Source organism: Burkholderia sp. GW821-FHT14F03 (assembly GCF_058803765.1).
In genome coordinates this window covers 56,245-113,915 of the sequence record NZ_JBXAPG010000007.1, presented here as the reverse complement: position 1 = coordinate 113,915, position 57,671 = coordinate 56,245, and the positions used below count along the sequence as shown (strand labels likewise).

General features: G+C 65.7%; 47 protein-coding genes (1 of these 47 running past the window's edge). 12 read left to right on the top strand and 35 right to left on the bottom strand.

All coding sequences use genetic code 11. From position 1 onward, the window contains the following. Positions 1-117 precede the first annotated feature (117 nt). Positions 118-222, bottom strand: coding sequence for an ABC transporter ATPase (locus tag AC1RQF_RS07525; protein WP_492871661.1), 105 nt, complete (start codon positions 220-222; stop codon positions 118-120). A gap of 62 nt (positions 223-284) precedes the next feature. On the opposite strand from AC1RQF_RS07525, the gene AC1RQF_RS07520 reads away from it, so the two are divergent. Continuing rightward, the gene (locus AC1RQF_RS07520) at positions 285-1,274 is read left to right on the top strand and encodes an integrase (protein ID WP_492871660.1); all 990 of its coding nucleotides are present in this window, start codon (positions 285-287) and stop codon (positions 1,272-1,274) included. Here the strand turns inward: AC1RQF_RS07520 and AC1RQF_RS07515 are convergent. From AC1RQF_RS07515 to AC1RQF_RS07460, 12 genes are all read right to left on the bottom strand, one after another. Beyond that, positions 1,271-2,065 (bottom strand): hypothetical protein, encoded by a 795-nt coding sequence (locus AC1RQF_RS07515; RefSeq protein WP_492871659.1) that lies wholly within the window; start codon positions 2,063-2,065, stop codon positions 1,271-1,273. The two genes, AC1RQF_RS07520 and AC1RQF_RS07515, sit on opposite strands and share 4 nt — an antisense overlap. 1,249 nt (positions 2,066-3,314) lie before the next feature. After that, positions 3,315-3,674 (bottom strand): HNH endonuclease, encoded by a 360-nt coding sequence (locus AC1RQF_RS07510; RefSeq protein ID WP_492871716.1) that lies wholly within the window; start codon positions 3,672-3,674, stop codon positions 3,315-3,317. Between the two features lie 322 nt (positions 3,675-3,996). Continuing rightward, entirely contained in the window at positions 3,997-4,152 is a 156-nt protein-coding gene (locus AC1RQF_RS07505; protein WP_492871658.1) for a hypothetical protein, read from the bottom strand. A 327-nt stretch (positions 4,153-4,479) separates the two neighbouring features. After that, complete coding sequence (locus tag AC1RQF_RS07500) at positions 4,480-4,647, bottom strand: hypothetical protein (protein WP_492871657.1); 168 nt, start codon at positions 4,645-4,647, stop codon at positions 4,480-4,482. 349 nt (positions 4,648-4,996) lie between these two features. After that, on the bottom strand, positions 4,997-5,449 hold the full coding sequence (locus AC1RQF_RS07495; RefSeq protein ID WP_492871656.1) for a hypothetical protein: 453 nt from the start codon (positions 5,447-5,449) through the stop codon (positions 4,997-4,999). Positions 5,450-5,502: 53 nt separating this feature from the next. After that, positions 5,503-6,576 (bottom strand): hypothetical protein, encoded by a 1,074-nt coding sequence (locus AC1RQF_RS07490; protein WP_492871655.1) that lies wholly within the window; start codon positions 6,574-6,576, stop codon positions 5,503-5,505. 86 nt (positions 6,577-6,662) lie between these two features. Continuing rightward, positions 6,663-9,278: a phage tail length tape measure family protein gene (locus AC1RQF_RS07485; protein ID WP_492871654.1), complete on the bottom strand. Its 2,616-nt coding sequence runs from the start codon at positions 9,276-9,278 to the stop codon at positions 6,663-6,665. A 505-nt stretch (positions 9,279-9,783) separates the two neighbouring features. After that, positions 9,784-9,960, bottom strand: coding sequence for a hypothetical protein (locus AC1RQF_RS07480; RefSeq protein ID WP_492871653.1), 177 nt, complete (start codon positions 9,958-9,960; stop codon positions 9,784-9,786). A 249-nt stretch (positions 9,961-10,209) separates the two neighbouring features. After that, a complete protein-coding gene (locus AC1RQF_RS07475; RefSeq protein WP_492871652.1) occupies positions 10,210-10,488 on the bottom strand; it encodes a Rha family transcriptional regulator in 279 nt (92 codons plus the stop codon). 677 nt (positions 10,489-11,165) lie between these two features. Further along, positions 11,166-11,573 (bottom strand): hypothetical protein, encoded by a 408-nt coding sequence (locus AC1RQF_RS07470; protein ID WP_492871651.1) that lies wholly within the window; start codon positions 11,571-11,573, stop codon positions 11,166-11,168. Positions 11,574-11,733: 160 nt separating this feature from the next. After that, positions 11,734-13,326: an ABC-F family ATPase gene (locus AC1RQF_RS07465; RefSeq protein ID WP_274002982.1), complete on the bottom strand. Its 1,593-nt coding sequence runs from the start codon at positions 13,324-13,326 to the stop codon at positions 11,734-11,736. 315 nt (positions 13,327-13,641) lie between these two features. After that, positions 13,642-15,924: an AsmA family protein gene (locus AC1RQF_RS07460; protein WP_274002981.1), complete on the bottom strand. Its 2,283-nt coding sequence runs from the start codon at positions 15,922-15,924 to the stop codon at positions 13,642-13,644. Positions 15,925-16,070: 146 nt separating this feature from the next. Between AC1RQF_RS07460 and AC1RQF_RS07455 the strand changes: the two genes are divergently transcribed. Both AC1RQF_RS07455 and AC1RQF_RS07450 read left to right on the top strand, forming a co-directional pair. Next, entirely contained in the window at positions 16,071-16,766 is a 696-nt protein-coding gene (locus tag AC1RQF_RS07455) for an ABC transporter ATP-binding protein (protein WP_274002978.1), read from the top strand. Continuing rightward, positions 16,763-17,581 (top strand): ABC transporter permease, encoded by an 819-nt coding sequence (locus AC1RQF_RS07450; protein ID WP_492871650.1) that lies wholly within the window; start codon positions 16,763-16,765, stop codon positions 17,579-17,581. Before AC1RQF_RS07455 ends, AC1RQF_RS07450 begins: the two co-directional genes overlap by 4 nt. A 17-nt stretch (positions 17,582-17,598) precedes the next feature. Here AC1RQF_RS07450 and AC1RQF_RS07445 read toward each other — a convergent pair whose 3' ends face one another. Then, positions 17,599-18,156, bottom strand: a complete 558-nt coding sequence (locus tag AC1RQF_RS07445) for a DUF6013 family protein (protein WP_274002975.1) — start codon at positions 18,154-18,156, stop codon at positions 17,599-17,601. 146 nt (positions 18,157-18,302) lie between these two features. After that, positions 18,303-19,319: a zinc-binding alcohol dehydrogenase family protein gene (locus AC1RQF_RS07440; protein ID WP_274002972.1), complete on the bottom strand. Its 1,017-nt coding sequence runs from the start codon at positions 19,317-19,319 to the stop codon at positions 18,303-18,305. Between the two features lie 131 nt (positions 19,320-19,450). Between AC1RQF_RS07440 and AC1RQF_RS07435 the strand changes: the two genes are divergently transcribed. Together AC1RQF_RS07435 and serB are read left to right on the top strand one after the other, a co-directional pair. After that, entirely contained in the window at positions 19,451-20,398 is a 948-nt protein-coding gene (locus tag AC1RQF_RS07435; protein ID WP_274002971.1) for a LysR family transcriptional regulator, read from the top strand. An 85-nt stretch (positions 20,399-20,483) separates the two neighbouring features. After that, positions 20,484-21,329 carry a phosphoserine phosphatase SerB gene (serB, locus tag AC1RQF_RS07430; RefSeq protein WP_274002969.1) on the top strand — a complete coding sequence of 282 codons (846 nt, stop codon included), beginning with the start codon at positions 20,484-20,486 and terminating at the stop codon, positions 21,327-21,329. A 109-nt stretch (positions 21,330-21,438) separates the two neighbouring features. Here the strand turns inward: serB and AC1RQF_RS07425 are convergent, their stop codons facing one another. The 4 genes from AC1RQF_RS07425 to rimO all read right to left on the bottom strand — a co-directional run bounded on the left by AC1RQF_RS07425 (position 21,439) and on the right by rimO (position 25,662). Further along, positions 21,439-22,620 (bottom strand): cystathionine beta-lyase, encoded by a 1,182-nt coding sequence (locus AC1RQF_RS07425; protein ID WP_274002968.1) that lies wholly within the window; start codon positions 22,618-22,620, stop codon positions 21,439-21,441. 70 nt (positions 22,621-22,690) lie between these two features. After that, positions 22,691-23,233 carry a hypothetical protein gene (locus AC1RQF_RS07420; protein ID WP_492871715.1) on the bottom strand — a complete coding sequence of 181 codons (543 nt, stop codon included), beginning with the start codon at positions 23,231-23,233 and terminating at the stop codon, positions 22,691-22,693. 95 nt (positions 23,234-23,328) lie between these two features. Next, positions 23,329-24,258 carry a sugar kinase gene (locus AC1RQF_RS07415; RefSeq protein WP_492871713.1) on the bottom strand — a complete coding sequence of 310 codons (930 nt, stop codon included), beginning with the start codon at positions 24,256-24,258 and terminating at the stop codon, positions 23,329-23,331. A 12-nt stretch (positions 24,259-24,270) separates the two neighbouring features. After that, the gene (rimO, locus tag AC1RQF_RS07410) at positions 24,271-25,662 is read right to left on the bottom strand and encodes a 30S ribosomal protein S12 methylthiotransferase RimO (protein WP_492871649.1); all 1,392 of its coding nucleotides are present in this window, start codon (positions 25,660-25,662) and stop codon (positions 24,271-24,273) included. A 674-nt stretch (positions 25,663-26,336) separates the two neighbouring features. On the opposite strand from rimO, the gene AC1RQF_RS07405 reads away from it, so the two are divergent. From AC1RQF_RS07405 to AC1RQF_RS07395, 3 genes are all read left to right on the top strand, one after another. Then, on the top strand, positions 26,337-26,927 hold the full coding sequence (locus tag AC1RQF_RS07405; protein ID WP_274002965.1) for a fimbrial protein: 591 nt from the start codon (positions 26,337-26,339) through the stop codon (positions 26,925-26,927). A 108-nt stretch (positions 26,928-27,035) separates the two neighbouring features. Further along, the gene (locus AC1RQF_RS07400) at positions 27,036-27,779 is read left to right on the top strand and encodes a fimbrial biogenesis chaperone (protein ID WP_274002963.1); all 744 of its coding nucleotides are present in this window, start codon (positions 27,036-27,038) and stop codon (positions 27,777-27,779) included. Positions 27,780-28,006: 227 nt separating this feature from the next. Beyond that, positions 28,007-30,580: a fimbria/pilus outer membrane usher protein gene (locus tag AC1RQF_RS07395; protein ID WP_492871648.1), complete on the top strand. Its 2,574-nt coding sequence runs from the start codon at positions 28,007-28,009 to the stop codon at positions 30,578-30,580. Positions 30,581-31,120: 540 nt separating this feature from the next. Here the strand turns inward: AC1RQF_RS07395 and AC1RQF_RS07390 are convergent. From AC1RQF_RS07390 to AC1RQF_RS07380, 3 genes are read right to left on the bottom strand one after another with little or no spacing between them, the layout of a single operon-like run. Continuing rightward, positions 31,121-33,844, bottom strand: a complete 2,724-nt coding sequence (locus tag AC1RQF_RS07390; RefSeq protein ID WP_492871647.1) for an Hsp70 family protein — start codon at positions 33,842-33,844, stop codon at positions 31,121-31,123. Positions 33,845-33,848: 4 nt separating this feature from the next. Next, the gene (locus AC1RQF_RS07385; RefSeq protein ID WP_274002959.1) at positions 33,849-35,690 is read right to left on the bottom strand and encodes an Hsp70 family protein; all 1,842 of its coding nucleotides are present in this window, start codon (positions 35,688-35,690) and stop codon (positions 33,849-33,851) included. Continuing rightward, on the bottom strand, positions 35,687-36,250 hold the full coding sequence (locus AC1RQF_RS07380) for a DUF2760 domain-containing protein (RefSeq protein ID WP_274002957.1): 564 nt from the start codon (positions 36,248-36,250) through the stop codon (positions 35,687-35,689). The genes AC1RQF_RS07385 and AC1RQF_RS07380 overlap by 4 nt, the downstream gene beginning before the upstream one ends. A 695-nt stretch (positions 36,251-36,945) precedes the next feature. Between AC1RQF_RS07380 and AC1RQF_RS07375 the strand changes: the two genes are divergently transcribed. Together AC1RQF_RS07375 and AC1RQF_RS07370 are read left to right on the top strand one after the other, a co-directional pair. Next, complete coding sequence (locus AC1RQF_RS07375) at positions 36,946-37,701, top strand: carbonic anhydrase (RefSeq protein ID WP_492871646.1); 756 nt, start codon at positions 36,946-36,948, stop codon at positions 37,699-37,701. Positions 37,702-37,809: 108 nt separating this feature from the next. Then, a complete protein-coding gene (locus AC1RQF_RS07370) occupies positions 37,810-38,238 on the top strand; it encodes a DUF4430 domain-containing protein (protein WP_274002952.1) in 429 nt (142 codons plus the stop codon). A gap of 249 nt (positions 38,239-38,487) precedes the next feature. On the opposite strand, the gene phaR is transcribed toward AC1RQF_RS07370, so the two are convergent. The 6 genes from phaR to AC1RQF_RS07340 all read right to left on the bottom strand — a co-directional run bounded on the left by phaR (position 38,488) and on the right by AC1RQF_RS07340 (position 45,606). Beyond that, the gene (phaR, locus tag AC1RQF_RS07365) at positions 38,488-39,054 is read right to left on the bottom strand and encodes a polyhydroxyalkanoate synthesis repressor PhaR (protein WP_274002950.1); all 567 of its coding nucleotides are present in this window, start codon (positions 39,052-39,054) and stop codon (positions 38,488-38,490) included. Between the two features lie 118 nt (positions 39,055-39,172). Further along, positions 39,173-39,913 (bottom strand): 3-ketoacyl-ACP reductase, encoded by a 741-nt coding sequence (locus AC1RQF_RS07360; RefSeq protein WP_252982938.1) that lies wholly within the window; start codon positions 39,911-39,913, stop codon positions 39,173-39,175. Between the two features lie 108 nt (positions 39,914-40,021). Continuing rightward, positions 40,022-41,203: an acetyl-CoA C-acetyltransferase gene (locus tag AC1RQF_RS07355; RefSeq protein WP_274002947.1), complete on the bottom strand. Its 1,182-nt coding sequence runs from the start codon at positions 41,201-41,203 to the stop codon at positions 40,022-40,024. A gap of 102 nt (positions 41,204-41,305) precedes the next feature. Continuing rightward, positions 41,306-43,087 (bottom strand): class I poly(R)-hydroxyalkanoic acid synthase, encoded by a 1,782-nt coding sequence (gene phaC, locus AC1RQF_RS07350; RefSeq protein ID WP_274004295.1) that lies wholly within the window; start codon positions 43,085-43,087, stop codon positions 41,306-41,308. A gap of 468 nt (positions 43,088-43,555) precedes the next feature. After that, positions 43,556-44,392 carry a peptidoglycan editing factor PgeF gene (gene pgeF, locus AC1RQF_RS07345; protein ID WP_274002945.1) on the bottom strand — a complete coding sequence of 279 codons (837 nt, stop codon included), beginning with the start codon at positions 44,390-44,392 and terminating at the stop codon, positions 43,556-43,558. After that, a complete protein-coding gene (locus tag AC1RQF_RS07340; protein WP_274002943.1) occupies positions 44,389-45,606 on the bottom strand; it encodes an RluA family pseudouridine synthase in 1,218 nt (405 codons plus the stop codon). Before AC1RQF_RS07340 ends, pgeF begins: the two co-directional genes overlap by 4 nt. Before the next feature lie 51 nt (positions 45,607-45,657). Here AC1RQF_RS07340 and AC1RQF_RS07335 point away from each other — a divergent pair, with 51 nt between their 5' ends. Beyond that, entirely contained in the window at positions 45,658-46,482 is an 825-nt protein-coding gene (locus AC1RQF_RS07335) for an outer membrane protein assembly factor BamD (protein ID WP_274002942.1), read from the top strand. Positions 46,483-46,512: 30 nt separating this feature from the next. On the opposite strand, the gene yoaA is transcribed toward AC1RQF_RS07335, so the two are convergent. The 3 genes from yoaA to AC1RQF_RS07320 all read right to left on the bottom strand — a co-directional run bounded on the left by yoaA (position 46,513) and on the right by AC1RQF_RS07320 (position 49,863). Beyond that, a complete protein-coding gene (gene yoaA, locus AC1RQF_RS07330; RefSeq protein ID WP_492871645.1) occupies positions 46,513-48,759 on the bottom strand; it encodes a DNA repair helicase YoaA in 2,247 nt (748 codons plus the stop codon). Positions 48,760-48,823: 64 nt separating this feature from the next. Then, entirely contained in the window at positions 48,824-49,039 is a 216-nt protein-coding gene (locus AC1RQF_RS07325; RefSeq protein ID WP_274002937.1) for an HP1242/YdcH family protein, read from the bottom strand. Between the two features lie 86 nt (positions 49,040-49,125). Continuing rightward, positions 49,126-49,863, bottom strand: coding sequence for a hypothetical protein (locus AC1RQF_RS07320; protein ID WP_274002935.1), 738 nt, complete (start codon positions 49,861-49,863; stop codon positions 49,126-49,128). Between the two features lie 146 nt (positions 49,864-50,009). On the opposite strand from AC1RQF_RS07320, the gene AC1RQF_RS07315 reads away from it, so the two are divergent. Beyond that, positions 50,010-52,334 (top strand): Tex family protein, encoded by a 2,325-nt coding sequence (locus tag AC1RQF_RS07315; protein WP_492871643.1) that lies wholly within the window; start codon positions 50,010-50,012, stop codon positions 52,332-52,334. A 168-nt stretch (positions 52,335-52,502) separates the two neighbouring features. Here AC1RQF_RS07315 and AC1RQF_RS07310 read toward each other — a convergent pair whose 3' ends face one another. The 4 genes from AC1RQF_RS07310 to AC1RQF_RS07295 form a co-directional block, all read right to left on the bottom strand. Further along, a complete protein-coding gene (locus AC1RQF_RS07310; protein WP_274002932.1) occupies positions 52,503-54,395 on the bottom strand; it encodes a potassium transporter Kup in 1,893 nt (630 codons plus the stop codon). 258 nt (positions 54,396-54,653) lie between these two features. Next, entirely contained in the window at positions 54,654-55,244 is a 591-nt protein-coding gene (locus AC1RQF_RS07305) for a phosphoribosyltransferase (protein ID WP_274002930.1), read from the bottom strand. Between the two features lie 6 nt (positions 55,245-55,250). After that, a complete protein-coding gene (locus AC1RQF_RS07300; protein WP_274002927.1) occupies positions 55,251-56,597 on the bottom strand; it encodes an adenylosuccinate synthase in 1,347 nt (448 codons plus the stop codon). A gap of 123 nt (positions 56,598-56,720) precedes the next feature. Beyond that, positions 56,721-57,671, bottom strand: the 3' portion of a protein-coding gene (locus AC1RQF_RS07295; protein ID WP_274002925.1) for an ATP phosphoribosyltransferase regulatory subunit. It continues 198 nt past the right edge of the window; only the last 951 of its 1,149 coding nucleotides appear in the window; its start codon lies beyond the right edge, outside the window; it ends in the stop codon at positions 56,721-56,723.

Sequence of the window (57,671 nt, the reverse complement as noted above, 5' to 3'; positions counted from 1 at the left end):
CCCGATGGCGCGGGCGCATGTGAAAAGAGCCCGCTTCGTTGCCGAAGCGGGCTCTTGCGGGGAGCGGGGGGAGCGGAAAACGAGAAACGGAATGCGGGCCGTCCGGCCCGCTCGCGCTTACGCCTGCCCCTGGCTCGTCAGGAAGTCTTCGTAATTCCCGCCGAAGTCCGTCAGCGTGCCGTCCGTCTTCACTTCGATGATCCGGTTCGCGAGGCCGCTCACGAACTCGCGGTCATGCGACAGCCAGACCCAATCTGATTTCCTGTAACTATCTGGAGGTCAGAATGGCATCTATCGTTCAACGTGGGTACAAATGGCAGGCCAAAATCCGGGTCCAGGGCCAGCCGATCCGCTCCAAAACTTTCGATACGCGGGAGGCTGCTGAGCAGTGGACGGCCGAACAAGAGGCAATCAAGCCAGTTCCCAAGCAGCCCCGTAAGGTCCGCGAGAAACCCCCTACGCTCACCGTGGGAGACCTCTTTGCACGGTACATCAAAGCCCCTCTACCGGGACGCCGAAATGTCGAATGGGAGCGCGGGATATGCCGCCGCTTCATCCGCAATGAAAAGAGGCTATGCGCCGTCCCTGCCGCTAAGCTCGACAAGCCACATTTGGTCGAATGGCGGGATCGACGCATCGGGGAGGTTGCCCCTAGCACCGTAATTCGAGAGCTTGACGCCATATCCGCCGTGTACCGCCTCGCAATAGACGAGTGGGCCGTCGGTTTGAGCGTCAACCCGATCAAGGGGCTACGCCGCCCCAAGCTCCCGCCACCGCGTGACGTGCGGCTTGCCATAGGCGACGACGAAAAATTGATCGCATCCGCTATCGACTACAACCGCGAGATCGCCCCGGCTATCGTCCTCGCAATCGAGACGGCAATGCGTCAAGGCGAGATAGCCAAGCTCCGCTGGGAACATATCGACCTGGAGGCCCGAACCGTTCTACTACCTATGACGAAGAACGGGACACCGAGAAAGGTTCCTCTATCGAGCCGGGCAATCGAGGCTCTAACGTGGTGTCCTCCGCCCCATTGTGGCCGCGTATTCAAACTCACGCAGTCAGCCATGAAATACGCTTTCAGCCGTGTACGCGAAGAATGCGGCCTTGGGACCATCCATTTCCACGACCTACGACATGAAGCGACAAGCAGGCTGTTTGAAAAGGGATTGAACGTCCTTGAGGTCGCGACCATTACCGGCCACAAGAACCTCAAGCACCTCCAGCGCTACACCCATCTCCGCGCCGAGGATTTGGCGAAGAAGCTAGGTTAAGGAGACTTCCTGGGCCGCCTTGCTCGCTTGCTGGGCGGTTCCTGCGGACCTGAACCGCAATTCCCCTCCTTGGACAAAGGATGATCGGCCCAATTTTTGGCGGACATGATCTTTTCTTGGATCACGTTCTTCGAACGGGCTTTCGAAATGACCTCGCCAGTCTTTTCGTCCTTGCGCTCCGGGTACTCGCCGTCAATATAGATCGTGTCCCACATCTCCTTATCCGCAACGTCCCAGATAAATGCCTTGATCGCTGTAATTGCCGGTGCGACATCAACAACGACAGGGGAGCGAGTTAACGCGTCTCGGATCGTCGTACCCCGCACGTTATAGCCTACCGGCCCTCTGAGAGTCGCATAGACCCGTTTCCCGTCCCTGCTCCGAATGTGGAATACCTCCACCATGAACGGTTTGCCCAGCAGTTCGGCTATGTGCGTAGCTGCACCGCCGCATGCCCTGTCCATCGCGTCGAATAGCTCATGGAAGCTGGTCCCATACGCTACGTCTAACGTCTCCTGCGCAGTAATCCGAACCGGAATCTCCTGCCCTCCCCGTATGGTGGGTTCATGGTTCGGGCCGCTCAGTTCAAAGACCAGATCGACCTTTTCGCGCTCGCGCTTCTTGCCCTCGAATTCTTCCTCATGCGTGCCTAGCTCGAAGTAGCCGACGAAGCGCGCGCGAGCCAATCCCGCAGCCGGAGGGATGTACCCTACGTTACCGGGATCACGCATATTCGGTAGTCGCCCGTCCTTCACAGCCTGCTTAACTCGTTTTGCAATGTCGTCGCTCATGTCAACCTCGATAGGAACCGATTAGGCATCTTATCAAGGTGAAAATCCGGACTCGAACCGGCACCACTTATTTTAGTCGCACTCCTTCACAATATGAACAGGCTGTCGCAGAATGACTGCTCCACACCGACCAAGAGCGAACTATGCCGCGAGTAAGAACGCACCACGTAAGAACGCACCACATCCCGGATTCGTCGCCCCCACCTCTCGATATCCGCAAAGATGGCGCAGGCATCACCGAATTAGACGCGCTCCAGATAGCGACAAAGGCTGTCGAGATTTACGCAGCGCGTCACCCGCGACCGCCGCACGTAACGATTACTCAGGCGGCGGAGATGCTCGGCAAAAGCCGTCCTACGGTATCGGCGATGCTAACTCGCTATAAAATACGGCTCAACAAATGCGGTCAAATCCCTATCGAATCAATAGACCGATTACTAGCCGCCAGCAATTAATCCATCAAAGCCTTACGTCGCCGCATCTGATCCGGGGTAGCCCGCTTCTGGGCTGCCTCGTCAAGCTGAATGAACTGACTAACCCCGATATCCCGCATAGCTAGAACCGTCTTGAGTGGGATCAAATCCCCAGCAAACCGCAACCCAAAACAGTACCATGGTGCATCAGTGGCGTAACTCGACGTGCGCTCATACGGATACCATTTCTCTCCTAGCCAAGCTCCGTCAATCTCGAACCGAGAAATTATCGTGTGGTTATCGTTTGACGGGGAATTCGCTCCGGCCTTAACAGCATCGCGAATATCTAGACCCGTATTTACGTTGATCGTACTGTATCCGTGTTTACTCAGAATTTCACATATCAGAGATTGGGATTTATTTGACAATCGCTTGCTTAGCCGGGCGGGTGTAAATGGCTTTCCGAGTCGCAGTAGAGATGTTATCAAATTCGCCATGTCTTGCCGTGAGCCCTCCGCTTTGCTGGGACTACGGCAGAGCGCAAATGCAAAAGCCGTAGGCCATGCTTTACTCCCATCGTTAACGTGAACCTCCGTTTTAACATCCAGAGTCACGCCGAATTGTGCAGCGCCTCCGATCTGCTTCTCTGCTGCGGTGTCCATATTCATCTTGACGGCCATTGCTACCTGACCGCCGATACTCGGTGAACTCATCTTCCTCCTGTAAAGGTTCCATAGGTTCCAACTTTTTACACCCCCACCCCGTCATTTCAGAGGTACGGTGTTATGCGGGTTTCCGGGCGATTTCGGAACATGTGTGCCAATTTGTACCTACCCCTACCGCCACCCTTCCGGTATCCCATCCACGCCTACTCGTCTACGCACCTTGTATCCTTGGTCCGTGTTGGTCTTGTCGTCATGGCAATCCTTGCAGAGCAATTGCAGATTCTCATCCTCATTCGATCCACCTTGAGCTAATGGCTTGATGTGATCGACTACGCCACTCGGTACAGCTACCCCGCATTTCCTACAGCAGTATCCATCCCGCTCCCGGATTCGCTTTCTGATCGTGTCCCATGCCCCTCCCGAGAGATCATCAATTCGGACAGCATTTCCGGCTTCCGCTACTCTGGCCTTCTGCTTCGGAGTCAGGGATTTATTGCTACTTGGTCCACAATACGGACACTTCCATTGCATTCCCTCCGGCTTCCAATCCGGATGCTTACTGCATTCAGGCGCGCTACTTTGCTGCGCTCCGTAGACTCCACTCATTCAAATAACTCCATTTGAGAGGTTTGGACAGGATCGAATTACAGCCCCTCTGAGCCGCTGGGTAGATCGGACTACCCGAAGCATCCCGGAGCATCATCAGGCCCGTGTAGAGGCTGTGGAAGGCGGGGGGGTATGTCGATTTGTGAGGTCGAAAATCCCCAGCGCCGTCTGGTCAGTGTCGAAATATCGCTAACTGCAAAAATTCCCGCCGATAACGCTCAGTCTCTAGCGAAAACCCGATGTCCGCCTAGTAATCGGTAGGATCATCGGAAGTGCGCCTCAAGAGCGATGCAATCTCCGTCAGTCGCTTATTGATCTTGCGGGCCTCCTCTGTCAGGCCGTAGGTGTTACACGCAATGATCGCAAGCAAAGCAGCAAACACCCCAATTTGCCATTCGGTCATGCTGGCCTCCTTTGGCCGGATTTGTTGTGCGCGCGCATACGCGTGAGGCTATAATCGGCCGGGATGCCCTGTAGCTACATGCCCTTGCCCTCCCGGCTTACATCGGCCGCAGGTGCAAACGGAGAGGCAATTCCGAACGCTTTCGTAATCCAGAGTCGCCGCTTATTCCGGAGCATTCCGGCCTCCCGCATCTCATCAGCAGTGAGGCAACGCCGCTGAGCCGGTAGGTACTGACCATTCGGCCCGATGCGTCCGTACTCACCGGTCCGATGCATGTCGAAGGATCGCGAGGAGCGGAATCGCTCCCCACACGTCGGACAGATATTGTTATCGTTGGACTGTCGCATGCTGCGTCTCGTACTGGTCCTGCATGGCGCGGGCCTTCTTCAACCATTGACGGACCGATGCAAGCGCGGTCGCCTGCATCTCGTCAACCGTGGTCCACGATACGCGCATCGCGAGGATTGCTGTCAGGTGTTCATTCTTGCTCGCCAATCAGTACGCCTCCTTGTTCTGAATGTTGCTCATCATCTTCCGCAGCACGTCAGACAACTGGGTAGCCACCCTACGCCGACTCGGGGCGCGTCCGGTTCGCCCCCGGTACTCATGAAGCTTCACAGCGCCACGCAGGTAATGGAACGACACGCGGGCCATCTGCGTAGCGGGAGTCGGGATCGTCACTCCCGCCCCTCCGTCCCTGTGCGTGCCGCCAATTCCGCCTCGATAGCCTCCACACGGGCCATGATCTTCCGCGCCTCGTCCGGCCGACTCTCGCAAGCCTGCGCGAATGCATGGGCCAGCACGTCACGCTCCGCCCACATCTGCTCGATAGTCCGCTCTGCCATCACGACACCGCCGCCAGGATACGTTGAAGTTCCGTACGCGCTGCATCGGCCGTCTGCTTCCGCGACAGTTCATCTTGCAACTTGTTCAACACCTCGTATTGCTGGTTGTACCGGTCAGTTGCAACCCGAACGTCGTCCACCTCCGCAACGCCCCCTGCGAACTGTCTGCGCTTGAGTTCAAGCTCTTTCGAATAAGCCGCAAGCTGCATTCTCGCTTCGGTGATTTCTGAAGTCAGACGTGCAACCGTGCGAAGCCCCTTACCAGAATCCACGACCACACGGAGAGATCGGATTTCCTCCGCTACTCGCGCAAGTGCTGGCTCAAGCTCAGGTTTCGCGACAGGCTGCTTATACGTCCCGTCCGGATTCAGGCTGTCTGACGCGAAATGGAAGTGAAGCGCCGCATCTTCGGGGACCTTCGGTGCCTTTGGCTTGAAAAGTTGACTGATCAATATAGTTATCCTTATCGATAACGGGCCATCCAGGATGAACGGCCCGAGTCTGGTTACTGGAGGGTAATGACCTGCGGTGCAGCGATGATCTTCGCGTCCGCGTACTTGGTGATCTTCAATGCGGTCTTGTTCTCTTGCAGGAGGTGGATTACCTTCGGACCGTCCGACGTATCCACGGTGATATCAGCTTGATTGCTGCGCTCGATCCACTGCGGGCCATCGAACACGGCCGTTCGCTTCACGTCAACGAGGATCAGTTTCCCGTCTGGTACAGCAAGAGATGGGATAGCCTGGAGTGTCCTGTACGTGCCACCACGCGGGCCGATGTTCGGATTCGCAGCATCCTGCAAGCCCGTCAGTGTTACCGGATTACCGATCCAGCACGCGGTGCGCAAGTCTCCGTCAAAGGCCGCAATGCCCGCCCTCACACTTGCAGCAGCCTTGCCCTGCTTCGTAAATAGGTCAATCACGGCCGCATCCGTTGCGTTATTCGCCGCCATTTCAAGCTGTTCCCGCACGTACTGGACAACGGCTGTGCTGTAATTCGTGGCCGCGAGGAGCGTGTCATCGAACACCATGATTACGCCAAATTTACGGAAACTCGAAAGCACCGCATCAATCGTCGGAGCGACACCCGGGAAGCCCTCACCCTCGCCAATCTCCGCTGCCTGCAACAGCTTGTCTTGCGTCAGCGCACGCACGTTCGGCGGGAGTTGCGGCGCACCCATCTGAGCCAGCGCGGTAATGATCGGCGTCGTAGTCGGCGGGTACAGCACGCCGGGAGCCTGCTCCGGCCGGTAAAGCTCCGAATTGTTACCGGTCGTTGCTACCGGGACGGCTGCCTTGGCAATCATCGCCCCCGGCCCCGGCGGTACACCTGCACGATGACTATCCGCCACGACGTGACGACCACCTTTAGCGAAAATCTCACGAATTCTCGAACCTTCGATGACGCCCTTGCTATCTGTCGTCAGGCTCTTGGCCACTTGCAGGAGACTTGGAACAACGCCCACGCCCATGACTTCCTGAGCTTGCGCCGGAGTCCAATTCTCCGCTATAGCCCATTGGATTTGTTGGGCGGCGTTAAGATGCTTGATAATCTCTTGGTTGACATTTTCTTGAATCAAACGTAGTCCTTAGTTGTTAATAGTTGATACCGGAAAGATCAAGAGCGAACCCACCCGACTTCGACGGATTCGCGGTACGGGCTGCGTCAAATCTGCCCGTACTTCATCTGGAAGGCGAAGCCACCTTGTTCGCGCATGCGCTGCTCCATTCGAATATCAATCCACGATTGCACGTAATTTTGTAGGTCTTTAGCGTCCTGTTCGGACAAGCCTCTGCCGCCGTGGTTGTTCACCTGGACAGAAACCGGAGAGGAGCCGCTAGACGCAGCAGGAGAGGGTGCGAGGGTGGCGGCTATGCCGCCGGTAGAAAAGTGCGCCATGTGGCCGGAGTTGATGGACTCAAGCAAGCTGCGGTACTTCTTCGTGGACGAAGCATTGACGACGAATTCGCCGTTGGAGAGCATGGCTGGGATGCTGTCGCTAGTGGTGGTCCCAGGTCCAGAGATCGGCCCGCCACCCGCACGGTGCAGAACTGGGCCGCCCTCGCTAAAGAAGCCAAAGGAACTGCTGATACTCTGGATCGCAAACACCTCAGCTTGCCGCAAAGCAATCTTTGCGAGGTCGCCTAGAATGCTTGCCGTGAACTTTTTGAAGTTGCCTTCACCGCTCGTAATGAACTGTTCCAAGGCACTCTGTGAATCCTGCCACGCGGTCACAAAAGCCGTCTTGGCAAGCTCCGCATTCGTCAGCGCGTCGCCTCCGAGAGATGACAGACCATCCTTCATCTGAGCCGATAAGCTACTGCGCCGCGACTCCTCACGCGCAAACGATCGCCCCAAGTTAGATTCACGCTCTTTCAGATAGGCTTGTTCCGCTTGTAGCTTCGCGTCGTATTGCCTCATATCCGATGCGGGGTCTAACGCGTACTGCTCGACCAACTGCCGCACACGCTGCTGATACTGTTGTTGCAGCGCATACCGCGCGTCGAACTCGGCCTTAACCCGTGCCGTCATGTTGCGGGTTGCATCCTGATACTGATACGCGTCCTCCTGCTGCGTATTCATCTGACTCAGGCCCATGACGTACCGACTCACATCGATGTCGCGTCGCTGCGACAGACCCGCCAACGTATCTTGCAGACTCGAATCCAGGCTCTTGCGTTGAAGCTGGAGTTTTTCAACCGCAGCAACTGCTTCCGTGTAGGACCGCTTATCCGACGAAGATCGAAGCACATCAGCACGCCTGCTCGCCAACGCGATTTGATCGTTCAGTGCAGACTTTTGCAGGTCGGTAAGCTTACGGTAGTACGTCTCCGCGTCAATCACACCTAGCTGTCGCTGGGCCTGTAGCTGCTTCTCCGCCTGCTGCTCGATCAACTGGCGGATTGCCAACCCCGTCTGGGTCTCGGCATTCATCGCAGCGATTGCAGAGCCGCCCCCGTGCTTACGAGTGGGCGTGATGTGTTCAGTGTCGAAGGCGATCATCTGCTTTCGCTGGGCCTCAAGTTGCGCCCGCACGGAATCTGTCATCTTCCCCTGCTTCGTCAGCAACGAAATGCGCGTATCGATAATCTCGTTGTCACGCTTGACGGCATCGCTAAGACGTTGCTGCGCTGACTTCGTACGATCGTACTCTGTCCTTACAGCGCGGAGCGAATCGGCCAGTGCTGCCTTATTTGCTGCCTCCCGCGCCGTTGCCTCTTGGCTCTCTCGGTTCGCGTCAACGATCTTCTGTTGCGCGGCGATCAGCGGACCGTAATCCGTGTAGTCCCCAGGTGTCCGGCCATTAAACTGTGCAGCCTGCTTGGACTTGAGGTCGTTCAGGATGTCGAGGTCTGTAGATTTGGCGGCCAACGCACGCGTATAACGCCCCCATGCTGCGGTAACGTTATCCCAGAATCCCGCCTGATGCTCCGTGCTGGTCTTAGTCTCGCGTTCAATATCGGCCAACTGCTGCTGGATGAGAATCTTGAACGCTTCGTGCTTTTGGTCCGTCTTTTCAAGAGACTCGATAAACGCCATGTTGGCGTCTGACATCGAGTGGTGCGTGCGTTGATACTCCTCCGCCGCTCTCTTAACCTCGTCCTGCTGCTTCAGGAGCGATTCCACGGTCTTATCGAATGCCTCGCCCGATGACTTCGACATCGCCAATGCCACCGCCCCGACCTGCGGGAAGATATCGGCGGTAACGCGCCCTGTTGCCACAAGTTGATTAAGACCGTCTGTCGCTGCGTTGATGCCAACACCGAATCTCTTGGACAAGTCCTCAGCAAGTCCCTGGATAGATTCCCGTGTCTGCTGCGCGTACCCGGTCGTGGAATTCATCGCGTCGTGGAACGCCCCAGCCTGTGCAGTCGCATTCGAGATGCCCTTGTGGAACGCGTAGGCCGCCGCACCTGCCGCCGCAAGCCCCAACGCTAACGGATGCGTTGCGTACTTCATCGCGTCCACCTGCTCCGCCATCACCATCATGGACCCGGCGAAATTCTTCCAGCTACCCGTCGCGGCCTCATGGGCCAGCACCATCATTTCTCGTCTTGCACCAACACTGTTCAGGTTGAGTTCATGCGTTTTCTTCGAGGCTTCCGCAATAGCTGCCGTCTGTGCAGCGAATGCCTGCGTAACACCACGCGCGGCGGCCTGCTGATTGAGCATCTCCAAGCGCGTCTTGCCTGCCGTGGCTTGGAGGCGGTCGTACTGGTCTACGAGTTTCTTTGCTTCGCGTGCAGTGAGGTTGTAGCCGTTTGTGGCGGCTTCCTGCATTGCCCGTTGTACTGCCTCTTGCTTGCGCCGTACCTCATCCTGTGATGCGCTAAGTTGTGCGTTTACCGCACGCAGCTGACCGATACCCGCCTGTGCGCCGGATGCGTCGACCGAGTATCTTACGGTGACGTTGTTGTTTGAACCTGCTATGTAAACCTCCTTGGTTAATAAACGCCGTACACCAGGGTCCCTGGCATCGGGGTTCGAAAATTGTTGTCGTGATATGAGTATCGCCAGCTGATGCCAGTCGCATCGATTGAGACAATCGGAACAGGGGCATTTTGTGAGACGTGCTGGAATAGCCATCTCGGTGTGAACGCCCAAAAGGGAGTGCCGCTGGACAAATCGGCATCGATACGCCCCGGATTACCCGCTACCCATCGCGCCGTCTTCGCCTCATCCGAACCCTCCGGAACAATAGCAACAGCACCAAACGCCCGCCCTGCCCGAGTTGATGCATCCAGTAATGTGCGACCCTGGGCGTCGAATATTTCGAGTCCGATGCTCAATGCGTGTGGTCCCGGATGTAGGTTTCCAACGCCTTCTTAACAACAGCAGCAACCGCGCAATCCTTCTCCGCTGCAAGCTGCCGGAGTTGGCGATGGAACTCCGGTGTAATCCGGGCGCTGATCACCCGACTATCCGCGTAGGGAATATCCGGAACGCGGTGTACGTTATGCATAGTTGTACTAACTCCTTTTTGTAGACAACAAGAAACACAACCAAACGGCCATGCTGTTACGGTTCGCCTTGCACATACCTGGGGCATCATCCGGCATGCCTACCGGAAGGCGGGAGTCGGTCTTGCGACAGCCGCCCTTCATCGGGTGAGGATCGTCCTCTCCTATGCTCAGGGGTGTTTTGCATTGCGGAATTCGCCGCATAGGCGGAGCAGCTCTCCTTAGCCGTGGGGAGTTTTATATTGTGAAATTCAATGAGGAGGCGCGGCCACCTGTTGCTCAAGCTCCTGCCAGCGGTCGATAATCCGCGCCCGCATCTGGACGTTGTAGCCGGAGACGAGGATCAGGGTCTCGCGCTTGGGGAGGAGGAATTCTCGCGCCGGCCTCGTTCCACCGTTCCCAATAGTCGCAGAGTACATATGCTCAAATTTGAGCGCATGTTCGCCCAGCCCCTCCAGCATCTTCACGATGTCTCGGCAAACGTTGTTGTGCTGCTTGCCAGTAAGCTTCGCAATTTCCCTGCTACTCATGGTCCGCTGCATGTCGGCTTTAATGGTCTAACGCTACCGGAGGTACACCGCGCGACCTACTACGTCGGCAAACTCTACGCGCGGCCGTGCGGCTAGGGGGAATCGCACGAATTAACTCTGCTTCGTACTGCTTCATAAGCTAGCTTCTCGCGCCATTCCCGGCCAATTACCGCCAAAGCTTCAATCTCTGCCGATCCAACTACCGTTGTACTGGTTCTCATTGCTGCTCCCGGATTCGTTCGGTTGATGGAACAGGCTCTACGCGGAACCCGCTCTACGAACCGCTGTTCGCTATCCCGGCGCTGTTCAAGGTTCCTCCAAACCCTCCGCACCGGAGCGATGGCGCATACGTTCCCGCAGTGGCCCATCGCTTTCGCATCGTCTACGGCCTCTGAAAGCACCGCGATTCCTCCGCGACTCCCTAGCTTCGCTATTAACGTGGCTGGCTCTAGGTAGCCTCTCCGTCCTGCCGGTACTGTCAGGAGCCGATGCCCCACCCCTGGTCCGGTCGCCGCGTCAGGAGGTCACAACTGCGTACATTCAAAAACCACTACGCATTCATCAAAATAAGCCGAGATGACTCTATGACCACCCCGGCACAATCGCAATCATATACATCGAAAATCCACTACGCAATAACTTTTTCCGTCCCCGTTCCCGGGGCGATCTGCCACATGCTACTGACGTAGGTATGTGCGGGCCTTCCCGTCCTCGTCAATAGTGGGGGCTGTCGTTACCACCCGGTTCCCGTCCGCGTCCATATCGACCCTTACAGTTTTTACGACCCGCGCCTCAACAATAGACTGCGCATCCCCAGAGTCCACAAGATGGCCAGCCGCCTCCTTCTGCTCATCGTCTTTCAGTTCTGTATCGGTGCCAGCCGCAGCTTTCGCCGCTCGCTGGATAACGTCTCGCTTGCTTTCGACGTAGGCGCACACCAAGTCACGCAGTTCCTCCGATACCTTTACGCCCGCAAACACGCGAAGTATCTGCAAGTCGCGGATTACTTCTTTGGGTAGGCGTAGCTGGAAAGCCTGCATATTTTCCCGCTGGCTACGGATAGGCGAGTTCGGATCGTGTTTCATGCGTATGCTCCTAAATTGGTTGAAGTATAACGCACTACGCACCCCATGCCCAAGGCACAAAACCCGGGCTCACGGGTACAACAAAAAAGCCCGCTGAGTACAACTTAGCGGGCCTCTTGGGTACAATTGGGTACATCAGATTGGGTACAGCACTGCGGTATTACGCCTGCCCCTGGCTCGTCAGGAAGTCTTCGTAATTCCCGCCGAAGTCCGTCAGCGTGCCGTCCGTCTTCACTTCGATGATCCGGTTCGCGAGGCCGCTCACGAACTCGCGGTCATGCGACACGAAAATCAGCGTGCCTTCGAACTTCTCGAGCGCGATCTGCAGCGACTCGATCGATTCCATGTCCATGTGGTTGGTCGGCTCGTCCATCAGCAGCACGTTGTGGCGGCCCAGCATCAGCTTGCCCCAGATCATGCGGCCCTTCTCGCCGCCCGACAGCACCTTCACCGACTTGCGGATGTCGTCCGCCGAGAACAGCAGGCGGCCGAGCGTGCCGCGCACCATCGTCTCGTCGTCGCCGTCCTGGCGGTAGTAGTCGATCCAGTCCATCAGCGTGATGTCGTCCGGGAACTCCTCGTAGGTGTCCTGCGGCATGTAGCCGATGTTCGCGTTCTCGGCCCACTTCACCGAACCATGCTCGAGCTCGAGCTTGCCGAGCAGCGCGCGCAGCAGCGTGGTCTTGCCCGCGCCGTTCTCGCCGATGATCGCGATCCGCTCGCCCGGCTGCACCGACAGGTTGAAGTTCTGGAAGATCGTGCGCTCGTACTTCTTGGTGATGGTGTCGGCCACCACCGCGATGTTGTGCAGCTTCTTCTCGAATTCGAAACGGATGAACGGGTTCTGCCGCGACGACGGCTTGAATTCCTCGATCTTGATCTTGTCGATCTGCTTCGCGCGGCTCGTCGCCTGGCGCGCCTTCGACTTGTTCGCCGAGAAGCGGCGCACGAAGTCCTGCAGTTCGGCGACGCGCTCCTTGGCGCGGGTGTTCGCCGCGGCCTGCCGCTCGCGCGCCTGCGCCGACGCGAGCATGTAGTCGTCGTAGTTGCCCGGCCAGACCTTCAGCGTGCCGAAGTCCATGTCGGCCATGTGCGTGCACACCGAGTTCAGGAAGTGGCGATCGTGCGAGATGATGATCATCGTCGAGTTGTACTCGTTGAGCACGGTTTCCAGCCAACGGATCGAGTTGATGTCGAGGTTGTTGGTCGGTTCGTCGAGCAGCAGCACGTCCGGCTTCGAGAACAGCGCCTGCGCAAGCAGCACGCGCAGCTTCCAGCCCGGGGCGACGTCGCTCATCGGGCCGGTGTGGAACTTCTCGTCGATGCCGATGCCGAGCAGCAGCGCGCCCGCGCGCGCCTCGGCGTCATAGCCGCCGTACTCGGCGAACTTCGCCTCGAGTTCGGCCGCGTGCATGTAGTCGTCGTCGGTCGCGTCCGGGTTCGCGTAGATCGCGTCGCGCTCCGTCATCGCGGCCCACATCTCCGTGTGGCCCATCATCACGACGTCGAGCACGCGCACGTCCTCGTAGGCGAACTGATCCTGGCGCAGCTTGCCGAGACGCACGTTCGGCTCGAGCGCGACATTGCCTCCGCTCGACTCGAGGTCGCCGCCGAGAATCTTCATGAAGGTCGACTTGCCGCAACCGTTCGCGCCGATGAGGCCGTAGCGGTTACCCTCCCCAAACTTGACCGAGATATTCTCGAACAGGGGCTTGGGCCCGAATTGCATCGTGATGTTGGCAGTAGAAAGCACAGCGTAGCCCGTTTAGAGATAGATCGACGGAAAACCGGGTAGTTTAGCAGGAGTCGGTGAACTGCTGCGCGGCGGACCGCCAAAGCGCCCATGAGCACAGGCCGCGGCCCCCATCCGGAAAGCCCGGCGCGGCGGGCGCAACGCGGTTCCCGGGGAGAATTTGCCGGCATTCCCGCCGGCGGCGCACAGGCTTCCCGCGCCGGGCCGCCCATCGAGCAAACCCGTTCGCTCGACGTCAGACCCCGTTTCCACTCGACCCGACGGCGGCGCGCGGCGTGCGCCCGCCGTCCGCCGCCGGGATGGCCTCGCGCCGCCCTACTTCGCGGCGGCCTTCTTGCCCGGGGGCGGCGCCTTGGGCGGCGCCTTCAGTTGCGCGAACATCTCCGAGCACGGCACACCCTTGTTGTTGCTCGGCGCGATCAGCGGGATCAGCGCGGCGAACGGGTTGATCAGGCCGAGCCCGATCATCGCGCCCGCGCGCAGCGCGAGCGCGCCCACGCTCACGCCGACGTCCGGATTCTTGAAGGTGCCCTTCACGTACAGCGGCGAGCGCAGCGAGAACACCCGGAAGCCCTTGGTCTGCGGATGAATCGACATGTCCAGCGATTCGTCGCGCAGGTTGACCGTGCCGTCGACGCGGATCACCGCATCGTCGGTATCGAGCGCGAACAGCTTCGCATCGAGCACGCCGTTGGTCGCGGCGAAATCCACCGCCGCGCAATTGATCTTCACGTCCTTGCCGCCGAACAGCTTCTCGTACACCACGTTCGCGACGTTCAGGCCGGCCGCCTCCATCAGCAGCCGACTGATCGCGCCATCGGTGACGAGCGCCTTGACCTCGCCGTTGGCCGTCGCGGCGAGCGCCGCGGGCGAATTGCCGGTGGCCGACAGCGCGGCGTCGCCGTTGATCTCGCCCAACGCGGACTGCATCACCTTCTGCGTCGAGAACAGCTGCTTGAGCTTCAGGTGGCGCGCCGCCACCGTGAAGCGGCCCTTGAGCGGCGCGCCGCTGCCGTCGAGCCGCGCCTCGGTCGACAGCGAGCCGCCCGCGACGCCGAACGTCAGCGGTTGGAGCGACAGCACGCCGTCCTGCATCACGATGTGCGTGTAGAGGTCGGTGATCGGCAGGTCCGCGCTCTTGACCAGCTTCTTGCCGGTGAACTTGACGTCGGCGTCGAGCGCGCGCCAGCGGTCGGTGTGGAACGTCTCGACCGGCAGCACGCGGCCGCTCGGCTGCTTGGTGGTATCGCCGCGCTGGGCCTTGCTGGCGGCCGTGTCCGCGCCGACGATCGGCGCGAGATCCGAGAATTGCAGCAGGTTCGACACCAGTTCGCCCGACAGTTTCGGCCGCGGCTCGCGCTGCTCGAACGCAAGCGTGCCATGCAGATCGCTGCCGCCGACGCGGCCGTCGAAGTTCTCGTAGCGGAACAGGCTTCCGCCGCGCCGGAAGTTGCCGATCAGGCGGCCCTCGGTCGCGTACGGCGGCGTATCGGGCAGGGTCACGCCGGTCAGCGGATACAGGTGCGACATGCTCGCGCCTTGCAGCCACAGCCGCAGGTCGAGCGCGGCGAGCCGGGTTGGGTCGGTCAGCGTGCCGACCACCGCGAGCCGCGTGTCGCCCGCCTTCACGTCCGCCTGCAGCGGGAACGGCCGAGCGGCGTCCTGCAGCGCGAGCACCCCGCCGAGCTTGCCGGTGCCGTCGATGGGCACGCCCTTGTAGCGCCCCTTCACGGTCAGGCCGAACGCATAGGTCGGCCCCGCCGGCTTGGCGGCCGCGCCGGAGGCGCCGGCCGGCGCGCTGACCGCGGGCGGCGCGGAGGCCGAGACCGCGCCCGACGCCACGCTTGCACCTGTTGCCGCCGAAGCGCCTGAGGCGGCCGACGCAGCGGAGGCGGCCGACGCATCCGACGCCGCCGTGGCGTTCGCCTTCCGGCTCAGCTGCGCGGCGCCCCGCTTGCCGACCCGCTGGGCCGACGCGGCGCGCGAGGTGGCTTCCTGCTGCGCGAGCACGTCGCCGAGCGGGATCGGTTGGCCGAGCGTGTCGATCGCGACGGTGAGATCGGCTTTCGTGACGGCGTCGCGATACGCAACCGTGCCTTTGGCAAAACCGAAGTTGCGCAGCTCCACGTTCCACGGCGACGGCTGCGCCGCCTGCTTGAAGGTGAAGGTCCAGGTGTTGCGGCCATCGGCGAGCCGCTCGAGATCGAGCGCCGGATTGACGAGGCGGATCGACGGAATCACGACCTTGTGCGCGAGGAGCGGCAGCACCTCGACCTCGGCTTGCGCGGCGTCGAGCGTCGCGAACGCGGGCGCCTTCGCCCATTCAGGATTGCCGATCACGATCTGGGTGGCGGAGACGCTCGGCCAGGGCACCCAGGCGCGCCAGCCGGTTTCGCCCTCGGGCCGTCGCCAGCCCAGCCTGAGGTCGCCGCGAATCTCGAACGGGCGCCCCAGCGCCTCGCTCGCCTGTGCGTTGACCCACGGCTTCACGTGGTTCCAGTCGAAGGTATAGATGAAGATGCCGAACGCCGCGAGCAACACCACGACGCTGCCGGCGATCCATGCGGCCGATTTGCCGAGAGCTCGGGAAAGCGCCATGCCGGTTCCGTTGTTGTTCTGGGATCAGCCAAGCGCGCCGCGCGTGCCGTGCGCAAAGGCGCGCAGCGCGCGACGCGGCGAGGCATGGCCGGTATTATGACGCACGTGCCGGGACCGCCCCGCCCCATTTACCCTTTTTTTCATTTATGACGGCAACCGCCCTGATCGACGCGCGCGGCATCACCCGGCGCGACGCGTCGACCGGCAAGACGCTTCTGGCCCCCACCGATTTCCGGCTGACGGCAGGCACACGCATTGCGCTCACCGGGCCGTCGGGCTCGGGGAAAAGCGTGTTCCTGCGCGCGCTGGCGCTGCTCGACCCGCTCGACGGCGGCGCCCTGTTGTGGCGCGGCGAGCCGGTCGCGCGCGCGGCGATCCCGCGTTATCGGCGCAATGTCGCGTATCTGCGGCAGCGGCCCGCGCCCGCCGACGGCAGCGTCGAGGACCTGCTGCGCTATCCGTACACGCTCGCGGTTTATCGCGATCGGCGTTTCGATCGCGCGCGCGCCGCCCGACTTGCGGCACAGGCGGGCCGCCGCGACGATTTTCTCGCGCAGGCGGCGAGCGAATTGTCGGGCGGCGAGGCGCAGATCGCGGCGTTGTTGCGCGTGCTGCAACTCGATCCCGAGGTGTTGCTGCTAGACGAACCGACCGCCGCGCTCGACCCCGAGTCGACCCGCGCGATCGAGGCGCTGGTGGCCGCGTGGTTCGACGCCGCGCCCGACGCGCGCGCCTATCTGTGGATTTCGCACAATCCCGCGCAGGCCGCGCGCATCGGCCCGCGCCATCTGACGATGCAGGCGGGCGTGCTGCGCGACGGCGCATCGGAGGCCGCGTCGTGAGCCCCACCCTGCAGGACCTGAGCCTCGTCGACGTCGGCATCGCGGCGGCGCTCGTCGCGGTCAACGGCGCGTTGTCGCTGGCCCTCTCGCTCGGCCTCGGCCGCAAGCTCGCCTGGGCGGCGCTGCGCACCGTCGTCCAGCTGCTCGCGATCGGCTATGTGCTCGGCTGGGTGTTCGCGCATGCGAGCGGCGTCGTGGTGGTGCCGTTGATGGCCTTGATGACGCTGATCGCGGGCTTCGCGGGGGCCGCGCGCGGCAAGCGCACGTACGCGGGCCAGCGCGCCGACAGCATCCTGTCGATCTGGTTCAGCAGCTGGTTCGTCGCGGCCGTCGGCCTGTTCGTCGTGATCCGCATCCATCCGTGGTACGCGCCGCAGTATGCGATCCCGATCCTCGGGATGATCCTCGGCAATACGCTCACCGGCGTCTCGCTCGGCGTCGAGCGGATGACCGAGGAGCTGACCGCGCGCCGCGATCGCGTCGAGACCGCGCTCGCGCTCGGCGCGACCCGCTGGGAAGCGGCCCAGGACGCCGCGCGGCAGGCGGTGCGCGCGGGCATGCTGCCGACCCTCAACCAGATGGCGGTGGTCGGCGTGGTGAGCCTGCCGGGGATGATGACGGGCCAGGTGCTCGCGGGCCAATCGCCGCTGCAGGCGGTCCGCTATCAGATCGTCATCATGTTCCTGATCGCGGCCTCGTCGGCGCTCGGCACGGTCGGCGCGGTGCTGCTCACCTGCCGCCGCCTGTTCTCGGCCGAGCACCGCTTCCTCGCCGCCCGCCTGATCGAACGACGCCGGAAGCAGGCGGCCGACTGAGCCGCGCGCGGCGGCGCTCAGCGCTTGATCGACACCGTGACGCGCGTGCCGTCGCTCATCGTGAGGGTCTTCGAGCCGCCGCCCGTCGGAATCGACACCCACCTGACCTGGCTCACGGTCACGGCCTTCGGGCACTGCAGCGCCTTGCCGCCGACCGTCACCGCCTTGCGGCCCTGCGGCGCGCTGGCCTGGAAGCTCAGCTGCACGTTCGCGACGCCCTTGCTGTCGACCGACGGCGCGACGCGCACCTGGGTCTGCCGGACCATCGCGCCGTTGGCGTCGCGCGGCAGCGAATCGCTCTGCGGGCAGCCGTCCGGCACCGGCACCGCGCCCGACGGCGGCACCGACTTCCAGTTGAAGTCGTCGGTCTCGCCGGAACGGATCTTGCGGGTTTCCTGCGTATTGCCGAACAGTTTCGAATCGACCTTGACGGTGTACTGGAGCTGGCCGTCGTTGCCGCCGAGCAGGCTGGCGTTGATCGGCGGCGCAGCGCAGGCGGGGGCGCTGAGGAAGGCGGCCGCCAGGACGGCGGCGGAACCGGTGGCGGCGATGACTGTGGTGACGCGTTGGCCCATGCTGACCTCCTTATGAGGTGGCGCCGCGCGAACGGCTCCACCGGGTTATCGATGCATGATGCCTGCCAGTCTAACGCCAAGCGCCGCCGCCGGCGTTGACCTGACATCGGGTGTTACCCCGCTTGCGCGCCGCGCCCGCCGCGCCCTCAGAAACCGCTCAGCACGAGCTTGCCGATCGCGCGGCCGCTCTCGAGCAATTGATGCGCGCGGCGCAGATTCGCCGCGTCGATCCGGCCGAGATGCTCGCCGACCGTCGTGCGCAGCGCGCCCGCGTCGACGAGCCGCGCCACCTCGGCCAGCAGCGTGTGCTGCTCGATCATGTCGGGCGTGCCGAACATCGCGCGCGTGAACATGAACTCCCAATGAAACGCCGCGCTCTTCGCCTTCAACAGCTCGACGGGCACCGGCCGCTCGTTCTCGACGATCGTGCAGATGCCGCCCTGCGGCCGGATCAGTTCGGCCGCCGCCGGGAAATGGCGATCGGTGTCGTTGAAGATCAGCACGTAGTCGACCGTCGGATGGCCGACCGCCTTCATCTGCGCGGGCAGATCGCCGAAATGATCGACCACGTGGTCCGCGCCCAGCTCGCGCACCCACTGCGCGGATTCAGGGCGCGACGCGGTCGCGATCACCGTGAGTCCGCCCAACTGCCTGGCGAGCTGGATGCCGATCGAGCCGACCCCGCCCGCGCCGCCGATGATCAGCACCGACTTGCCCGCGTCCGCGCCTTGCGGCGACACGCGCAGGCGCTCGAACAGCGCTTCCCACGCGGTGATGGCGGTCAGCGGCAGCGCGGCGGCGGCCGCGAAATCGAGCGTCTCGGGCTTGCGCGCGACGATCCGTTCATCGACGACGTGATACTCGCTGTTCGCGCCCGGCCGCGTGATGCTGCCCGCGTAGAACACCGGATCGCCCACCTTGAACAGCGCGACCCCGGGCCCGACCGCGACGACCGTGCCGGCCGCGTCCCAGCCGAGCACGCGCGGCGACGCCTCCGTCTGCGCCTTGGGCGCGCGCACCTTGCAATCGACGGGATTGACCGAGATCGCCTCGATCCTCACGAGCAGGTCGCGCTCGCCCGGCTGCGGCATCGGCAATTCGAGGTCGAGCAGCGCATCCGGCTGGTCGATCGGCAGGTATTGATGCAATCCGACAGCTTTCATCTTGGGCTCCTGGCAAACAAGTCTGGGACACGGCGCGAAGCGCGCGCCGACGCATGACCCGCATCGTAGAGCGCCCCATCCTCATTAAAAAGCACCATAATCCCTGAAACATTTTCCGGATTTTCAAAAGAATGATCGACGCGCCGCCGCCCTCGCCCGACAAACCGCTCGACCTGCTCGACGTGGCGCTGTTCGTGCGCGCGGCGCGGCTCGCGAACGTGTCGGCGGCCGGCCGGGAGTTCGGGCTGTCGGCCGCGGTGGCGAGCGCGCGGCTCGCGCAGCTCGAACGCCAGCTCGGCGCGCGCCTGCTGCATCGCACCACGCGGCGCGTGAGCCTGACTCAGGAAGGCGAACTGTTCATCGCGCGCGCCCAGCCGCTGCTCGAAGCGGCCGACGCCGCGCGCGCGGCCGTCGGCCGCGGCCGCGCCGAGCCGCAGGGCCGGCTCAAGGTCTCGATGTCGTCGTCGTTCGGCCGCCAGCACGTCGCGCCGGTGATTCCCGCGTTCCTGCGCCGCTACCCGGACGTCTCGCTCGATTTGCGGCTGTCCGACGAAATCGTCGATCTGGTCGACGAGGGCATCGACATCGCCGTGCGGCTCGGCGCGCTGAAGGACTCCTCGCTCGTCGCGCGGCGGCTTGCGGCGAACCGCCGCGTGATCTGCTGCGCGCCCGCCTATCTGGCCGCGCACGGCGCGCCGCGCCATCCCGCGGACCTCGCGCGGCACGAGTGCGTGATCCTCGGCGACCAGCGCGACTGGACCTTCGCGACGCCTGCCGGCCCGCAGACGGTGCGCGTCGGCGGACGGCTGAGCGCGAGCAACGGCGAGGCGATCCGCGAGGCCGTGCTGGCGGGCTTCGGCCTCGCGCTGAAGTCGACCTGGGACGTCGGCCCGCACCTGCGCGACGGCACGCTCGTCAGCGTGCTCGACGACTACCCGCTCGCCGAGCCGGTCGCGATCTGGGCGGTCTACCCGAGCCGCGCGTTCGTGCCGCTGAAAACCCTTGCCTTCATCGACTTCCTCGCCGCGCACTTCGGCGATCCGCCGTACTGGGACCGGCCGGCCCCGCCCGCCGGCTGACGCGCCGGCCGCGCGCCGCGCCGCTACAATAGCGAGTTGGCCCGCGCGTGCCCGCTGCCACATTTTTCTTTGCCAACCACTCGCCATGACCACGAATCTCGTTATCCAGAGTCCCTCGCCGCTGTCCGACGCGCATTACAAGCCCCTGCTCGCACTCGCCCGCGGCGCGCGCATCGTCGCGCTCGATCCGCACGCGATCCGCATCGAGGAGGCCAGTCCCGCGCAGCAGCCCGATCTCGACGTCTATTGCGGCACCCACGGGCTCGACTACGGTTTCGTCGACGCCGGCCTGCGGCTCGCCGACTTCGGCCTGGTCGCGATGGACATGGATTCGACGCTGATCACGATCGAGTGCATCGACGAGATCGCCGATTTTTGCGGACGCAAGGCCGAGGTCGCGGCGATCACCGAGGCTTCGATGCGCGGCGAGATCCCCGATTTCAACGAGAGCCTCGCGCGCCGCGTCGCGCTGCTGGCGGGGCTCGAGGCGAGTGCGCTCGAACAGGTCTACGCGACCCGGCTGCGGCTGTCGCCGGGTGCAGAGGCCATGCTGGCCGGCGTCAAGGCCGCGGGCCTCAAGACACTCCTGGTGTCGGGCGGCTTCACCTTCTTCACCGACCGCCTCAAGGCGCAGCTCGGGCTCGACCATGCGTATTCGAACGTGCTGGAAGTCGTCGACGGCAAGCTGACGGGCAAGGTGCTCGGCGAGATCGTCGACGCCGACGTGAAGGCGCGCCTCGTGCGCGACACCTGCGCGGCGCTCGGCATCCCGCCGAGCCGCGCGATCGCGATCGGCGACGGGTCGAACGACCTGAAGATGATGGCGGAGGCCGGGCTGTCGGTCGCGTTCCGCGCGAAGCCCGTGGTGCGCGAGGCGGCGAGCGTCGCGTTCAACCACGTCGGACTCGACGGCCTGCTGCGGCTGCTGTAACGCGCGGCGCAAGCCGGGCCCGGATGCAACAACGGCGCATGCGATTTCCGCATGCGCCGTTGTTGCATCGACAGCCGGCCTCGCGCGGCGCGCGGAACCGGCGGCGGCGTCAGCCGAACGCGATCCCGAACGCGCGTTCGATGTCGGCGCGCAGGTCGGCCTCGTCCTCGAGCCCGACGTAGAAGCGCACCAGCGTGCCCTGGTGCGGCCAGGTCGGCCGCATCGACGCGACATCGTAGGGCATCGCCAGGCTGCATGCGCCGCCCCAGCTCCAGCCGATCGCAAACAATTCGAGCGCCTCGACGAACGCGTCGACCTGCGCCGGGCTGTAGCGCCCATCGAACACGACCGAGAACAAGCCCCCCGCGCCCGTGAAATCACGGGCGAACGACGCGTGCCCCGGGCAATCCGGAAACTGCGGATGCAGGACCGCCGCGATCTCCGGCCGCGCCTTCAGCCAATGCGCGAGCGCGAGTGCGTTCGCGCTGTGCGCGTCGAAGCGCACCTGCATGCTCGGCAGGCTGCGCAGCACGAGCGAGCAGTCGTCGACCGACACGCCGATGCCGAGGCGCATGCGCGCCAGCTTGAGCTTCGCGTGCAGGTCCGCGTCGGCCGTGATCGTCGCGCCCATCAGGAGGTCGCTGCCGCCCGACTGGTACTTGGTCAGCGCCTGGACCGAGATGTCGACGCCGTGCTCGAACGGCTTGAACGCGAGCCCGGCGGAATAGGTGTTGTCGATCGCGGTCACGATGCCGCGCGCGCGCGCGACGGCCGTGATCGCACGCACGTCGGGCACTTCCATCGTCACCGAACCCGGCGCTTCCAGCCAGATCAGCTTCGTGTTCGGCTGGATCAGGTCGGCGATGCCCGCGCCGATCAGCGGATCGTAGAAACGCGCGCTCACGCCGAAATCACGGCTGAGCCACGTGCCCAGGTCGCCGTTCGGGTTGTACACGTTGTGCGGGATCAGCACGTCGTCGCCCGCCTTCACCACGCCGAAATAGACATTGGTGATCGACGCCAGCCCCGACGGCTGCAACAGCGCATGCCTGCCGCCCTCGATCTCGGCCAGGCGCTGCGCGAGCGCGAGCGAGGTCGGCGTCGCGTGCAGCCCGTAGCGCCACTGGCTGTCGTCGCGCCAGTCCAGGTTGCGCATCGTCGCGAGATCGGGGAACACGACCGTCGAGCCGCGCTCGACCGGCGTGACGAACGAGCGGAAACCGTCGGGAATCGCGTCGTCGGGTTGCACGATGCGGGTTTGCAGCGCGCGCTTGGAAGTGGATGCTGTCATGGCTGGGTAAGTTCGTCTGCTGCCAGGAAATGCGGCGCGCCCGCGTTCGGGCGCGCCGCGCCGGAGTACGTCATTCTGCGGTGCTCACGTTGCGCACGCCGCCGACCGGCTGCCCGACAGTGGGCGGCGGCGCCTCGCGGCGCGCGGGCGGCGCGGCGGGCGCCCCGCCCACCGGATGAAGCACGATCGGCTGCGGGTCCGACTCGTCGCTGTTCATGCGGTCGGCGCTCAGCGCGCCCGCGGCGTCGAAGTGGCCAATCCAGACGCCGGTGATGTTGGTGCCGTCGTTCGACTCCTCGACCTCGAGCGTGTCGCCGTCGCGATCGCCCGCGAGCAGCACGACCTCGCCGGTATCGCCGTACTGGTACTCGCCGTGTACGCCGGGCTCGTCCTGCTTCGGCCCGAGATGCACGACGATCGGCCGGCCGCCGAGCGTGCCCTCGTAGCGCTGCAGCTTCGCGAACGCCGGGTCCGGCTTGAGCGGCCGCGCGGGCGCGGTATCGTCGCGCAGCACGGCCGCGCCCGAGGCGGGCGCCGCCGCCGGCTGCGCATACGCCGCGCCGACGGTCCAGATCATGACGGCCAGTGCCGCCCATCGCATGCCCAACTTCACACCCACCTTGCTTGACTCCGTCAGATACGTTCGAAGATCGCGGCGACGTTCACGCGCCGCCCGTTCACATCGCCGCCGCGCCAAGAGCCGCGGCATCACGCGGTCAACCACGCCTCGACCGCCGCCCGGGTCGGAATCGGCGCAACCGCGCCGAAGCCGCGCGTCGACAACGCGGCGGCCGCGTTCGCATAACGCGCCGCCGCGAACGGATCGTCGCCCGCGACGATCCGCGCGACGAACGCCCCGCCGAAACAATCGCCCGCCCCGGTCGCGTCGACCGCCTCGACCACCTGCCCCGGCACGAGACGCCGCGCGTCGGGCGTCGCGACATACGCGCCCTCCCTGCCGAGCTTCAGCGCGACGATGCGCGCGCCGAGCGCGAGCAGCGCGTCGACGATCGCATCGCGGTCGTCGAGGCCCGTCAACGCCGTCACGTCGTCCCAGCTGGGCAGGCAGATGTCGGTATGGCGCAGGGCTTCGCGCATCACCGCGCGGGCGCGCGGCAACGGCCACAGCTTCAGGCGCAGATTGGTGTCGAAGCTCACTTGCGCGCCCTGCGCGCGCGCATGCTCGATCGCCGCGAACGCGGCGTCGCACGCACTTGCGCCGATCGCGAGGCTCACGCCCGACAGGTGCACGACGCGCGCGGCGGCGAGCGCGTCGAGCGGCAGGTCGCGCGGCGCGTAGCGGCTCGCGGCGGAGCCCGCGCGCAGATAATCGAACTGATGGCCGTGCGCGCCGTGCGACACGAAATACACCCCGGTCGGCGCGCCGCCGTCGATCTTCACATGAGTGGCGTCGACCTGTTCCCGCTGCCACAGATCGCGCAGCAGGCGGCCGAAATGATCGTCGCCGACCGCGGACACGAAGCCCGTGCGCGCGCCCTGCCGCGCGGCGGCGATGCAGAAGTTCGACGTATCGCCGCCGAAGCCCTGCAGATAGTCAGGCGCGCCGGGACGCGACTGGTTGAACTCGACCATCGCCTCGCCGAGCGCGAGAATCTCGGGCGCGCCGTCCAGCCGCATTGTCGTCATCGTTCAGACCTCGCCCCAGAGATCGTGGCCGTCGGCGCCGGTGATGCGGACCGACACGAAATCCCCCACCTTGTAGCGCTTCGACGCCTTGGCCGCCGGCTCGACATAGACCACGCCGTCGATTTCCGGCGCATCGGCCGCGGTGCGGCCGATGCCGCCCTCGTCGTTGACCTCGTCGATGAGCACCTTGAGGGTCTGGCCGACCTTGCGCTCGATGCGCGCGGCGGACACCTCCTCCGCGACCTCCATGAAGCGCGCGCGACGCTCCTCGCGCACCTCGTCGGGCAAGGCGCCGTCGAGCTCGTTCGCGGTCGCGCCCTCGACGGGCGAGTAGGCGAAGCAGCCGACCCGGTCCAGTTCGGCTTCGCGGATGAAGTCGAGCAGCGTCTCGAACTGCGCCTCGGTCTCGCCCGGGAAGCCGGCGATGAAGGTGCTGCGGATCGTCAGGTCCGGGCAGATGTCGCGCCAGGCCTTCACGCGCTCGAGCACCTTCTCCGCGTTGGCGGGGCGCTTCATGCGCTTGAGCACGTCCGGATGCGCGTGCTGGAACGGCACGTCGAGATACGGCAGCACGTGCCCCTTGAACGGGCCCTCGGCCATCAGCGGAATCACCTCGTCGACGCTCGGATACGGGTACACGTAGTGCAGGCGCACCCACGCGCCGTAGTGCGCGGCGAGTTCGCCGAGCGCGGCGACCAGGTCGGTCATGCGGGTCTTGATCGGCTTGCCGTTCCAGAAGCCCGTGCGGTACTTCACGTCGACGCCGTACGCGCTCGTGTCCTGCGAGATCACGAGCAGCTCCTTCACGCCGGACTTGAACAGGTTCTCCGCTTCGAGCATCACTTCGGCGACGGGGCGCGACACGAGATCGCCGCGCATCGACGGGATGATGCAGAACGTGCAGCGGTGGTTGCAGCCCTCGGAGATCTTCAGGTACGCGTAGTGGCGCGGCGTGAGCTTGATGCCCGCGGGCGGCACCAGATCGACGAACGGATCGTGCGGCTTGGGCAGGTGGCTGTGCACCGCCTGCATGACCTCGCCGAGCGCGTGCGGGCCGGTGACGGCCAGCACCTTCGGATGCACCTCCTCGATGAGGCCCGAACCGCTCGCGCTCTTCTTCGCGCCGAGGCAGCCGGTGACGATGACCTTGCCGTTCTCGGTCAGCGCCTCGCCGATCGCGTCGAGGCTTTCCTGCACCGCTTCGTCGATGAAGCCGCAGGTGTTGACGACGACGAGGTCGGCGCCGTCGTAGGTGCCGGAGATTTCATAGCCCTCCGCGCGCAGCTGGGTGATGATCTGCTCGGAGTCGACCAGCGCCTTGGGGCAACCAAGGCTGACCATGCCGATTCGGGGGCCGTGAGCAGCCTTGGCCTTTGATTCTGAAGAATTTTTCACTGATGCTTCCGGATGTGGGGTAGAAACGGCCCCCTGAGAGACGAAACCGTTGTTGGGCGGCATTTTACCTGTTCCAACCTGCGCCGACGCCACATCGCTCCTGGCGAAATTTGAGCGGCGGGCATTCAACTTATGCGCTGCCCGCAGCCCGTCATGTTCCGCAGCGGGCCCAGCCCGGGCCTGGCCGCTGATCAACCCCGACGCGAACTGACACGGCCCACTGCGATAAAAAACCGCGCCGAGCGACGCCGTTGCCGTGCTACAGATCGAGAAACATCCGAATCGCGTCTCTGATCGCGTCCATTTCTTCGTCAGTCGCACGCTCGTCGTTGAACTTAAACTCCCGCGCCCTGAACCACAGATTCGCGATCGATCCACGAGGGCGACACCGGGTCTCGCGAGACTCGAAATTCGAATCGCCGACTTCCGGATGAGAACCGACGCGATGCCGCTCCCCGCGTGCGAAACGTCATGCGGCGGCTGGGGCGCGGCAGCGCGCCATTCCGCTTTAGTACTTGAATGAATATAAATCATCAAACTTCGTTCAAGTCAAATTTCCCGCTCAGCGGAAGATTCCGATAATCAATCCCGAATCGCACCCCATCAGATTTCGCTCAAACGGCGAATGATGTCTGCGCGTTTCACATCATCAACCAACGTCTGAGATCAACACAATGAAACTCGCAACAAGCACCAAACTCATTTCGACGCTCCTGGCCGCGGCGGGGCTCAGCCTCGCATCGGCGGCTCACGCGTCGGACGGCACGATCACGTTCACCGGCAACGTCACGGCCGGAACCTGCAAGATCGATGGCAAGGATGCCGGCGCCACGACGAACAAGTCGGTCGTGCTGCCCACGGTGAGCACGGGCGCGCTGAACACGTCGGGCGCCGTGTCCGGCCGCACCGGGTTCGGCTTCAAGCTGACGGGCTGCGCGGTGGATTCAGAGGACTCGAAGGGCAACCCGACCAAGGTCCAGGTCACGTTCGAAAACGCGACCAACGTGACCACGGACGGCAAGCTGGCGCTCGACAAGGGTTCGGTCGACACGCCCGAAGCCAAGAACGTCGTGCTGCAGATCCTGAACGACAAGCAGGACCCGATCAAGGTCGGCGCGAACTCGCCGGACCAGAACTCGCAGGTCGTCTCGATCGACTCCGACGGTACTGCCGAACTGAACTTCTTCGCCGAATACCTGGCGACGGGCGCGGTAACCGGCGGCTCGGCGAACTCCTACGTCCAGTACTCGCTCGTCTATCCGTAAGCCTCCTCGTAGCGGGCCTTCCCGCGCGGAAGGCCCCGGCGGCGTGCGCCGCACGCCGCCGGCCCCCTGTCCGTCGATATCCATCCCCCACCACCCCTCCGAGTCATCATGAACGCCATCGCCAAATCGCTCAAGGTCATCGCCCTGGCCTCCGTCTTGATTGCGTCGCAAGCCTGCGCGAGCGTCGTGATCTCCGGCACCCGCCTCGTCTTTCCCGGCGACGAACGCGAAGCGACGGTCAAGCTCACGAACGAAGGCGCGGCTCCCGCGCTGGTCCAGGCCTGGATCGACAACGGCGACGCGCATGCATCGCCTGATTCCATCAACGTGCCGTTCACGCTCACGCCCGCGATGTTCCGGATGGAGCCGCAAAAAGGTCAGACCTTGCGGATCATCTATACGAACGAGCCGCTTCCCGCCGACAAGGAATCGCTGTTCTGGCTCAACGTGCTGGAAATTCCGCCGAAGCTCACCGGCGACGCCGCGCGCAATCAGCTCCAGGTCGCGTTCCGCTCGCGCGTCAAGATCATGTATCGCCCGAAGGGGCTGCCGGGCAGCGCACTCCTGGCGCCGGCACAGGTTCGCTGGCAAGTCGAGCACGGTGCGGACGGCCTCTACGCACTCAAGGCGACCAACCCGACGCCCTATGTCGTCAACATCGGCAGCGTGCAGCTCCATTCCGGCGGCCAGCGCTACGACGCCGGCGCCGGCTACGTGCTCCCCGGCGGCACGCAGGCATTCCCGGTCGCGAAGCTTGGCGCGCCGCCCGCCGCGGACGCGAAGGTCCAGTTCAGCAGCATCAACGACTGGGGGGCATCGATCAACAATGAAGCCCCCGTATCGATGCGGTAGCGCCGCACCGGTGCTCGGCTGATCCTGTCCGGGCGCCGCCCGAACGTCGCCGGCCGTTCCGCTTCGACGCCACCCGGATCGACAACGCGTCTCACGCCAACGGCACTCAGCCTTCGCGCTTCCACGCTCGCCCCTGGTATTCAGAATAGGATTCCTGATTAATGAATTTGCCGCCCTCGACCCGACATGCTCATCGGAGCGCCGCCCGCCTGCCTCGGACCAAGCCGATGTATGCGTTCGTGCTGTCCAGTCTGGCCGCCTGGGCCGGCAACACCCACGCGAGCGACCTGCAACCGCCCCAAGCGGAAACGGACGCGATGCAGGTCGCACAGGCCGGCGTCCCCGACGCGCGCTTCGCGCAGGTTCAGTTCGACCCCAACTTCCTGAACAACGGCGTCGGGCAGTCGGTCGACATCCGGCGCTTCGAACGCGGCAACTTTGCGTCACCGGGCGCCTACAGCGTCGACCTCTTCGTCGGGGAAAGCTGGGCGGGACGCTTCGACGTCGAATTCAAGACCACGCCCGGCGCGTCCGAGGCGCAACCCTGTTTCGACGAAGCGCAGTTGCGCCGCATCGGCGTAAATTTCTCAAAGCTGCCCGCCGAAACCACCGCCGCGATCGTCACCCAGGGCGAATGTCGCCGGATCGATCAGGTTATCCCCGAAGCGAGCGCGCTGTTCGACTTCAGCGAACAGCGCCTCACGCTCAGCATCCCGCAGGCATTCATCGACCGCCGTGCACGCGGCTATGTCAGCCGCGACCAATGGGATTCGGGGGTGCCCGTCGGCATGCTCGACTACAACCTGAACGTCTACAGCTCGAAGATCAAGGGCAGCAGCGCGGACACGCAGGGCTATCTCGGGCTGAACAGCGGCGTCAATCTCGGCAACTGGCATTTCCGTCACAATGGTTCACTGTCGTGGTCGGAGCGCAACGGCAGCCATTACCAGAACATTTCGACCTACGTGCAGCGCGACCTGCCGTCGCTGTCGTCCCAGCTCGTGCTTGGCGAAACGTATACGTCCGGCGAGCTGTTCGATACGACGCAGTTCCGCGGCGTGCGCCTGTCGACCGACGACCGGATGCTGCCCGACTCGCTGCGCGGCTACGCGCCCGTCGTGCGCGGCGTGGCGAACAGCAACGCGAAGGTGAAGATCAGCCAGAATGGCGTCACGCTGTACGAAACAACCGTCTCGCCGGGGCCGTTCGAGATCAACGACCTCTACCCGACCGGCTATGGCGGCGACCTGCGTGTGGCCGTGTTGGAAGCGGATGGGTCCGAGCATACGTTCACGGTGCCCTACGCGGCCGTTCCGCTGTCGCTGCGGCCCGGCATCCAGCGCTACAGCTTCGTGGCGGGCGCATTGCGCAGCCAGCAGAATTCGAGCAACCCGCTGTTCATGCAGGCGACGTACCAGCGTGGCCTGACGAATCTGCTGACCGGCTACGCCGGCGTCACGGTTGCCGCCGGCTATGCCTCCGCGATGCTGGGCAGCGCGCTCAATACGCGGCTGGGCGCAATCGGCGTCGACTTCACGCAGGCCACGACATCGGTGCCGGGCGTGAAGCGTTTCAGCGGGTCGAGCCTGCGCATCAGCTATGCGAAATCCATCACGCCGACCGGCACCAACGTCTCCATCGCCGCGTATCGCTATTCGACCAACGGCTATTTCAACCTCAACGATGCGATGAACACGCGCAGCGCCGTACGCGACGGGTTCTCCGTCGATACCGTCTGGCGGCAGCGCAACCGCGCATCGCTGATGCTGAGCCAGCGGCTCGGCGACAAGGGTGGGCAACTAAGCGTGACCGCCGCGGCATCAAACTACTGGAACCGCGGCGGTTCGGACGTCAGCTACGCGGTCGGCTACAACAATGCCTTCCGGAATATTTCATACGGCCTGTCGGCCACGCGGCAGCGCAATGCCGGCGGCGACATGAGCACGCTGTATTACGCGAGCGTCACGATCCCGCTCGGCAAGTCCGGCTCGACGATGGTGACGAGCAACGTCTCGCGCAACACGCAAGGCAGCACGCAAGTGCAGTCGATGCTGTCCGGCTCGCTCGGCGTCGACAACGCGTTGTCGTACAGCGTCGGGGCCAACTACATGAGCGGCCAGGGCAGCGCGAGCACCGACGGCAACGGCAGCCTCACGTACCGGGCGCGCGTCGCCGAGCTCAATGTCAGCGCCGGCGGCAGTTCGACCTACCAGCAGGGTTCGCTGTCCATTCGCGGCGCCGCGGTCGCCCACCAGGGCGGCATCACGCTGTCGCAGCCGCTGTCCGAAACATTCGGCATCGTCGAGGCGAAGGGCGCGGAAGGCGCGCGGATCACGAACGCGTCCGGGGTGCGGGTCGACGGCCGCGGCTACGCGATCGTGCCTTATCTCACCCCGTACAACCTGAATACGGTCGAGATCGATCCGAAGGGCATCTCGATGGACGTCGAACTGAAGGAAACGAGCCGGCAAATCGCGCCACGCGCCGGCGCCGTGCCGCTGCTCAAGTTCGACACCGACACGGGGCGTTCGGCGCTGATCGCGGCGCGCAAGGCAGACGGCACGCCTTTGCCGTTCGGCGCGGCTGTTGTCGACGAGAGCGGGACGGATCTCGGCGTCGTCGGCCAGGGCAGCAAGTTGCTCGTACGCGGCCTGCAGGACAAGGGAGAGCTCACGGTTCAATGGGGCGACGATGCACGCTCGATCTGCCGCATCGCATACGAATTACCGGTCAAGGAGCGCACGCGTCGCGCCGGCGACCTGCAGAACCTCAGCGGTATTTGCAAGACAGGCACGATCTAGGGCGATGCGACGCCACGCTCGGCGTCAGGCACGCGCCGCCGAGCCGTGCCGCGCGATCTGCCCGGCAGTACACCGGCACCCGCCTTGGATCGACTCGCGACTGAGCGACCGTTTCGGTAGAACGATGCAACACCGATCCACCTCGGCCCCGACTCCCCGGCGATCGGCAACAGCATCAATGGTGCGCCGGACAGGCCCGCAACGGCGAGATCGTTACGATTCCATTCGAGGCACAGTATGTGAAAACGGGGGCGACCGTTACCCCGGTTATCGTCAACGCGTACGCATCGTTCACGTTTTCCTATATTCGGCGGGCAAACTGCACGGCCGGCCGACCGGCTCCGAGGACGTGGATCGCATGACGACGCGCCGGCCGTCTATGCCAGGATTCCCAAGGACAGGAGGTTGCGACCGACCGGTTTGAATCCACGCTCAGGTGATACGCCGCAAGGGCGCGCGGCGATCGTGCGGAGCACGATGCCGCATCGGTCTGAGCCATCCGCCTCTTGCCGCGCCCTGCCCTCGCGCCGGCGCGCGCCCTCACCCGGCGATCAGCTTCAACCCCGCCGGCAACGATTCGCCCAGCACCCTCGCCGTATCGGCCGCGTCCAGTTCCACCACCTCGCGCACCATGCCGATCCATGCGGCGGGCGCATGCGCCGCCGCGAGCCGCTGAATCACCGCCTCGCGCGTGGCCGGCGGCACATCGCGCACGCGATCGCCCGTCATCCGGGCGATCTGCACGACCGCGAACGCAGCGGGTTCCACCTGCTTCCAGTCGAGCGCGAACAGCGCATCGAGCCAGCCGCCCACCACCTCGGCCGGCACCACACCGTGCGCGCTGCCATAGAACGGCCGGCGGGCGCCGACGCGACCGAGCGCCCACGCGCCCAGCGCACGCTCGCCCGCCTTGCTCAACGCCGCGACCAACCGCTCGGCAAGCGCGATCTTGCGTTCGACCGGCAAACGTTCGAGCGAGGCCGACAAGCGCATCATGTCCGGCAAGCCGATCTTGTCCAGATCGAATGGCAACTCGCGGGTCTTGCCCTCGACCGGTTCGAGAAACGCGATCGCGTCGCGAACCTGCTGCTGCGCCTCCGTCTCGAGCCCGCCCGCCGCGCGCCGCCACAGCGTCCACCATTCGGACCACACCTGGGCGCTCTTCACGTACTGGATACCGTCGTCGAACAAGGGCCACAGCTGTTCGATGCGCCACGCGTCGAGCGGATGCCCGAAGCCCGGACGCATGCAGTGTCCCGCGAGGTTCAACCACACGCGCTCGTGATCGGCCGAGCGCCTGCGCCGCCGTGCGCGCGCCAGCAGCACATCGAACAACGCGCGCGCGAGCACGACGTCCCAGTCCTCGCACGGCCCAAGCAATTGCTCGAGTTGGGCGCGCAGCCGGCGCGTGTCTTTCGGATCGACGCCCGCCGCGCGGTCGCCGAACGAACGCTCGATCAATTCGATCGCCTGATCCAGCCGGGGATGACGCGCCGGCTCATCCCGCTCGCCGGACGCGGCGGCCTCGCCGCGCAGCAGGAATTCGAGCCGCCAGCGCTGCGCGGGATCGTCCGTCGCGATGCAATGCATGTCGAGCGTGCCGACTTCGGTCAGCGACGTCGCGAGCGTCACGGGCGTCTCGTGCGCGGCGGAGGCGCCCCGTCGCCCGACCACCGTCGCGATCGGCGGCAGCCTGATGAAATCGCCGTCGTCGAGCGTGACGATCTCACCGGGGCGATACACGGTCTCGACCACCGTCGACACGAGGTGAAAGCGCACCGGCTGCCCGAGGCGCAGCGCGAATACGCGATCCGCCAGCGGGATCTCGCGCCCCTCTTCGGTGCCGCGCGGCAGCAGGCACACGCCGCGCGCAGGTTCGCCGTCGGCATCGAGCACGAGGAAATAACTGCGCGGCGAGCCGCCGCCGACGCGCGGCGCGTGCCCGTCTCGCGCCAGGCCATATGCGACCGCGCCGCGCGCGACCGCGATGTCGGGCTGATCGTTGTGCAGTACCGTGAGCGGCTGGCCGCGCCACGCGCCGAGCATGCCCGTGAGGCGCCCCGCCAGCGCGCCCGCGCGAAACACGCCGCCGTTGAGCAGCACCGTGTCGGGCAACGGGCCTTCCGCATGGCGCGCCAGGAACGCGGCCACGTGCCGCGTGATCGCCGCGTCGCTCGCATACGGCAGGCCGAACTCGACGATCGCGCCGCGCGCGCGGCGCGGCAGATCGCCGGACGCGGCCGGCGGGAAGAATCCGTCGACGACGATCTGTTCGACTTCCTGCCGCGTCAGTTCCGCCGAGCGCGCGCCGCCGACGAGCCGGCTGCCCGCGCCGAGCAGCGTGAGCGTGACCGCCTCGGGCGCGTCGTCGCCGAGCAGCCGTTCCTTCGCCGCGCGGCAGCGCTCGACCAGTTGCGACAGCTGCGCGGCCGACAGCCGCGCGCCGGGCTCGCTCAAGCGCGGCTCGACGAGCCGCGCGAGCGCGAGGTCCATGTTGTCGCCGCCCAGCATCAGGTGATTGCCGACGCCCGTGCGCGTCAACACGGGCTCGCCGTCGTCGCGCAGCGTCACGTCGATCAGCGTCAGATCGGTCGTGCCGCCGCCGACATCGCAGACCAGCACGCGCCGGGCGTCCGCGAGCGCATCGCGCCAGCTCGCGCGATGCCGGTAAAGCCAGTCGTAGAAGGCCGCCTGCGGTTCTTCGAGCAAGCGCAGCGACGGCAGCCCCGCGCGGCGCGCGGCCTCGACCGTGAGCGCGCGCGCGCCGTCGTCGAACGAGGCGGGCACCGTGAGGATCACGTCCTGGGCCGCCAGCGGCGCAGCCGGAAAATGCGCATCCCATGCGGCGCGCACGTGGGCCAGATAGCTCGCGCTCGCCTCGACGGGCGAGACCTTGGCCACGCCCTCCGCCGCGCCCCACGGAAGAATCGGCGCGAGGCGGTCGACCGCCGCATGCGACAGCCAGCTCTTCGCGCTGGTGACGAGCCGGCCCGGCACCTGCGCGCCGAGCGTGCGCGCGAACCGCCCGATCACGGCGGCCGGCATCTCATTGCGCGCCTGCCAGGGCAGCCGCAGGCTGTCCGGCGCCTGCTCGCCGGGCGCCGGGTGATAGCGCGCCGACGGCAGCAGCGGCGACGCGCCGACCGCCCCCGGCCCGACCAGTTGTGCGATGTCGAACACCCGAATCGCATCCGAACCCGGCGCGACATACGCGACGACCGTATTGCTCGTGCCGAGATCGATGCCGATCGTATAGCGTTTCATCGGCTCAAATGGCGCCGCGCACGTCGAATTCGACCTTCCAGCGTTCATCGGTGCCGCTCGGGATCGCTTCGAGTTCGAGCGTGCCCGTTTCGGTCACGTGCGCGCGCAGCTTCACCGGCACGATCTCGCCGACGGTGCGGCCGTCGGCCGGCAGCGTCGCCTGGATTTCCTCGAGTTCCTGCAGCTCCTCCGGCGACCAGTAGTCGAGCAAGGCGCCGACCTGATCCTGGCGGCGCACCGACGAACCGAAGAAGCGGAAATGCACGGGCTCGCCGACGACGAGGCCGAACTCCTGCGGCGGCAATGCCGCGGTCGTGCCCTCCTCCATCCCGAACGGCGCGACGCACAGCGCCTGCACCGGCGGCTCCAGCCCGGGCACCGCGGGCATCGCCGATTCGACCGCGACGTAGTACGCGCGGGCCGTGCCGCCACGGATCCGCACACCGCGGCCGCGCTTCACGAAGCCGTAGTACGCGGCGCCGCGCGCGACCGCGAGATCGAGATCCGCGCCGTCGAGCAGACGGGCCGGCGCCGCGCCTTCGGCCGCGAGCCAATGGTTCAGCGTATCGAGCACGCGCTGCGTGAGCAGCGCCGACTTGAACACGCCGCCGTTGAACAGCACCGCCGTCGGAGGCAGGAACGTCGCGCCCTGAGGCAGCGCGCGCCCGACGCCTTCCAGTGAGTCGAGCGCCGCCACCTGACGGCCGAGGAACGCCGCGAGGTGACGCGTGATCCCGGCGTCCTGCGCATACGGCAGACCCAGCTGCGTGAGACCGGCGCGCGCGCGGCTGGCCGGTCGCGCGGCCGCGTCGACCTGCGGGAAGAAGCCGTCGAGAATCGTCTGCGTGAGTTCCGCGCGGGTCAGCTCGGTGCGGATCGAACCGCCGATCAGCTTCGAGCCGCGGCTCGGCACGACGAGCGGCACCGCGTCGGTCGACGCATCGGACAACAGCGTTTCCTTCGCGGCGCGGCACGCGTACGTGAGCGCGCGCAGCTGCCACGGATCCGCCTGCGTGCCTTGCGCCGCGAGCTTGCGCGCGACGACGTGCGCGAGCGCGAGGTCCATGTTGTCGCCGCCGAGCAGGATGTGCTCGCCGACCGCGACACGGTGCAGTTCGAGATTGCCGTCGCGCTCGACGACCGCGATCAGCGACAGATCGGTCGTGCCGCCGCCGACGTCGACGCACAGGATCAGGTCGCCGATCCGCACCTGCTTGCGCCAGCCGCCCTCGCTTTTCTGGATCCAGCTGTAAAGCGCCGCCTGCGGCTCCTCGAGCAGCGCCATGCGCGAATAGCCGGCGGCGCGTGCGGCCTCGGCCGTCAGCTCGCGCGCGGCCGGATCGAACGACGCGGGAATCGTGACCGTCACATCCTGGTCGGCGAACGGCGCATCCGGATGCGCGTGATCCCAGGCTTCGCGCAAGTGGGTCAGATAGCGGATCGCGCTTTCGAGCGGCGACACGCGCGACACCTCGGGCGGCGCATCGCCGGGCAGGATCGCCGCGCGGCGATCGACGCCCGGATGACACAGCCAGCTCTTCGCGCTCGACACGAGACGGATCGGCGTGCCCGCGCCGCGGCTGCGCGCCATCTCGCCCACCGCGAAATCGCGCGAGGCGGTCCACGGCAAGGTCAGGTCGCCCTGGGCCAGTTCGCTCTCATGCGGCAGGTAGAGGAAGGACGGCAGCAGATCGCGCGATTCGAGCGCGCCGGGCGCGGTCAGCTGCGCGATCGGCAGCACGTGTTGCGCGAGCTTCTCGCCGTCGCTTGCCGCGCAATCGACGTAGGACAGCGCGCAGTGCGTGGTGCCGAGATCGATGCCGATCGAATAACGGGAATCGCTCACAGCTCCACCTCCGCCGGCGCGATCACCGACGCGTCGTGGCTGCCGGTCAGCTTGGGCAGGCGCACCTCGGCCACGCGCCAGCCGCGATGGCTGACGGTGCCGGTGAACGGCGCCGCGCCGACGACGTTGCCGGTCACGCGCACCGCCGTCGCGTCGAAGCCGGCCGGCAGCGTCACGCGGCTGCCTTCGGCCTCGTCGCGCACCGGGACGATCGTGAAGTGTTCGCGCAGCGCGGCGCGGCAACCGTCGTGCACGAGCCGCGCGGCCGCGCCGATCTCGGCGTCCGCATAAGCGGCGATGTCTTCCTCGACGAAGTCGAGGAAACGCGCGTCGCGTTGCAACAGGCCGAGCAGTTGCAGCGCGGCCTGCGGGCTTGCCTCGTGCAGTTCGGGCGCGGCGGGCTTCACGGGCGCGGCGGCCGGCGCCGGTTGCGCGGAAGCGGAAGCGCCATCGCGCACGCGCTGCACGCCGGCGGCGAACTCGCGGTTGCCGAGCACGGAAAAGAACGCACCAACGGCAAGCGACAGCCTGCCGAAGAAGGACAGATTGGATTCGGGCATGAAACGTGGACTCCGGTGGGCTCGCGACACGGCGAGCGGTCTTGCCTGGGCGGCGGGCACGGGCGTGGACACGCGCAACACCGTCGGTGTGTGCCTTTCCGCCCCCCTCGCGAGGGCGCAAAACCCGTATTTTGCCCTGTGTGGCCGACCGACGCGAAAGTTTGGAGGCACACGGTTCTCACGCGGGACGATATTGCGCGGGGCGCGGTGCTCAAAACGACGCCGCATTCAGCGACCACGCACGCTTGCCGGCGCCCCCCCGCCATTGGCCTGGAAACGCTTGCGCAGGGTCCCGGAGGCGAGGACGGAACACCGGGAAGCCCTCGACACGCACGATCGATCGCAATCGATCGAACCGTAGCAGCCAGTCGCGGCTCGTCGACTGCTCCCCGCCGCGAGCCCGTCATGCTCGTTCAACTACGCCGTCATTCCGCATCGCCCCGGTTCGCGCGTCAAGCGATTCTCGAAGCATCGGGCGCGTGCTTCAAATTGAAGCGACCGACATGTCGCCCCGTCCCGTACGCCGCCTCGGCAAAAGACGCGCATCACACCGACAACCGCACCCGCAGGTACGCGGCTGTCCCTCGATCTCTCACGCGCGTGCACGCGCATCGATTGGGGATTCCGCCGACGACACGCATAATGCCTCGTCATCTCGTCGCCCTTTCCAATCATGTTGCCCCGGAGCCTGCCCCATGTGTGATTCGATATCCTGCACACCGAAGACGATCATATCGACGCGCCGTCGCTTTCTGCGCACGACGGGCGGGACAGCCATTGCGGCTGCGCTTGCCGGCGCGCTTCCCAACCGCGCCGCGGTTGCCGCGGACGACAAGGCGTCCGCGCCGAAGCCGCAGAACGCCGTCTCTCCCGACGATGCGATCAAGCGCCTGATGGAGGGCAACGCCCGCTACGTGGCGGGCGTGACGCGCCGTCATGATTTCGTGCACGAGCGGGAAGCGCTGCGCGGCGGACAAAACCCGTTCGCCGCCGTGCTCGGTTGCGCAGATTCGCGCATCGCGCCGGAATATGCATTCGACAGCGCCCGAGGCGATCTCTTCGTCACGCGCGTCGCCGGCAATTTCGTCAACGACGACGTGTTGGGCAGCCTCGAGTACGCCGTTGCGGTTCTGACGATTCCGGCCATTCTGGTGCTCGGCCACGACCAATGCGGCGCTGTGGAGGCGGCGGTCAAGGTCGTGACGCAGGGCGCGACCTACCCTGGGAAGATCCAGTCGCTTGCCGAGTCGCTCGTGCCGGCGGTAGACAAGGTCAAGCACCGTGACGCGCCGCATCTGCTCGATGCGGCCATCGTGCAGAACGTCCGCGACAGCATGGCCGGCCTGCGTGCGCATTCGTCCATCATCCGGAACGCGAGCGAGGCGGGAACGCTGAAGATCGTCGGCGGGGTTTACCGCCTGGCGAGCGGCAAGGTCGAATCCGTGGTGTAACGCCGTCGGGCCTGCGACCGGTTCACCGGCTTACGCCACCGTCACATTGTGATTCCGGCCACGGTTTCCTAAGCTGATTGCATCGCTCATCCGATAACGAGGCAGACCATGTCCGCATACCGCCCGATCACCGTGCGCGCGATCGACAACCAGAACCATCAGCTGTTCGAGTACGCGGTACCGTTTTCATTGGAGGTCAGCGCCCGGCAATTGCTGGAACAGGCCTTCGTGCTGGGACAAACGGCCAGCACGGCCGATCCGTTCCTCTTCACGCTCGAGTACTACGGATACAGTGAATCGGCGCAGTATCCCGGCTACCTGGGCTACGAGGTCGAAAGCATCGCCGGTCTCTCGAACGGTGCGCAGTACTACTGGGAACTGCTCGTCAACGGCGTTTCATCCGCGAGCGGCGCGGACACCACCTATCCGAATCCCGGCGCGACCGTGACCTGGCAATACACGGCGATTCCCACGGCGCCCGGCGAACAAAGCCGCCGCGCGGCGCGCGTTCGGACGCGCCACAGCGCTCGTGCTTGAGCGGGAACGGCGGCGCGCGAGTGATCCCGATGCAGCGCGGGGTCGCGCGCCGGGTCGGCACAACGGGTTCGGGGGACGGTGGGGGACCACCTGGAACGGCACCGCGACGCGCAGTCGCGCGACATACGCAGCCGCGCCGGACGGCGCGGCGGTCGCTCGCAACGACAGCGGGGAATAAACGGAAGACGCGAACGCCTGCCAGCCGGCGCGGCGATATCGCGCGCGCCGCCGACTCGCGGATTTACTTCTTTACTTCTTTTCCGGCTCGCCCGGCCCCGGCTGCTGGAACGGGAACGCGTTGAACATCGACTTGGCCTGACTCTGCATCTGCTCCTGCATCTGCACGAACATGTTCTTCGATTGCTCGATGTAGCTGGTCATCATCCCTTGCATCATCGGCGCCTGCATGTTCATGAACTGCGACCAGACCTCCGGATTCATCGCGTTGGTGTCGTAGAGGTTCTTCGACTGGTCGGCCAGCTTGTTCTGGATATCGATGAACGCCTGGATATTCTTCTCCAGGTAGGTGCCCATCATGCCCTGCATCGCATGGCCATAGAAACGGATGATCTGCGACAACATCGACGACGAGAACATCGGCACGCCGCCGCTCTCTTCCTCGAGAATGATCTGCAACAGGATGCTGCGCGTCAGGTCCTCGTTGCTCTTCGCGTCGATCACCTTGAAGTCTTCCTGCTCGAGCACGAGCTGCTTGACGTCGGTCAGCGTGATGTAGGTACTTGTCTCCGTGTCGTACAGCCGGCGATTCGGATATTTCTTGATGAGCCGTTCGGCCGTCTTCTTTGTATTGGTCATGTAACGCCTTTGAGCGCCAGCGCAGCGCAGTGACGACGCGCCGCCAACCGCTCGGCGACGCGTACCCGGAACCACCCGAACCACGCACCGGCCGGCGAGCGCCGGCCGGCCGCATGGCTCAGCCCATATGCAAGCCGCCGTTCAGCGAGAAATCGGCGCCGGTCGAGAACCCGGACTCCTCGGACGCCAGCCACGCGACGATCGAGCCGATCTCGTCGGGCGAACCGAGCCGCCGCACCGGAATCGTCGCGACGATCTTCTCGAGCACGTCCGGGCGGATCGCCTTCACCATGTCCGTGCCGATATAGCCCGGCGACACCGTGTTGACGGTCACGCCCTTCGTCGCCACTTCCTGCGCGAGCGACATCGTGAAGCCGTGGATGCCGGCCTTCGCGGTCGAGTAGTTGGTCTGACCGAACTGACCCTTCTGGCCGTTCACCGACGAGATGTTGATGATCCGCCCCCAGCCGCGCTCGACCATGCCGTCGATCACCTGCTTCGTGACGTTGAAGAGGCTCGTGAGGTTCGTGTCGATCACGGCCGTCCAATCCTCGTGCGTCATCTTGCGGAACACGACGTCGCGCGTGATGCCGGCGTTGTTGACCAGCACGTCGACCTCGCCGACCTCGGCCTTGACCTTGTCGAACGCCTGCTTGGTGGAGTCCCAGTCGCCGACGTTGCCCTCGGATGCCACGAAATCGAAGCCCAGCGCTTTCTGGTCCTCGATCCACTTCGTACGCCGCGGCGAACTCGGGCCGCAGCCCGCGACCACCCTGAAGCCATCCTTGTGGAGGCGCTGGCAGATGCTGGTGCCGATGCCGCCCATCCCGCCCGTTACGTAAGCAATTCGCTGAGACATAAACATCACTCCATTATCGTTTTGAGAAGCGCCGAGCGGCAACCCTCTTTCCTCGCCTGCGTTCCGGCTGCGCCGCCTCCGTCAAGGAAACCGCGCGGCCGGCATTCGTCACGGACGCTCGACGGCCAGCGCAACACCCATCCCGCCGCCGATGCACAGCGATGCAAGACCCCGTTTCGCATCGCGCTTCTGCATTTCGTACAACAGCGTCACGAGAATCCGGCAACCGGATGCGCCGATCGGATGGCCAATCGCGATCGCGCCGCCGTTCACATTGATCTTCGAGGTATCCCAGCCCATCTGCTGGTTCACCGCCAGTGCCTGCGCGGCGAACGCCTCGTTGATTTCCATCAGGTCCAGATCGCCGGGCGTCCAGCCCGCGCGCTCCAGGCAGCGCAGCGACGCCGGCACGGGGCCGATCCCCATCACACTCGGATCAACGCCCGCGTTCGCGAACGCCTTGATCCGCGCGAGCGGCTTGAGGCCCAGCGCCTCGGCCTTCTTCGCCGACATCACGAGCACGGCGGCCGCGCCGTCGTTGAGGCCGGACGCATTCGCGGCCGTCACCGTGCCGTCCTTCGCGAACGCCGGCTTGAGGCCCGCGAGCGATTCCGCCGTCACGCCGTGGCGCACGAACTCGTCGGTCGCGAAGCGCACCGGCTCGCCCTTGCGCTGGGGAATCTCGACCGGCACGATCTCGTCGTCGAAGCGGCCCGCCTTCTGCGCGGCCTCCGCCTTGTTCTGCGACAGCGCGGCGAACGCATCTTGTTCCGCGCGGCTGATGCCGTACTCCTTCGCGACGTTTTCCGCGGTGATGCCCATGTGGTACTGGTTGTAGACGTCCCACAGGCCGTCGACGATCATGCTGTCGACGAGCTTCGCGTCGCCCATCCGGAAGCCGTCGCGCGAACCCGGCAGCACGTGCGGCGCCGCGCTCATGTTTTCCTGGCCGCCGGCGATCACGATCTCGGCATCCCCCGAGATGATCGCGTTCGCCGCGAGCATCACGGCCTTCAGGCCGGAGCCGCAGACCTTGTTGATCGTCATCGCGGGCACCGCGGTCGGCAGGCCGGCCTTGATCACCGCCTGCCGTGCCGGATTCTGGCCCGACGCCGCGGTCAGCACCTGGCCGAGGATCACTTCGCTGACCTGCTCCGGCTTCACGCCGCCGCGTTCCAGGACCGCCTTGATCACCGCGGCGCCCAACTCGGGCGCCGCGATCTTCGCGAGCGAACCGCCGAACTTGCCGACCGCGGTGCGCGCGGCCGATACGATCACTACGTCAGTCATTTCACCACCCTCCGGGCCCGGCGCGACGCGGCGCGCCGCGATTCACCCTGTTAAAAATTCCAAGCAAGGACGCCATGAGCGTGCGCCCCGTTCCGCGATTCGTCAATTCCGCTGCAGTACGTACCGACCCGGCGCCGGCTCGACGACCGGGTGGCGCGCCGAGCCCAATTGGGTGCGCGCCTTCACCTTGCGGCCGCCGAACGGATCGAGCCAGTCGATCCAGGTGGGCCACCAGCTGCCCGGATGCTCGGTCGCGCCGTCGAACCATTCGTCGGCCGTGGCCGGCAAGGCGCGCGCCTCCGCGTCATGAGTCCAATAGCTGCGCTTGTTCTTCGCAGGCGGGTTGATCACGCCCGCGATGTGGCCCGATGCGCCGAGCACGAACTTGAGCGGCCCCGTCAGCAGCGAGGTCGACGCGTACGCGGTCGGCCACGGCACGATGTGATCCTCGCGCGAGCCGTAGATGAAGGTCGGCACGTCGATGCGCGACAGGTCCACCGGCTCGCCGCACACCGTCAGCGCGCCCGGCTCGCGCAGCTGGTTCTCGAGATAGGTATGGCGCAGATACCACGCGTACATCGGCCCCGGCAGGCTCGTCGAGTCGCCGTTCCAGTACAGCAGGTCGAACGGCGCCGGCGTGCGCCCCTTCAGATAGTTGTCGACGACGTAGTTCCAAACGAGATCGTTCGGGCGCAGGAACGAGAACGTGTTCGCGAACTCGACGCCGAGCATCAGCCCGGGCTTGCCGCCATGCTTGCCGCCGATGGTCTGCTCGCGCATCTGCACGTGCGCCTCGTCGACGAACACGTCGAGCACGCCCGTGTCGCTGAAATCGAGCATCGCGGTCAGGAGCGTCATCGAGGCGACCGGGTGTTCGCCGCGCGCGGCGAACACCGCGAGCGCGGTTGCCAGCATCGTGCCGCCGACGCAGAAGCCGAGCGCGTTGATCTGCTCACGGCCGCTGATCTCGCGGACCACGTCGATCGCGGTGAGCATCCCTTCGTCGATGTAGTCGTCCCAGGTCTTGTGCGCCACCGAGGCGTCCGCGTTGCGCCACGACACCAGGTAGACCGGATGGCCGCTGGAGAGCGCGTGCGCAACCAGCGAATTCTCGGGCTGCAGATCGAGGATGTAGTACTTGTTGATGCAGGGCGGCACGATCAGGAGCGGCCGCTCGAACACGGTCGGCGTCTGCGGCTTGTACTGGATCAGCTGGATCAGGTCGTTCTCGAACACGACCGCGCCCTCGGTCGTGGCGAGATTGCGGCCGACCACGAATTGCGACTCGTCCGTCTGCGAAATCTTGCCGCGCTGCAAATCGCCGAGCAGATTCATCATGCCGAGGCGCAGGCTCTCCCCCTGCGTGTCGAGCAGGTTCTTCTGCACGTCGGGATTGAGCGCGAGGAAATTGCTCGGCGAGGTCGCGGCCGTCCATTGCTGCACCGCGAAGCGGATCCGCTCGCGCGTCTTCGCATCGGTCTCGACCGCATCGGCCAGCGCCTGCAGGTAGCGCGCGTTCAGCAGATACCAGGCCGCCGCGAACGCGTGCGCGGGCGACGCCTTCCAGGCATCCGCGCTGAACCGGCGGTCCTTCAGCTCGGGCGCTTCGAGCGTCGTCGCCGTGGACTGGCGGATCAGCGCCGCGCATTCCTGTGAGTAATCGGTCTGCAGCTGCTGCAGGCGCGCGGGCGGAATCGTGGCGACCGGCAGCTTGAACGCCGCGAGCGGCCCGGTCGCGCCCGCCCAGTCGGCGGGGGCCGGCGGCGCGAACGGAAACGCGGCGGCGCCGAACGGCGACGGCCCGGCAGCGGCGCCGGATGCGGCGCGCCCGCTCTCGGCGGCGCGCGCCCAAGCGCCCAGCCACGTCTCGAAGATCTGCTGCATCTGCTGCGCCGCCGGATCGGCGGACTGCTTACCGTGGGTGCGATCGGCCTCGGGGGATGTCGACGATTTTTTCGGTGCTGTCATACCTGCATTACCGGTGATACCTGCGCGGGTTTCCTGGAAATCCTGCTCGAGCCGCGTACCGCCCTCATCCCGCAGACGGTTGCGCCGGGCGGGCCGTCATGCTCTGGAGTATTTCCTCCAGATTCTGACGCAGTGCGGTAGTTTTATCATTATCGTTTTCCCCATGTGACCTGTGACGTCAATCAACGATCGGCCCGCCGGTTCGGAAAACCCGCGGAAAATGGCGAACGCAAGGCCACACGAGGCTTCGCGGCACGTCATCGAAGCGGGCAGTGTAAGCGAAGCGCGCGCGAAAATCGAACTGCGCAGTGCAGCAAAAATATCGTTCGCATACCGTTGGGAATTGCAACAAACCAGCCCGATTGGCCCCGTTCGCGAACGCACTCAATCCGCGAGCCAGATCAGCGCCGCCATGCGGCCCGTCACGCGGTCGCGACGGTACGAGTAGAAGCGCTCGCGCGCCGTCACCGTGCAGAGATCGCCGCCGCTCACCTGCGTCACGCCGAGGCGGGCGAGGCGCAGGCGCGCGAGCGCCGCGAGATGCGCGAAATATTTGTCGTGCGCCGCGTCATGCGCGACGAACGCGCGCGCGGTGGCCGTGTGCTCGGCGAGCGGCGCGGCCTCGAGAAATGCCGCGCGCACCTCCTGCCCGACCTCGAATGCCGTCGGCCCGATCGCCGGGCCGAGGTAGGCATGCAGGCGCTCGGGCGGCACGCCCGCGAGCGCGGCGACGCGCTGCGCGGTGCGCTCGATGACGCCCGACACGAGCCCGCGCCAGCCCGCGTGCGCGGCGCCCACCGCCCGCCCCGCGTCGTCGCACAGCAGCACCGGCATGCAATCGGCCACCATCACGACGCACACGACGCCCGGCGTGTCGGTCACGCTCGCATCGGCGTGCGGCGGCGGCGCATCGGGCGCGGCGGCCAGCGCCGCATCGGCCCGCACGATCTCGACGCCGTGCACCTGCTCGAGCCACGCGGCGCGCGGCTGGCCGGTCAGCGCGAGAAGCCGCGCGCGGTTCGCCTCGACGTGCGCGGGATCGTCGCCGGTGTGCAGGCCCAGGTTCAGGCCGCCCGGCAGCGCGATGCCCTCCTGCCAGCGGCCGTACGGCGGCAGGCTCACGCCGCCCGCGCGGGTCGACACCAGCGCGCGCACGCGCGGCGGCGCCTGCCAGTCGGGCTGCAGGCAATCGGCGGGCGTCAGCGCGGGCAACATCGTCATGGTCGGCCATCCTCGTCGTCGGGATACGGCTCGCCGTCCAGGCGCGCCGCGTCGAAATCATCCTCATAGACCGCGTCGTCGTCGCCGAATTCCGCTTCGTCGTGACCGAAGCCGAGCGCCTCGACCAGCGCGGCGATGTCGTCCGGCAGCGGACAGCGCCACTGCATCGTGCGGCCGCTCACCGGATGCACGAGCCCGAGCCGCCACGCATGCAGCGCCTGCCGCGCGAATCCGTCCGGCAGCGGCGTCACCGAACGCTTGCCGCGCGCGCGGCCGTAGACCGGATCGCCGAGCAGCGGATGACCGACATGCGCGCAATGCACGCGGATCTGGTGCGTCCGCCCGGTCTCCAGGTCGCACTGGATCGCCGAGACCGGCTGGCGCGACCACAGCGTCCGGTCGACGGTGCGGAAATGCGTGCGGGCCGGTTTGCCCGACGCACCGGTCACCACCGCCATGCGGGTGCGCTCGCGCGGATCGCGGCCGATCGGCGCGTCGATCGTGCCGTCCTCCGGCATCTGCCCCCACACGAGCGCGAAATAGCGGCGCTTCACGGTGCGGGCCTGCAACTGGCGGACGAGATCGGTCTGCGCGGCCAGCGTGCGCGCGACCACCATCAGCCCCGAGGTCTCCTTGTCGAGACGGTGCACGATGCCCGCGCGCGGCAGCCCGGCCGCCGCGTCGCCGTAGCGATGCAGCAGCCCGTTGAGCAGCGTGCCGCTCCAGTTGCCCGCCGCCGGGTGCACGACCATGCCGGCCGGCTTGTTGATGACGACCAGCGCCTCGTCTTCGTAGACAATCGTGAGCGGCACCGGCTCCGGCGCGAACGCGAGCTGTTCGGGCAGCAGATCGGGCACGAGCTCGATGGTCGCGCCGAGCGGGACCGGCTGGCGGACCCGCGCGGGTTCGCCGTCGACGCGCACGCGCTGCGCATCGATCCAGCTTTGCAGCCGGTTGCGCGAAAATTCAGGAAAAAGCTGGGCGAGCGCCTTGTCGAGGCGTTCGCCGGCCAACGCCGGCGGAACCTCGACGACGCGCGGCGCGGTATCGGCCGCACCGTCGGACGACGGCGCGGGACGCACCTCCAGCGCTTCGCTCGTCAGATCATCGTCGAGCGAATCACTGGAAGGAGCGTTGGACGACGAGGCGCTTGGGCTATAATCGTCGCTATTTGCCATGCCCGGCCGGGCATGCAATGAACTTGAACGGGTCATTTAGACTGGGTCACCGAGACTTAAAGCTAGGACATGCGAGCCCTATTCACCATGATGAATTCGACCAAACGCGCGGCAAAACCTGTGGCCGGCTGGATTGCGCTGGCCGCGGCCGCCGCACTCATCGCCGGCTGCCACGGTTTGCCGCAGAAGAGCGATGAGACCGCTGTCTGGTCGAACAACAAATTATACTCAGAGGCTCAGGATGCGTTGACGGGCGGCGACTGGGGCAAGTGCGCGAAGTACTTCGAATCGCTGCAGGGCCGTGACCCGTTCGGTCGTTTCGCGCAACAGGCGCAGATCAACGTCGCCTACTGCAACTGGAAGGACAACGAGCCGGCCGCAGCCGACCAGGCCGTCGACCGCTTCCTCCAGCTGCACCCGGATCACCCGGACATCCCCTACGCGTACTACCTGAAGGGCATGATCCACTTCAACGACGACCTGGGCCTGTTCGGCCGGTTCTCGGGCCAGGACATGAGCGAGCGCGACCCGCAGGCGCTGCGCGAGTCGTACGACGCGTTCAAGGTCGTGGTCGATCGTTTTCCGAAGAGCAAGTATGCACCCGACGCCGCCGCGCGGATGCGCTATATCGTGAACGCGCTCGCCTCGCACGAAGTGCACGCGGCCGATTATTACTATCGCCGCGGCGCCTACGTGGCCGCGATCAACCGCGCGCAGCTCGCGATCAAGGAATACAAGAACGCGCCCGCGATCGAGGACGCGCTGCACATCATGACGCTGTCGTACACGAAGCTGAACCAGCCGCAGCTCGCCGACGACACCAAGCGCGTGCTCGCGTCGACCTTCCCGGACAGCCCGTACGTCACCGGCCGCTCGCGGCCGGGCGCGAAGAAGTCCTGGTGGCAATTCTGACGGCAGCCCGCCGTCCGGGCGAAGCGCCGCTCAGGCCTCCTGGGCCGCGCGACGCTCCGTGAAGAACTCGCGCACCACCTCGATCTCGCGCGTGCGCTTGAACGGCGGCAGGCTTTGCCAGATGCGTCGGCCGTACGGCTTGTCGACGAGCCGCGTATCGCAGATCATCAACACGCCGCGGTCGGTTTCCGCGCGGATCAGGCGGCCCGCGCCCTGCTTCAGCGTGATCACGGCCTGCGGCAGCTGGTGCACGGCGAACGGGCTCAAGCCCTTCTTCGTCAACGCTTCGAGCCGCGCCGCAAGCACCGGGTCATCGGGCGGCGCGAACGGCAGCTTGTCGATCACGACGAGCGACAGCGCGTCGCCGCGCACGTCGACCCCTTCCCAGAAACTCTGGCTGCCCACCAGGATCGCGTTGCCGTACGCACGGAACCGGTCGAGCAGCTCGGTGCGGCTCGCGTCGCCCTGCACGAGCAGCGGCGTCGACCAGCCGCGCGACTCGATCGCGTCGCGCAATCGGTTCGCGATCCGGTCGACCGCGCGCAGCGTCGTGCACAGCATGAAGACCCCGCCGCCCGCCGCCTCGATCGCCGGCCACGCTGCCTCGAACACCGCGTCGGTGAACGCGGGCGACGACGGCTGCGGCAGATTGCGCGGCACGTACAGCAAACCCTGGTTCGGATAATCGAACGGACTCGCGAGCGTCATCGAGCGCCGCGCGCTGAGCCCCATCTGCGCCGCGTAATGGGTGAAGTCGCCGCGCACCGACAGCGTCGCCGACGTGAAGATCCAGGCGCGCGGCACGCCCGCGCGCTGTTTCGCGAAGATCGGCGCGACCGACAGCGGCGTCTCGTGCAATTGCACCGTATGCGAGAACACCTCGACCCAGCGCACCTTTTCATTCGGATCGCCGGATTCCGCCGCGGGCGCCTCCTCGGCAGCGCCCGACGCAGCGGCGCCCGACGCGACGGCGCCCGGAGCCTCCGGCACAACCCAGCCCGCCAGCAGATCCTGCAGTTCGCGCGCGCGCCGCAGGCACGCGCCCAGCGATTCCGCCCGCTCGGCCTGCCCGGCCAGCGCCGCGGCAAGCGCGTCGAGCGCCGCCTCGAGCGCATCGAGCGCCGCGAACAGCGGATGATCGCCGTCGAGCTGGGACAACGCGACCCGCACGATCGTATCGTCGGCGAAGGCAAGCCGGACATCGCGCGCAGCACGCTCCAGCGCGCCGCCCAGCTTCACCCATTCGACCGCATCGCGCGCATGGCTCAGGCCTTCCGCCACCGCATCGCGCGCGAGTTCGAGCAACTGCGTGGTGGACAGCGTCTCGCCGAAGAACAGCGTCGCCGTCTCCGGCAGCTGATGCGCCTCGTCGAAGATGATCGTGTTCGCGCTCGGCAGCAGCTCGGCCATGCCGGTGTCGCGCAGCATGATGTCGGCGAAGAACAGATGGTGATTGACGACCACGACGTCCGCCTGCTGCGCCTCGCGACGCGCCTGCATCACGAAACATTCCTTGTAGTGCGGGCATTCCTGGCCGAGGCAGTTGTCGCGCGTCGACGTGACCATCGACCAGACCGGCGCGTTCTCCGGCACGCTCGCGAGTTCGGCCTTGTCGCCGCTGCGGGTGATCTTCGCGAAGCGCACGATCTCCTGCAGGTAGGCGGTATCCTGCCGCGACGGCAGGCGGCCGTTGTCGGCCGTGCGCTGCAGGTAGTAGTGGCACAGGTAGTTCGCGCGCCCCTTCAGCATCGCGACCGACACCGGCACGGCGAGCGCGTCGCGCACCGTCGGGATGTCGCGCTGGAACAACTGGTCCTGCAGGTGCTTCGTGCCGGTCGACACGATCACCTTGCCACCCCACAGCATCGCCGGCACGAGATACGCGTAGGTCTTGCCGGTGCCGGTGCCCGCCTCGACGATCAGCGTGTTGTCGGCCTGGTCGGCCGCGGCGTCCTGCCCGGCCGCCGCCGCGCCGGCCGGCGCATCCGTCAGGCGGCGCGCGGGACGCTTGCGCGTATCGAAGATCTCGGGCTCCGGCATCAACTTGCCCGACGCCTCCATCGCGGCGGCGACGGCCCGCGCCATCTCGATCTGCGACGCGCGGGAACGGTAGCCGTCGAGCACGCGCGACAGCAGGCCGCCCTCGCCGAAGATGGCATCGAGTTCATTGACGCGCTGTGGGCTCGGCGCATACGCGCCGTCGCCGGGCGCGCGGGCACGCGCGGCGGACGCGACATCGCGTCGCGCGTCGGGAGTGGCATCAAGCGGTGAATTCAAGGCAAGCGGTTCCTAGGTGTCCTGTCCGGCGCCTGCCGCGGCGCCGGCGCTTGCCAGGCCGCGCTCAGGCGCGCTTATCCGGTTCGAGCTGCGACTGCAGCATGATGATCTTGTCTTTGGCGAGCAGCTTTTCTTTCTTCAGGCGGTGCAGCGTCAGGTCGTCGATATCCGAACGGCCCTCTTTCTGTTCGATTTCTCGGGCCAGTTGGCTGTGCAGTTCCTGCAACGAGGCCAATCGGTTGTTCAACTCTTGCTGCGCGTCCACTTCACGGGTTTGCATACTCGCCTCCACACTGAGCGGCGCACGCTCGCAAAAGCGCGCGCCCGAGACTCCCTGCCGAATCGACTACCCCCACGCCTGCGCGGTTACTGCCCCTGCTGCTGTTTTTGCTGCGCCTTTTCGGCGGCCTGCCGCTGCCGCGCCTCGACATCCGCCTTGTGCTGCGCAGCAGCCTGCTGCTTGTCCTGGTAACGCTGGGCGTTGTCCGCCCGTTCCTGCGCCTTCTGCGCGCCTTGCGCGCGGGCCTCGTCCAGCTTGCGCTGGTAGTCGGCCTGCTTCTGGCCGTAGGCCTGCTGGTTCGATGCGCGCTGCGGCCCCTCGCCATCGCGCTGCGCGCGCTTCAGTGCGTTCTGTTGCTGCTTGTCCTGGTAGGCGGCGGCATTCGCCGCGTCTTCCGCCGCGCGCTGCGGCGCATTCGCCTGCTGCTGCGCCTGCTTCAGGGCCAGGTCCTGGTCACGTTGCTGGGCACGCACCGCGCGGTGCTCGTCGTTGAGCGCCAATTGCTCTTCGCTGATGCTCGAACGCTCGTCGCGCATCTTCTCGCGCGCCTTGTCCAGGCAATAATTCACGAAGAACTTGCTGTAGCAGTCGTGCTGGGCCACGGCATAACGATAATCGTTTTCCACCGTGCGTTGATCGAGCACTTTTTGACGTGCGTCGAAACTCAGCTCGTCGGCGGCCGTGCGGGCGCCCGACGCGGGAACGGCCGCCGCCTGGGCGAAGGCCGGCGCGACCGGAACGGACAATGCGGCGGCGCACGCGACGGCGAGCGCGGCAAGGGATAAGCGGGAGGTTGGCAACGTCGTAGGAAAGCTGCGGGACATGTGTCAAATTCTATCACCCCCCGGCTGGGCGCTTTCGCATTTATGGCAAAATGCCCCGCTCCATTCACCCGCCCGGACCGGCCTGCCCGCCACGGCAGCCCTGGCCCGGACGTTTTTGCCAGCAGGCCGTAGACGCACATCACGACATGACGGAAACCGTAGCACTCAAGATCGTACAGCGCATCGCCACCGAACTGACCGTTCAACCCCGCCAGGTCGCCGCAGCGGTGCAACTCCTCGACGAAGGCGCCACCGTTCCGTTCATCGCCCGCTACCGGAAGGAAGTGACGGGCGACCTGGACGACACGCAGTTGCGCCAGCTCGAAGAACGCCTGCTGTACCTGCGCGAGCTCGAGGACCGCCGTGCGACCATCCTCGCGAGCATCGACGAACAAGGCAAGCTGAGCGACGAGCTGCGCACCGCCGTCGAGGCCGCCGACAGCAAGCAGGTGCTGGAAGATCTGTACCTGCCGTACAAGCCGAAGCGCCGCACCCGTGCGCAGATCGCCCGCGAAGCGGGTCTCGAACCGCTCGCGCTCGCGCTGCTCGCGAATCCGCTGCTCGATCCGCAGGCCGAGGCCGCCGCCTACGTCGACGCCGACAAGGGCGTGGCCGACGTGAAGGCCGCGCTCGACGGCGCGCGCGACATCCTGACCGAGCAGTTCGGCGAGACAGCCGAGCTGCTCGGCAAGCTGCGCGACTACCTGACGAGCCAGGGCATCGTCTCGTCGGCCGTGGTCGACGGCAAGGAGCACGAGGAAGGCGAGAAATTCCGCGACTACTACGACTACTCGGAAACGCTGAAGACCGTGCCGTCGCACCGCGCGCTCGCGCTGTTCCGCGGCCGCAACGCCGGCGTGCTGACGGTCAAGCTCGGCCTCGGCGAAGAACTCGACGCGCAGGTTCCGCATCCGGGCGAGGCGATGATCGCGCGCCACGTCGGCATCGCGAACCAGAACCGCCCGGCCGACAAGTGGCTGTCCGACGTCTGCCGCTGGTGCTGGCGCGTGAAGGTGCAGCCGCACCTGGAAACCGAACTGCTCACCCAGCTGCGCGAGACCGCCGAGCACGAAGCGATCCGCGTGTTCGCGCGCAACCTGAAGGACCTGCTGCTCGCCGCGCCGGCCGGCCCGAAGGCCGTGATCGGCCTCGACCCGGGACTGCGCACGGGCGTGAAGGTCGCGGTCGTCGACCGCACCGGCAAGGTGCTCGCGACCGACACCATCTTCCCGCACGAGCCGCGCCGCGACTGGGACGGCTCGCTCGCGAAGCTCGCGCGGATCGCCGCGCAGACCCAGGCGGAGCTGGTCAGCATCGGCAACGGCACCGCCTCGCGCGAAACCGACAAGCTCGCGAGCGAGCTGATCGCCCGCCATCCCGAGCTCAAGCTGCAGAAGATCGTCGTGTCGGAAGCCGGGGCGTCGGTGTACTCGGCCTCCGAGCTGGCCGCGAAGGAATTCCCGGAGCTCGACGTGACGCTGCGCGGCGCCGTGTCGATCGCGCGCCGCCTGCAGGACCCGCTCGCCGAGCTGGTCAAGATCGAACCAAAGGCGATCGGCGTCGGCCAGTACCAGCACGACGTGAACCAGCGCGAGCTGGCGCGCTCGCTCGACGCGGTCGTCGAGGACTGCGTGAACGCGGTCGGCGTCGATGCGAACACCGCGTCGGCGGCGCTGCTCGCGCGCGTGTCCGGCCTCAATGCGACGCTGGCCCGCAACATCGTCGACTACCGCGACGCCAACGGCCCGTTCCCCTCGCGCGAACACCTGCGCAAGGTACCCCGCCTCGGCGACAAGACCTTCGAACAGGCCGCGGGCTTCCTGCGCATCAGCGGCGGCGAGAATCCGCTCGACCGCTCGTCGGTCCACCCGGAAGCCTATCCGGTCGTGGAACGGATCCTCGCGAAGATTCGCAAGCGCATCGACGACGTGCTCGGCAATCGCGACTCGCTCGCCGGACTGTCGGCCGCCGAATTCGTCGACGAGCGCTTCGGGCTGCCCACCGTGCGCGACATCCTGTCCGAACTGGAAAAACCGGGCCGCGATCCGCGCCCCGAATTCAAGACGGCCACCTTCCGCGACGGCGTCGAGAAGGTATCGGATCTCGAACCGGGGATGGTGCTCGAGGGCGTGGTGACCAACGTCGCGGCCTTCGGCGCGTTCGTGGATGTCGGCGTGCACCAGGACGGCCTCGTGCACGTGTCGGCGATGTCGACCAAGTTCATCAAGGATCCGCACGAAGTCGTGAAGGCTGGCCAGGTCGTGAAGGTCAAGGTGCTCGAAGTCGACGTCAAACGTCAGCGGATTGCGCTGACGATGCGGCTCGGCGACGACGTCGCGCCTGCCGGCACGCAGCAGGAGCGCGGCGGCAACGCCCGCGGCCAGGGCGGCGGCCAACGCCCGCCGCCGCGCGCGCGCGAACCGGAACCGGCAGGCGCCATGGCTGCCGCGTTCGCGAAGCTCAAGCGCTGAACGCGACCGTCAGGCGTCGCGTTCGACGTGCAAACCCGCAGCCTGCCCGCTGCGGGTTTTTTATTGCGCGACGCGCCACCGCGGGCGCGTCGACCGCGGCAAAAGCGCCGCGCATAAAAAACGCGAACGGATCCGCATCCGTTCGCGTCTTGATTCAAGCGGCCCGGCTCAGATCTCGATCTTCGTTCCCAGTTCGACGACCCGGTTGGCCGGAATCGCGAAGAAGTCGGTCGGCTTGGCCGCGTTCTGATGCATCCATGCGAACACGCGCTCGCGCCAGATCGACATGCCGGGCAGATGGGTCGGCACGACCGTTTCGCGGGCGAGGAAGAACGAGGTATCCATCAGCTCGAATGTCATGTCGTAGGTGCGGCCCACCTCCTCGATCACCGCCTTCACGTCCGGCGTCTCGTTGAAGCCGTATTCGGCCTTCACGATATAGAGCCCGCCGCCCGCCTCCTGCACGGTCACGCGCTCCTCGTCGCGCACATACGGAATGTCGCGCGTGACGAACGTGAGGAACAGCGTGCGCTCGTGCAGCACCTTGTTGTGCTTCAGGTTGTGCAGCAGGCTGACCGGCACGAGCGTGTCGTTGCCTGTCAGGTAGATCGCGGTGCCCGACACGCGGTGCGGCGGATGCGCGAGTAGGCCCTGCAGGAACGGCGTCAACGGGATGCCGTCGGCCGCGGTGCGCTCCTTGACGATGTGCCGCCCCTTGTACCAGGTCATCAGCAGGAAGAACAGCAGCGCGCCGATGCCGAGCGGCAGCCAGCCGCCCTGCGCGACCTTCAGCAGGTTCGCGCCGAAGAAGCCGAGGTCGACCACGAGGAAGATCCCGATGATGAGCCCCACCAGAAACTTGTTCCACTTCCATACCTTCAGCATCACGACGCAGGCCAGCACGGTGGTGATCACCATCGTCGCGGTCACGGCGATGCCGTACGCGGCGCCGAGGCTGTCCGAACTCTTGAAGCCGATCACGATGCAGAGGATCACGAACAGCAGCAGCCAGTTGACCACCGGCACGTAGATCTGGCCGATCGCCAGCTCCGAGGTGTGCAGCACCTTCATGCGCGGCACGTAGCCGAGCTGGATCGCCTGGCTCGTCAGCGAGTACGCGCCGGAGATCACCGCCTGCGACGCGATCACGGTCGCCACCGTCGACAGCACCACGAGCGGCAACAGCCCCCATTGAGGCGCGAGCAGGAAGAACGGATTCTCGATCGCCTTCGGATCCTGGATCAGCAGCGCGCCCTGGCCGAAATAGTTGAGCACGAGCGAGGGCATCACGAGCACATAGGCGGCCAGCCGGATCGGCTTCGCGCCGAAGTGCCCCATGTCCGCGTAGAGCGCCTCGGCGCCCGTCAGCACCAGCACGACCGAGCCGAGCACGACATAGGCCTGCAGCACGTGCTCGGACATGAAGGAGAACGCGTAGTACGGGTTGATCGCGGCGATGATCGTCGGCACGCGAACGATGTGGTACACGCCGAGCACCGCGATCGCCAGGAACCACAGCACCATGATCGGGCCGAACAGCTTGCCGACCATCGCCGTGCCGTGCCGCTGGATCCAGAACAGCGCGATCAGGATCACGATCGTGATCGGCAGCACCAGGTGCGACAGTTGCGGCGCGGCGATCTGAAGCCCCTCGACCGCCGACAGCACCGAGATCGCGGGCGTGATGACCGCGTCGCCATAGAACATGCATGCGCCGAAGATGCCGAGCGCCATCAGGATGCCCGCGAGTTTCTTCTTGGGATCGAGCGGCCGCAGCGACAGCGCCATCAGCGCGAGCACGCCGCCCTCGCCGTTGTTGTCCGCTCGCATCACGAACAGCAGGTACTTGATGCCGACCACGAGGATGATGGCCCAGAACAGCAGCGAGATCACGCCGAGAATCGAACTCTGCGTGAGGGGAATGCCGTGGGAGGGGCTGAACGCCTCCTTGAGCGAATACAGTGGACTGGTGCCGATGTCGCCGAAGACCACACCGATTGCGGCTATCGCGAGCGATTGCAGAGAATGCTGGCGCGTGGACGAGTGGTTCGTGTCGGTCATAAAAGCGATGTAGATCCGTTCTGGGGTCGGAAAAAACGAGCGCTATTCTAACTGGGCACGCAAAAATGCCGTCTCGCTGTGTTGTCAGCGCACCACGCGAAACGGCGAGCCAGTTTATCACGCCCCTCCGGGCGCCCCGCGCTGTCAAGGCGCGCAAGCCTTGTCGCACCGGCATCGCGTCGGCGCGACAAGCGTAAAAAAAAGGAAAAAAAACGGCGCCCGAGGGGCGCCGTTTCGAACGTCAAGCTGACGATTTGCTTACGCATCCGCGTCTTCGCGTTGCGTATTGCCACGCTTGATCCACGCGCCGAGGTTGTGCGGACGCACCGTGTCCCACTCCTCGAACGGCTGGTGAATCCACGGATTCGTTTCCAGATACTGCACGTGATAGTCCGGCTTCACCTTCGAGCAGCCCTTGTACCAGAGCACGGCCGAACGCACGGCCGTTACGGCCGGATAGCGTTCCTTCAGATGCTGCTGGACGCGCGCGAGCGTCACGCCCGAATCGACGAGGTCGTCGACCAGCAGCACGTTGCCGGTCAGCTCGCCGCGCGTCATCGTGATGTACTGGCCGATGTCGAGATCGCCTTGCTCGCGGCCGGCCGCTTCGCGGTAGGAACTCGTCGCGAGGATCGCGAGCGGCAGGTCGTAGATGCGCGACAGCTGGTCGCCCACGCGCAGGCCGCCGCGCGCGAGGCACAGGATCTTGTCGAACTTCCAACCCGACTCATGCACGGCGAGCGCGAGCAGTTCGATCAGACGGTGGTACTCATCCCAACCCACCCAGAGATTCTTCTCGTCATTGCGCGGGTCGGCCATTTCCAGCATTGGCAGGGAGTGTTGCGTCATCACGCCTTACACCTTGAACGGATGGCGCAGCAGGATCGTCTCGTCGCGATCGGGGCCCGTGGACACCATGTCGACCGGCACGCCGGCGACTTCCTGGATGCGCGTCAGGTAGGCGCGCGCATTGGCGGGCAGCGCATCCCAGGTCTTGATGCCGACCGTGCTTTCCTTCCAGCCGCCGAAGGTCTCGTAGACCGGCTCGCAACGCGCCACTTCGGCCGCGCCGCGCGGCAGGATGTCGAGATCCTTGCCGTCCATCTTGTAGCCGACGCACAGCTTCACTTCGTCGAGCCCGTCGAGCACGTCGAGCTTCGTCATGCACAGGCCCGACACGCCGTTGATCTGGATCGAGCGGCGCAGCGCGGCTGCGTCGAGCCAGCCCGTGCGGCGCGGACGGCCCGTGACCGAACCGAATTCCTTGCCGACGTTCGCGAGCGTGACGCCCACCTGGTCCTGACGCTTGGGGTTGTCCGCGTCGTACAGTTCGCTCGGGAACGGGCCCGCGCCGACGCGCGTGCAATAGGCCTTGGTGATGCCGAGGATGTAGTTGAGCTTGTGCGGACCGACGCCCGCGCCCGCCGACGCCGCGCCTGCTACGCAGTTGCTCGAGGTGACGAACGGATAGGTGCCGTGGTCGATATCGAGCAGCGTGCCCTGCGCGCCTTCGAACAGCAGGTTGTTGCCGGCGTTGTTCTCTTCGTACAGGCGCAGCGACACGTCGGTCACCATCGGCTTGAGCCGATCCGCATAGCCGAGCATCGTGTCGAGCGTGGACTGGAAATCGACGGCTGCGCCGCCGAGATACTGGGTCAGCACGAAATTGTGGAAATCGAGGTTTTCGCGCAGGCGGTCGGCGAAGGTCTTCGCGTCGAACAGATCCTGCACGCGCAGCGCGCGACGGCCGACCTTGTCTTCGTACGCAGGCCCGATGCCGCGCCCGGTCGTGCCGATCTTGCCCGCGCCGCGGCGCGCTTCGCGCGCCTGGTCGATCGCGACGTGATACGGAAGGATCAGCGTGGCCGCTTCGGAAATGAACAGGCGGCTCTGCACGTCGAGGCCGGCCTCTTCCAGCTCGCCGATCTCCTTGAACAGCGCCTCGGGCGACAGCACCACACCGTTGCCGATGTAGCAGGCGACGCCTTCACGCATGATGCCCGACGGGATGAGGCGCAAGATCGTCTTCTTGCCGCCGATGATGAGGGTGTGGCCGGCGTTGTGACCGCCCTGGAAACGCACGACGCCCTTGGCGTGGTCCGTCAGCCAGTCGACGATCTTGCCCTTGCCTTCATCACCCCATTGAGTACCCACGACGACGACGTTGCGCCCGGGAGTCACATTCACTGCGCTGGCAGACATGTTGATTCGTTAGCTGGTTAAAAACGTATTCTACCTATGTTCGCCGCCGGTTCCGAATTTTTCCGTTTCACTTCAACGATGTGGAACTCCAAAGAACCGCCGGCGCCCGTATCCGCCCCCGTATCAGCGGGGCTCGACCACCCATGCGCCGCCCTGTTCGACGAGCGCGCGGTCGCAGGCGAACTCGTCGAGCACATGATCGTGCCCCGGCAGCGCCTGGATCACCACTTCGCCTGCGTCGCGCAACGCGGCCACCGCCGCGCGCAGCGCATCGTCCTGCTTCCACGGCGCGAGAATCGCCGTGCCGCGGGCCTCGACCGGGGAAATCCGCGCGACTTCGCGCAGATCGAGCGAGAACCCGGTTGCCGGGCGCGCCCGGCCGTAGGCCTGGCCGACGTGGTCGTAACGGCCGCCGCGCGCGACCGCGTTCGGCACGCCGTCCACGTATGCGGAGAACATCGGGCCGCTGTGGTAGGCATAGCCGCGCAGGTCGGCGAGATCGATCGTCACCTCGGCGCCCGCGACCTGCGCCGCGAGGCTCGCGAGATCGTCGAGCGCGCGCGTGATTTCGGGCAGGGCCGGCAGCAGCCGGCGCGCATCGTCGAGCACCGACGCATCGCCGTACAGCCGCGGCAGCACGCGCAGCGCGGCGCGCGTGTCGGGGCTCAGGCTCTCGGTCAGTTCGTTCAGCAGCGGCACGTCCTTGGCCGCGAGCGCGTCGTAGAGCGCCTCGCCGCGCGCGGCGGCGGCGGCGTCCCGCGAGAACAGCGCACCGAGCACGCCGGCGTGGCACAGATCGAGGCGGACGTTCGCGAGACCCGCGAGCCGCAGCGCGTCGAGCATCAGCTGCTGGACCTCGTGATCGGCCTCGAGGCCCGCGTGGCCGTACAGTTCCGCGCCGATCTGGATCTGCTCGCGGGTCGCGTGCAGGCCGCGCGGACGCGTGTGCAGCACGTTGCCCGCATAGCACAGGCGGGTCACGCCCTGACGGTTCAGCAGATGCGCGTCGATCCGCGCGACCTGCGGCGTGATGTCCGCGCGCAGCCCGAGCGTGCGACCGGACAACTGGTCGAC

Excerpts from the sequence above, each read along its gene's own strand:
- AC1RQF_RS07475 (WP_492871652.1), bottom strand. The coding sequence starts at position 10,488 with ATGAGTAGCAGGGAAATTGCGAAGCTTACTGGCAAGCAGCACAACAAC.
- AC1RQF_RS07355 (WP_274002947.1), bottom strand. The coding sequence starts at position 41,203 with ATGACTGACGTAGTGATCGTATCGGCCGCGCGCACCGCGGTCGGCAAG.
- pgeF (WP_274002945.1), bottom strand. The coding sequence starts at position 44,392 with ATGACGATGTTGCCCGCGCTGACGCCCGCCGATTGCCTGCAGCCCGAC.
- AC1RQF_RS07380 (WP_274002957.1), bottom strand. The coding sequence starts at position 36,250 with ATGCCCGAATCCAATCTGTCCTTCTTCGGCAGGCTGTCGCTTGCCGTT.
- serB (WP_274002969.1), top strand. The coding sequence starts at position 20,484 with ATGACCACGAATCTCGTTATCCAGAGTCCCTCGCCGCTGTCCGACGCG.
- AC1RQF_RS07335 (WP_274002942.1), top strand. The coding sequence starts at position 45,658 with ATGATGAATTCGACCAAACGCGCGGCAAAACCTGTGGCCGGCTGGATT.
- AC1RQF_RS07325 (WP_274002937.1), bottom strand. The coding sequence starts at position 49,039 with ATGCAAACCCGTGAAGTGGACGCGCAGCAAGAGTTGAACAACCGATTG.
- AC1RQF_RS07515 (WP_492871659.1), bottom strand. The coding sequence starts at position 2,065 with ATGAGCGACGACATTGCAAAACGAGTTAAGCAGGCTGTGAAGGACGGG.
- phaR (WP_274002950.1), bottom strand. The coding sequence starts at position 39,054 with ATGACCAATACAAAGAAGACGGCCGAACGGCTCATCAAGAAATATCCG.
- AC1RQF_RS07360 (WP_252982938.1), bottom strand. The coding sequence starts at position 39,913 with ATGTCTCAGCGAATTGCTTACGTAACGGGCGGGATGGGCGGCATCGGC.
- AC1RQF_RS07315 (WP_492871643.1), top strand. The coding sequence starts at position 50,010 with ATGACGGAAACCGTAGCACTCAAGATCGTACAGCGCATCGCCACCGAA.
- AC1RQF_RS07300 (WP_274002927.1), bottom strand. The coding sequence starts at position 56,597 with ATGTCTGCCAGCGCAGTGAATGTGACTCCCGGGCGCAACGTCGTCGTC.
- AC1RQF_RS07445 (WP_274002975.1), bottom strand. The coding sequence starts at position 18,156 with ATGGGCCAACGCGTCACCACAGTCATCGCCGCCACCGGTTCCGCCGCC.
- AC1RQF_RS07455 (WP_274002978.1), top strand. The coding sequence starts at position 16,071 with ATGACGGCAACCGCCCTGATCGACGCGCGCGGCATCACCCGGCGCGAC.
- AC1RQF_RS07340 (WP_274002943.1), bottom strand. The coding sequence starts at position 45,606 with ATGACCCGTTCAAGTTCATTGCATGCCCGGCCGGGCATGGCAAATAGC.
- AC1RQF_RS07395 (WP_492871648.1), top strand. The coding sequence starts at position 28,007 with ATGTATGCGTTCGTGCTGTCCAGTCTGGCCGCCTGGGCCGGCAACACC.
- AC1RQF_RS07480 (WP_492871653.1), bottom strand. The coding sequence starts at position 9,960 with ATGCATAACGTACACCGCGTTCCGGATATTCCCTACGCGGATAGTCGG.
- AC1RQF_RS07320 (WP_274002935.1), bottom strand. The coding sequence starts at position 49,863 with ATGTCCCGCAGCTTTCCTACGACGTTGCCAACCTCCCGCTTATCCCTT.
- AC1RQF_RS07400 (WP_274002963.1), top strand. The coding sequence starts at position 27,036 with ATGAACGCCATCGCCAAATCGCTCAAGGTCATCGCCCTGGCCTCCGTC.
- AC1RQF_RS07370 (WP_274002952.1), top strand. The coding sequence starts at position 37,810 with ATGTCCGCATACCGCCCGATCACCGTGCGCGCGATCGACAACCAGAAC.
- AC1RQF_RS07310 (WP_274002932.1), bottom strand. The coding sequence starts at position 54,395 with ATGACCGACACGAACCACTCGTCCACGCGCCAGCATTCTCTGCAATCG.
- AC1RQF_RS07460 (WP_274002981.1), bottom strand. The coding sequence starts at position 15,924 with ATGGCGCTTTCCCGAGCTCTCGGCAAATCGGCCGCATGGATCGCCGGC.
- AC1RQF_RS07505 (WP_492871658.1), bottom strand. The coding sequence starts at position 4,152 with ATGACCGAATGGCAAATTGGGGTGTTTGCTGCTTTGCTTGCGATCATT.
- AC1RQF_RS07510 (WP_492871716.1), bottom strand. The coding sequence starts at position 3,674 with ATGCAATGGAAGTGTCCGTATTGTGGACCAAGTAGCAATAAATCCCTG.
- AC1RQF_RS07425 (WP_274002968.1), bottom strand. The coding sequence starts at position 22,620 with ATGACAGCATCCACTTCCAAGCGCGCGCTGCAAACCCGCATCGTGCAA.
- AC1RQF_RS07440 (WP_274002972.1), bottom strand. The coding sequence starts at position 19,319 with ATGAAAGCTGTCGGATTGCATCAATACCTGCCGATCGACCAGCCGGAT.
- AC1RQF_RS07390 (WP_492871647.1), bottom strand. The coding sequence starts at position 33,844 with ATGAAACGCTATACGATCGGCATCGATCTCGGCACGAGCAATACGGTC.
- AC1RQF_RS07485 (WP_492871654.1), bottom strand. The coding sequence starts at position 9,278 with ATGCAGGAAGCCGCCACAAACGGCTACAACCTCACTGCACGCGAAGCA.
- AC1RQF_RS07375 (WP_492871646.1), top strand. The coding sequence starts at position 36,946 with ATGTGTGATTCGATATCCTGCACACCGAAGACGATCATATCGACGCGC.
- AC1RQF_RS07405 (WP_274002965.1), top strand. The coding sequence starts at position 26,337 with ATGAAACTCGCAACAAGCACCAAACTCATTTCGACGCTCCTGGCCGCG.
- AC1RQF_RS07435 (WP_274002971.1), top strand. The coding sequence starts at position 19,451 with ATGATCGACGCGCCGCCGCCCTCGCCCGACAAACCGCTCGACCTGCTC.
- AC1RQF_RS07470 (WP_492871651.1), bottom strand. The coding sequence starts at position 11,573 with ATGAAACACGATCCGAACTCGCCTATCCGTAGCCAGCGGGAAAATATG.
- AC1RQF_RS07305 (WP_274002930.1), bottom strand. The coding sequence starts at position 55,244 with ATGACGCAACACTCCCTGCCAATGCTGGAAATGGCCGACCCGCGCAAT.
- phaC (WP_274004295.1), bottom strand. The coding sequence starts at position 43,087 with ATGCAGCAGATCTTCGAGACGTGGCTGGGCGCTTGGGCGCGCGCCGCC.
- AC1RQF_RS07415 (WP_492871713.1), bottom strand. The coding sequence starts at position 24,258 with ATGCGGCTGGACGGCGCGCCCGAGATTCTCGCGCTCGGCGAGGCGATG.
- AC1RQF_RS07520 (WP_492871660.1), top strand. The coding sequence starts at position 285 with ATGGCATCTATCGTTCAACGTGGGTACAAATGGCAGGCCAAAATCCGG.